This is a genomic window from Aphanothece stagnina RSMan2012 (assembly GCF_046764815.1).
Taxonomy (GTDB): Bacteria; Cyanobacteriota; Cyanobacteriia; order PCC-6307; family Cyanobiaceae; genus NIES-981.
In genome coordinates this window covers 218051-273204 of record NZ_JBKOUC010000001.1, presented here as the reverse complement: position 1 = coordinate 273204, position 55154 = coordinate 218051, and the positions used below count along the sequence as shown (strand labels likewise).

Annotated in this window: 57 protein-coding genes, 1 tRNA gene and 1 pseudogene (2 of these 59 running past the window's edge); 33 read left to right on the top strand and 26 right to left on the bottom strand. The window is 69.9% G+C overall.

Going from position 1 to position 55154, the window contains the following annotated elements:
* The 5 genes from menB to ACLNEE_RS01410 all read left to right on the top strand — a co-directional run.
* Positions 1–649 carry the 3' portion of a 1,4-dihydroxy-2-naphthoyl-CoA synthase gene (gene menB, locus ACLNEE_RS01430; RefSeq protein WP_411423058.1) on the top strand. 197 nt of this gene lie to the left of the window's left edge, so the window shows 649 of its 846 coding nt (coding positions 198–846); its start codon lies off the left edge, out of view; it ends in the stop codon at positions 647–649.
* Between the two features lie 5 nt (positions 650–654).
* A complete protein-coding gene (locus ACLNEE_RS01425) occupies positions 655–1329 on the top strand; it encodes a L,D-transpeptidase (RefSeq protein WP_411423059.1) in 675 nt (224 codons plus the stop codon).
* 90 nt (positions 1330–1419) lie between these two features.
* On the top strand, positions 1420–2892 hold the full coding sequence (glgA, locus tag ACLNEE_RS01420) for a glycogen synthase GlgA (protein ID WP_411423060.1): 1473 nt from the start codon (positions 1420–1422) through the stop codon (positions 2890–2892).
* Positions 2893–2901: 9 nt separating this feature from the next.
* Positions 2902–3636, top strand: a complete 735-nt coding sequence (locus ACLNEE_RS01415) for a hypothetical protein (protein ID WP_411423061.1) — start codon at positions 2902–2904, stop codon at positions 3634–3636.
* Positions 3636–5045: a UDP-N-acetylmuramoyl-tripeptide--D-alanyl-D-alanine ligase gene (locus tag ACLNEE_RS01410; RefSeq protein WP_411423062.1), complete on the top strand. Its 1410-nt coding sequence runs from the start codon at positions 3636–3638 to the stop codon at positions 5043–5045. The genes ACLNEE_RS01415 and ACLNEE_RS01410 overlap by 1 nt, the downstream gene beginning before the upstream one ends.
* Here ACLNEE_RS01410 and glmU read toward each other — a convergent pair.
* From glmU to ACLNEE_RS01385, 5 genes are all read right to left on the bottom strand, one after another.
* Positions 5042–6430, bottom strand: coding sequence for a bifunctional UDP-N-acetylglucosamine diphosphorylase/glucosamine-1-phosphate N-acetyltransferase GlmU (gene glmU / locus ACLNEE_RS01405; RefSeq protein ID WP_411423063.1), 1389 nt, complete (start codon positions 6428–6430; stop codon positions 5042–5044). The two genes, ACLNEE_RS01410 and glmU, sit on opposite strands and share 4 nt — an antisense overlap.
* A 26-nt stretch (positions 6431–6456) precedes the next feature.
* The gene (locus tag ACLNEE_RS01400; protein WP_411423064.1) at positions 6457–7395 is read right to left on the bottom strand and encodes a tRNA (5-methylaminomethyl-2-thiouridine)(34)-methyltransferase MnmD; all 939 of its coding nucleotides are present in this window, start codon (positions 7393–7395) and stop codon (positions 6457–6459) included.
* Complete coding sequence (gene aroA, locus ACLNEE_RS01395; RefSeq protein ID WP_411423065.1) at positions 7370–8695, bottom strand: 3-phosphoshikimate 1-carboxyvinyltransferase; 1326 nt, start codon at positions 8693–8695, stop codon at positions 7370–7372. Before aroA ends, ACLNEE_RS01400 begins: the two co-directional genes overlap by 26 nt.
* A gap of 82 nt (positions 8696–8777) precedes the next feature.
* Positions 8778–9212, bottom strand: a complete 435-nt coding sequence (locus tag ACLNEE_RS01390) for an Rrf2 family transcriptional regulator (protein WP_411423066.1) — start codon at positions 9210–9212, stop codon at positions 8778–8780.
* A 12-nt stretch (positions 9213–9224) separates the two neighbouring features.
* Entirely contained in the window at positions 9225–10811 is a 1587-nt protein-coding gene (locus ACLNEE_RS01385; RefSeq protein ID WP_411423067.1) for a UbiD family decarboxylase, read from the bottom strand.
* Positions 10812–10928: 117 nt separating this feature from the next.
* Here ACLNEE_RS01385 and ACLNEE_RS01380 point away from each other — a divergent pair, with 117 nt between their 5' ends.
* The 5 genes from ACLNEE_RS01380 (at position 10929) to sds (ending at position 15470) form a co-directional block, all read left to right on the top strand.
* A complete protein-coding gene (locus ACLNEE_RS01380) occupies positions 10929–11684 on the top strand; it encodes a 2-phosphosulfolactate phosphatase family protein (protein WP_411423086.1) in 756 nt (251 codons plus the stop codon).
* A 61-nt stretch (positions 11685–11745) separates the two neighbouring features.
* Entirely contained in the window at positions 11746–12564 is an 819-nt protein-coding gene (locus tag ACLNEE_RS01375) for a carbon-nitrogen hydrolase family protein (RefSeq protein WP_411423068.1), read from the top strand.
* Between the two features lie 4 nt (positions 12565–12568).
* Positions 12569–13651 (top strand): N-acetylmuramoyl-L-alanine amidase, encoded by a 1083-nt coding sequence (locus ACLNEE_RS01370; protein WP_411423069.1) that lies wholly within the window; start codon positions 12569–12571, stop codon positions 13649–13651.
* Positions 13651–14475 carry a glutamate racemase gene (gene murI, locus ACLNEE_RS01365; RefSeq protein ID WP_411423070.1) on the top strand — a complete coding sequence of 275 codons (825 nt, stop codon included), beginning with the start codon at positions 13651–13653 and terminating at the stop codon, positions 14473–14475. Before ACLNEE_RS01370 ends, murI begins: the two co-directional genes overlap by 1 nt.
* Positions 14476–14498: 23 nt before the next feature.
* Positions 14499–15470 (top strand): solanesyl diphosphate synthase, encoded by a 972-nt coding sequence (sds, locus tag ACLNEE_RS01360; protein ID WP_411423071.1) that lies wholly within the window; start codon positions 14499–14501, stop codon positions 15468–15470.
* 83 nt (positions 15471–15553) lie between these two features.
* Here the strand turns inward: sds and ACLNEE_RS01355 are convergent, their stop codons facing one another.
* Positions 15554–16207 carry an HAD family hydrolase gene (locus tag ACLNEE_RS01355; RefSeq protein ID WP_411423072.1) on the bottom strand — a complete coding sequence of 218 codons (654 nt, stop codon included), beginning with the start codon at positions 16205–16207 and terminating at the stop codon, positions 15554–15556.
* Positions 16204–17325: a response regulator gene (locus ACLNEE_RS01350; protein ID WP_412006706.1), complete on the bottom strand. Its 1122-nt coding sequence runs from the start codon at positions 17323–17325 to the stop codon at positions 16204–16206. The genes ACLNEE_RS01355 and ACLNEE_RS01350 overlap by 4 nt, the downstream gene beginning before the upstream one ends.
* Here ACLNEE_RS01350 and ACLNEE_RS01345 point away from each other — a divergent pair.
* A complete protein-coding gene (locus ACLNEE_RS01345) occupies positions 17242–17496 on the top strand; it encodes a hypothetical protein (protein ID WP_412006707.1) in 255 nt (84 codons plus the stop codon). The genes ACLNEE_RS01350 and ACLNEE_RS01345 overlap by 84 nt on opposite strands.
* A 159-nt stretch (positions 17497–17655) precedes the next feature.
* Here the strand turns inward: ACLNEE_RS01345 and ACLNEE_RS01340 are convergent.
* Positions 17656–17796: pseudogene (locus ACLNEE_RS01340) on the bottom strand (PAS domain-containing protein); the annotation flags it as partial.
* 54 nt (positions 17797–17850) lie between these two features.
* Complete coding sequence (locus tag ACLNEE_RS01335; protein WP_412006705.1) at positions 17851–18195, bottom strand: PAS domain S-box protein; 345 nt, start codon at positions 18193–18195, stop codon at positions 17851–17853.
* A gap of 291 nt (positions 18196–18486) precedes the next feature.
* Here ACLNEE_RS01335 and ACLNEE_RS01330 point away from each other — a divergent pair, with 291 nt between their 5' ends.
* Positions 18487–18801 carry an STAS domain-containing protein gene (locus tag ACLNEE_RS01330; protein WP_411423075.1) on the top strand — a complete coding sequence of 105 codons (315 nt, stop codon included), beginning with the start codon at positions 18487–18489 and terminating at the stop codon, positions 18799–18801.
* A gap of 90 nt (positions 18802–18891) precedes the next feature.
* Here the strand turns inward: ACLNEE_RS01330 and ACLNEE_RS01325 are convergent, their stop codons facing one another.
* From ACLNEE_RS01325 to ACLNEE_RS01295, 7 genes are all read right to left on the bottom strand, one after another.
* Positions 18892–20982, bottom strand: a complete 2091-nt coding sequence (locus ACLNEE_RS01325) for a hybrid sensor histidine kinase/response regulator (RefSeq protein ID WP_411423076.1) — start codon at positions 20980–20982, stop codon at positions 18892–18894.
* Positions 20979–22172, bottom strand: a complete 1194-nt coding sequence (locus tag ACLNEE_RS01320; RefSeq protein ID WP_411423077.1) for a PP2C family protein-serine/threonine phosphatase — start codon at positions 22170–22172, stop codon at positions 20979–20981. The genes ACLNEE_RS01325 and ACLNEE_RS01320 overlap by 4 nt, the downstream gene beginning before the upstream one ends.
* A 45-nt stretch (positions 22173–22217) precedes the next feature.
* The gene (locus ACLNEE_RS01315) at positions 22218–24776 is read right to left on the bottom strand and encodes a response regulator (protein ID WP_411423078.1); all 2559 of its coding nucleotides are present in this window, start codon (positions 24774–24776) and stop codon (positions 22218–22220) included.
* A gap of 15 nt (positions 24777–24791) precedes the next feature.
* Positions 24792–25346, bottom strand: a complete 555-nt coding sequence (locus ACLNEE_RS01310; RefSeq protein WP_411423079.1) for a heme NO-binding domain-containing protein — start codon at positions 25344–25346, stop codon at positions 24792–24794.
* An 83-nt stretch (positions 25347–25429) separates the two neighbouring features.
* Complete coding sequence (locus ACLNEE_RS01305; protein ID WP_412006693.1) at positions 25430–26602, bottom strand: O-antigen ligase family protein; 1173 nt, start codon at positions 26600–26602, stop codon at positions 25430–25432.
* Positions 26603–26783: 181 nt separating this feature from the next.
* Positions 26784–28301, bottom strand: coding sequence for a GumC family protein (locus tag ACLNEE_RS01300; protein WP_412006692.1), 1518 nt, complete (start codon positions 28299–28301; stop codon positions 26784–26786).
* Positions 28302–28308: 7 nt separating this feature from the next.
* On the bottom strand, positions 28309–29361 hold the full coding sequence (locus tag ACLNEE_RS01295; protein WP_412006691.1) for a polysaccharide biosynthesis/export family protein: 1053 nt from the start codon (positions 29359–29361) through the stop codon (positions 28309–28311).
* Between the two features lie 152 nt (positions 29362–29513).
* Here ACLNEE_RS01295 and ACLNEE_RS01290 point away from each other — a divergent pair, with 152 nt between their 5' ends.
* Genes ACLNEE_RS01290 through ACLNEE_RS01255 form a run of 8 tightly spaced genes read left to right on the top strand, consistent with a single transcriptional unit; the run spans position 29514 to position 37426 of the window.
* The gene (locus ACLNEE_RS01290) at positions 29514–30632 is read left to right on the top strand and encodes a polysaccharide pyruvyl transferase family protein (protein ID WP_412006690.1); all 1119 of its coding nucleotides are present in this window, start codon (positions 29514–29516) and stop codon (positions 30630–30632) included.
* 1 nt (position 30633) lies between these two features.
* Entirely contained in the window at positions 30634–31626 is a 993-nt protein-coding gene (locus tag ACLNEE_RS01285) for a glycosyltransferase family 4 protein (protein WP_411424303.1), read from the top strand.
* On the top strand, positions 31623–32897 hold the full coding sequence (locus ACLNEE_RS01280; RefSeq protein ID WP_411424304.1) for a lipopolysaccharide biosynthesis protein: 1275 nt from the start codon (positions 31623–31625) through the stop codon (positions 32895–32897). Before ACLNEE_RS01285 ends, ACLNEE_RS01280 begins: the two co-directional genes overlap by 4 nt.
* Positions 32890–34941 carry a glycosyltransferase family 2 protein gene (locus ACLNEE_RS01275; RefSeq protein ID WP_411424305.1) on the top strand — a complete coding sequence of 684 codons (2052 nt, stop codon included), beginning with the start codon at positions 32890–32892 and terminating at the stop codon, positions 34939–34941. Before ACLNEE_RS01280 ends, ACLNEE_RS01275 begins: the two co-directional genes overlap by 8 nt.
* 4 nt (positions 34942–34945) lie before the next feature.
* Positions 34946–35437: a UDP-N-acetylglucosamine--LPS N-acetylglucosamine transferase gene (locus tag ACLNEE_RS01270; protein WP_411424306.1), complete on the top strand. Its 492-nt coding sequence runs from the start codon at positions 34946–34948 to the stop codon at positions 35435–35437.
* Positions 35434–35919 carry a glycosyltransferase gene (locus tag ACLNEE_RS01265; RefSeq protein WP_411424307.1) on the top strand — a complete coding sequence of 162 codons (486 nt, stop codon included), beginning with the start codon at positions 35434–35436 and terminating at the stop codon, positions 35917–35919. The genes ACLNEE_RS01270 and ACLNEE_RS01265 overlap by 4 nt, the downstream gene beginning before the upstream one ends.
* Positions 35916–36938, top strand: coding sequence for a sugar transferase (locus ACLNEE_RS01260; protein ID WP_411424308.1), 1023 nt, complete (start codon positions 35916–35918; stop codon positions 36936–36938). Before ACLNEE_RS01265 ends, ACLNEE_RS01260 begins: the two co-directional genes overlap by 4 nt.
* 2 nt (positions 36939–36940) lie before the next feature.
* Complete coding sequence (locus tag ACLNEE_RS01255) at positions 36941–37426, top strand: ATP-binding protein (protein WP_411424309.1); 486 nt, start codon at positions 36941–36943, stop codon at positions 37424–37426.
* Here ACLNEE_RS01255 and ACLNEE_RS01250 read toward each other — a convergent pair.
* The gene (locus ACLNEE_RS01250) at positions 37369–37854 is read right to left on the bottom strand and encodes a hypothetical protein (protein WP_411424310.1); all 486 of its coding nucleotides are present in this window, start codon (positions 37852–37854) and stop codon (positions 37369–37371) included. The genes ACLNEE_RS01255 and ACLNEE_RS01250 overlap by 58 nt on opposite strands.
* Before the next feature lie 137 nt (positions 37855–37991).
* On the opposite strand from ACLNEE_RS01250, the gene acs reads away from it, so the two are divergent.
* Together acs and ACLNEE_RS01240 are read left to right on the top strand one after the other, a co-directional pair.
* On the top strand, positions 37992–39959 hold the full coding sequence (acs, locus tag ACLNEE_RS01245; protein WP_411424311.1) for an acetate--CoA ligase: 1968 nt from the start codon (positions 37992–37994) through the stop codon (positions 39957–39959).
* Between the two features lie 5 nt (positions 39960–39964).
* Positions 39965–40591 carry a DUF502 domain-containing protein gene (locus ACLNEE_RS01240; protein ID WP_411424312.1) on the top strand — a complete coding sequence of 209 codons (627 nt, stop codon included), beginning with the start codon at positions 39965–39967 and terminating at the stop codon, positions 40589–40591.
* Positions 40592–40634: 43 nt separating this feature from the next.
* On the opposite strand, the gene ACLNEE_RS01235 is transcribed toward ACLNEE_RS01240, so the two are convergent.
* Together ACLNEE_RS01235 and ACLNEE_RS01230 are read right to left on the bottom strand one after the other, a co-directional pair.
* A complete protein-coding gene (locus ACLNEE_RS01235; protein ID WP_411424313.1) occupies positions 40635–41381 on the bottom strand; it encodes a DUF1350 family protein in 747 nt (248 codons plus the stop codon).
* A 36-nt stretch (positions 41382–41417) separates the two neighbouring features.
* Positions 41418–41879, bottom strand: a complete 462-nt coding sequence (locus tag ACLNEE_RS01230; protein ID WP_411424315.1) for a peroxiredoxin — start codon at positions 41877–41879, stop codon at positions 41418–41420.
* 97 nt (positions 41880–41976) lie between these two features.
* Here ACLNEE_RS01230 and ACLNEE_RS01225 point away from each other — a divergent pair, with 97 nt between their 5' ends.
* Together ACLNEE_RS01225 and ACLNEE_RS01220 are read left to right on the top strand one after the other, a co-directional pair.
* On the top strand, positions 41977–42816 hold the full coding sequence (locus ACLNEE_RS01225; protein ID WP_412006689.1) for a 3'-5' exonuclease: 840 nt from the start codon (positions 41977–41979) through the stop codon (positions 42814–42816).
* Positions 42817–42935: 119 nt separating this feature from the next.
* Positions 42936–43232 carry a hypothetical protein gene (locus ACLNEE_RS01220; protein WP_411422901.1) on the top strand — a complete coding sequence of 99 codons (297 nt, stop codon included), beginning with the start codon at positions 42936–42938 and terminating at the stop codon, positions 43230–43232.
* Between the two features lie 42 nt (positions 43233–43274).
* Here the strand turns inward: ACLNEE_RS01220 and ACLNEE_RS01215 are convergent.
* The 7 genes from ACLNEE_RS01215 to ACLNEE_RS01185 all read right to left on the bottom strand — a co-directional run bounded on the left by ACLNEE_RS01215 (position 43275) and on the right by ACLNEE_RS01185 (position 47154).
* Positions 43275–43348, bottom strand: a tRNA-Pro gene (locus tag ACLNEE_RS01215).
* Positions 43349–43362: 14 nt separating this feature from the next.
* Complete coding sequence (locus ACLNEE_RS01210; RefSeq protein ID WP_412006688.1) at positions 43363–43656, bottom strand: hypothetical protein; 294 nt, start codon at positions 43654–43656, stop codon at positions 43363–43365.
* A gap of 59 nt (positions 43657–43715) precedes the next feature.
* Entirely contained in the window at positions 43716–43898 is a 183-nt protein-coding gene (locus ACLNEE_RS01205) for a hypothetical protein (RefSeq protein WP_411422903.1), read from the bottom strand.
* A 31-nt stretch (positions 43899–43929) separates the two neighbouring features.
* A complete protein-coding gene (locus tag ACLNEE_RS01200) occupies positions 43930–44226 on the bottom strand; it encodes a hypothetical protein (protein WP_411422904.1) in 297 nt (98 codons plus the stop codon).
* An 11-nt stretch (positions 44227–44237) separates the two neighbouring features.
* A complete protein-coding gene (gene msrA / locus ACLNEE_RS01195; protein WP_411422905.1) occupies positions 44238–44975 on the bottom strand; it encodes a peptide-methionine (S)-S-oxide reductase MsrA in 738 nt (245 codons plus the stop codon).
* A 28-nt stretch (positions 44976–45003) separates the two neighbouring features.
* Positions 45004–45315 (bottom strand): hypothetical protein, encoded by a 312-nt coding sequence (locus tag ACLNEE_RS01190; protein ID WP_459382399.1) that lies wholly within the window; start codon positions 45313–45315, stop codon positions 45004–45006.
* An 87-nt stretch (positions 45316–45402) separates the two neighbouring features.
* Complete coding sequence (locus tag ACLNEE_RS01185; protein ID WP_411422907.1) at positions 45403–47154, bottom strand: ABC transporter ATP-binding protein; 1752 nt, start codon at positions 47152–47154, stop codon at positions 45403–45405.
* A gap of 120 nt (positions 47155–47274) precedes the next feature.
* Between ACLNEE_RS01185 and ACLNEE_RS01180 the strand changes: the two genes are divergently transcribed.
* From ACLNEE_RS01180 to ACLNEE_RS01140, 9 genes are all read left to right on the top strand, one after another.
* Positions 47275–47601, top strand: a complete 327-nt coding sequence (locus tag ACLNEE_RS01180) for a DUF3288 family protein (protein WP_411422908.1) — start codon at positions 47275–47277, stop codon at positions 47599–47601.
* Between the two features lie 238 nt (positions 47602–47839).
* Positions 47840–48883: an anthranilate phosphoribosyltransferase gene (trpD, locus tag ACLNEE_RS01175; protein WP_411422909.1), complete on the top strand. Its 1044-nt coding sequence runs from the start codon at positions 47840–47842 to the stop codon at positions 48881–48883.
* Positions 48884–48957: 74 nt separating this feature from the next.
* Entirely contained in the window at positions 48958–50121 is a 1164-nt protein-coding gene (carA, locus tag ACLNEE_RS01170) for a glutamine-hydrolyzing carbamoyl-phosphate synthase small subunit (RefSeq protein WP_411422910.1), read from the top strand.
* A 125-nt stretch (positions 50122–50246) separates the two neighbouring features.
* Complete coding sequence (locus ACLNEE_RS01165; protein ID WP_411422911.1) at positions 50247–50585, top strand: STAS domain-containing protein; 339 nt, start codon at positions 50247–50249, stop codon at positions 50583–50585.
* Positions 50566–50997, top strand: a complete 432-nt coding sequence (locus ACLNEE_RS01160; RefSeq protein WP_411422912.1) for a Mini-ribonuclease 3 — start codon at positions 50566–50568, stop codon at positions 50995–50997. Before ACLNEE_RS01165 ends, ACLNEE_RS01160 begins: the two co-directional genes overlap by 20 nt.
* 12 nt (positions 50998–51009) lie before the next feature.
* Positions 51010–52845 (top strand): 23S rRNA (guanosine(2251)-2'-O)-methyltransferase RlmB, encoded by a 1836-nt coding sequence (gene rlmB / locus ACLNEE_RS01155; RefSeq protein ID WP_411422913.1) that lies wholly within the window; start codon positions 51010–51012, stop codon positions 52843–52845.
* Positions 52846–52907: 62 nt separating this feature from the next.
* A complete protein-coding gene (locus ACLNEE_RS01150; RefSeq protein WP_412006687.1) occupies positions 52908–53147 on the top strand; it encodes a DUF1816 domain-containing protein in 240 nt (79 codons plus the stop codon).
* Positions 53148–53177: 30 nt separating this feature from the next.
* Positions 53178–54638: an Asp-tRNA(Asn)/Glu-tRNA(Gln) amidotransferase subunit GatA gene (gene gatA / locus ACLNEE_RS01145; RefSeq protein WP_411422914.1), complete on the top strand. Its 1461-nt coding sequence runs from the start codon at positions 53178–53180 to the stop codon at positions 54636–54638.
* A 68-nt stretch (positions 54639–54706) separates the two neighbouring features.
* A protein-coding gene (locus ACLNEE_RS01140; protein WP_411422915.1) for a DNA polymerase III subunit alpha crosses the window boundary here: on the top strand, positions 54707–55154 show its beginning. Its footprint extends 3095 nt past the window's final position; 448 of the gene's 3543 nt are visible here — the first part of the coding sequence; the start codon lies at positions 54707–54709; its stop codon lies beyond the right edge, outside the window.

Sequence of the window (55154 nt, the reverse complement as noted above, 5' to 3'; positions counted from 1 at the left end):
CACCGGAGCGGGTCCCGCCGCCGATGGCGGGTGGGCCTTCTGCGCCGGCGGTGACCAGAGCGTGCGGGGTGACGGGGGCTACGTCGATGCCAGCGGCCTGCCCCGGCTGAACGTGCTCGATCTGCAGCGCCTGATCCGCAGCCTGCCCAAGGTGGTGATCGCCCTGGTGGCGGGGTATGCCATCGGCGGCGGCCAGGTGCTCCACCTGCTCTGTGACCTGTCGATCGCTGCGGAGAACGCCCGCTTCGGCCAGACCGGCCCGAAGGTCGGCAGCTTCGATGGCGGCTTCGGGGCGGGTTACCTGGCCCGGGTGGTGGGCCAGCGCAAGGCCCGGGAGATCTGGTTCCTCTGCCGCCAGTACGGTGCCGACGAGGCCCTGGCGATGGGTCTGGTGAACGCGGTGGTGCCGCTCGAGCAGCTCGAGGCGGAAGGGGTCCGCTGGGCCAGGGAGGTGCTGCAGCACAGCCCGACGGCCATCCGCTGCCTCAAGGCCGCCTTCAATGCCGAGACCGATGGGCTGGCCGGCATCCAGGAACTGGCCGGCCAGGCCACCCACCTCTTCTACCGGACAGCGGAGGGCCAGGAAGGGCGCGACGCCTTCCTGGCGAAGCGGCCTCCCGACTTCTCCGATGCGCCCTGGTTACCCTGAGGGCCTTGAGACGCAGATGTCCGGCCACGGTGGAGAGACGGCAGCAGGCGCCCCTGGGCAGGTCCCTTGGCCTGCTGATCGCCACCGCCCTGGCCGGTGCGGCAGTGCTGCCGGGCAGGGCGCTCTCCGCTGAGCTGGGGGCCCCCGGGCCCCGGGTCCCCTCCACCACGGCTCTGCCCACGGCCAGCTTCTCCACGACCAGCCTGACCACCGCCCCCGTGCCATCCCGGCCCGCCACCGTGGGCCAGCGGGAGCTGGTGCTGGATCGGCGCCGCCGTCACCTGCTGGTGCTGGAGGGCGGACGTGAGCTGCGCCGCTTCCCGGTCGCGGTGGGGCGTCCAGGCTGGGAGACACCGGTGGGCCGCTTCCAGGTGATCGAGCTGGTGGCGAATCCGGTCTGGGAGCACCCGGCGACCGGCCAGCGGGTGCAGCCCGGGCCGGCCAACCCCCTGGGCAGTCGCTGGATCGGCTTCCACCGGGATTGCCAGGGCCGCAGGGGCTTCAACGGTCGCGAGAACCTGGTGGTGGAGGGCTGCGTCAGCGCCGGCTTCCACGGCACCCCCAACCGGGAGACGGTGGGTCAGGCGGCCTCCCACGGCTGCGTGCGCCTCTTCGACGAGCACGTGCGGGAGCTGTTCGCCCTCGTGCAGATGGGGACGCCGGTCACGGTGCTGCCCTGAGGAGCGGCCTGGATGCCAGCTCGGCGTCCATCGCTGGAAGTCAGTCCTGAAGCCCACCCCTAAAGTTGCGCCCACCTCTGGGCGGCCTGGATGCGCGTCTTGTTTGCTGCTGCCGAGTGCGCCCCCCTGATCAAGGTGGGTGGGATGGGGGATGTGGTGGGCTCCCTTCCCCCTGCCCTGGCCCAGCTCGGCCATGACGTGCGGATCGTGATGCCCGGCTACGGCCGGCTCTGGTCACGGCTGACGATCCCGGCCGATCCGGTCTGGCGCGGCCACACGATGGGCAACGATTTCGCCGTCTTCGAGGCCCGCCACCCGACCTCCGGCCTTCCCCTGTACCTGATCGGCCATCCGGTGTTCGACCAGGAACGGATCTACGGCGGCGACGACGAGGACTGGCGGTTCACCTTCTTCGCCAGCGCCACGGCGGAATTCTGCTGGCACCACTGGAAGCCCCAGGTGCTGCACTGCCACGACTGGCACACCGGCATGCTGCCGGTGTGGATGCATCAGGACCCGGAGATCAGCACGGTCTTCACCATCCACAACCTCAAGTACCAGGGCCCCTGGCGCTGGAAGCTCGACCGCATCACCTGGTGCCCCTGGTACATGCAGGGGGACCACACCATGGCGGCGGCCCTCCTCTACGCCGATCGGGTCAACGCGGTGTCGCCCACCTACGCGATGGAGATCCGCACGCCCCAGTACGGCGAGCAGCTCGAGGGCCTGCTGAACTTCATCAGCGGCAAGCTGCGCGGCATCCTCAACGGCATCGACACCGAGGACTGGAACCCCTCCACCGACCCCTGCCTGCCGGCCCGCTTCACCGCCGATGATCTGGCCCCCCGGGCCGGCAACAAGCAGGCCCTGCAGGAACGGTTCGGCCTCACCCCCAATCCCCGCACCTACCTGATGGGGTTGGTGAGCCGCCTGGTGGACCAGAAGGGCGTCGATCTGCTGCTGCAGGTGGCCGATCGGGTGCTGGCCTACACCGACAGCCAGATCGTGGTGCTCGGCACGGGCGACCGGACCTACGAATCGGGGCTGTGGCAGATGGCGGCGCGCCACCCGGGACGTTTTGCGGTGTTTCTCACCTACGACGATGCCCTCTCCCGCCTGATCTACGGGGGCAGTGACGCCTTCCTGATGCCGAGCCGCTTCGAACCCTGCGGCATCAGCCAGATGCTGGCGATGCGCTACGGCTCGGTGCCGGTGGTTCGGCGGGTCGGCGGGCTGGTGGACACCGTCCCCCCCAACGACCCGCTGATGGGCACGGGCACGGGTTACGGCTTCGACCGCTACGAGCCGATCGACTTCTACACCGGGATCGTGCGCTCCTGGGAGGCCTACCGCAACCAGGCGAGCTGGCAGGAGCTGCAGCGCCGGGGCATGACGATGGACTTCAGCTGGGCCCGCTCGGCCCTGGAGTACGACGCGATGTACCGCGATGTCTGCGGGGTGAAGGAACCCACCCCGACGGCCGAGGAGGTGGAGCAGTTCTCCCAGGGGCAGGATGCCGATCCCAGCCGTCGCGGCCTGGCCGCTCTGCTCAAGCGACGCTGAGGCCCGCCGGTGGCTGACCCCGGGGGGCTCCGCGAAGGCCCGGAGCCCAGGGTTGCGGAGCAGAGCACCGAGCTGCCCGCCCCCTGGGTCGATCCCTGGTCCCTGCTCCGGCGCGACCTGGAGGCGGTGCTGGCCAGCACCCGTCTGAAGCTGCAGGAGCTCGGGCGCCGCAACCGCCAGGGTGACCTGCCGCTGCCGGCCTTCTGGCCCGGCTCCTTCGCCAGCTGGTTCTGGCCCCTGGTCCTGGCGCTGGTGCTGCTGCTGGCCGCAGGTCTGCTGCGGCTCGCCTGGCCGGATCCGCAGGCTCCCCCCGCTGCCGCTTCCGGCCCTGCGCCGGCTCCAGCGGTCCAGCCCCCAGGCCCCCTTCCTGTCGCGCCCCTCCCCGCACCGCCAGCTCCGACCTCGCCCCCGCCGACCAGGCCCGAAGCTGCCCAGCCCGATCCGGTCCAGCCCGAGCCCATAGCCGATCCGCTCCTCGAGGGGCTGGAGCCCGAGGCCCCGAGCGGCCTGATCCGCCGTGGGGCCCCCGAGCCGGACCGCGCCCGTCTGCAGCTGGTGCTGGGCTCCGGCTTCGCGGAGCTGCCGCCCGCCGACCAGCAGCGCCGGGCTGAGCGCTGGCTCGAGCGCGCCCGCGGCCTCGGCTACGAAAGGCTCGAGCTGGTGGATGAGCAGGGTCGCCCCCTGGCCCGCTCCGCCCGGGTGGGTTCAGGCATGATCCTGCTGACGCCACCGCCAGCGCCCTGATGCCCCTTCATCTCAGCCAGTTGCAGCCGCTCTGGGGTGAACCGCTGGGGGCCGGCATCGCGGCGTCGGATCCGCCCCTCGCCGCCATCGGCACCGACAGCCGCCGCCCCGTGGCCGGAGGCCTGTTTCTGCCGCTGGTGGGCGAGCGCTTCGATGGCCATGCCTTCCTGGCCGATGCCATCGCCGCCGGCAGCCGTGCCGTGGTGCTGCAGGCGGAGCGGCTCGCACCCGGCCGGCTCGAGGCGCTGCTGGATCAGGCCGGCCGCTGCGGTTGCAGCGTCTGGGTCGTGGCCGACACCCTGCTGGCCTACCAGCAGCTGGCCACGCTCTGGCGCCGGCAGCTGGAGGCGGCGGTGGTCGCGGTGACCGGTTCGGCCGGCAAGACCACCACCCGGGAGCTCATCCGCGTGGCGCTGGCGTCGCTGGGCCCCGTGCTGGCCTCGCGGGGGAACGAGAACAACGACGTAGGGGTGCCGCTTACCCTGCTGCAGGCCGGCCGCGAGCATCGCGCCGTGGTGGTGGAGATGGGGATGCGCGGGCTGGGCGAGATCGAGCGGCTCAGCAGCTGCGCCGGGCCGGACGTGGCCGTGATCACCAACATCGGCACCGCCCATATCGGCCGGCTGGGCAGCCGCGAGGCGATCGCCCAGGCCAAGTGCGAGATCACCCGCTCCCTGGCGCCCGACGGGGTGGTCGTCATTCCGGCCGGCGATCCGCTCCTGGATGGGGCGCTGGCCGGTGGCTGGGCGGGGCGCGTGGTGCGGATCGCCCTGGCTGACGAGCCCGCCGCCCACCAGGCGGACTGGCTTGGCGCGCTCGATGAGACGAACCACACCCTGGTCGTGGATGGGGAGGAGCTGGAGCTCCCCCTCGAGGGCCGCCACCACGCCCGCAACCTGATGCTCGCCCTGGCCGTGGCGCGCGAGCTGGGGGTGGAGCTCACCGCCCTGCGGCAGCTGCAGGTGGAGCTGCCGGGAGGCCGCAGCCGCCGGCTCGACTGTGGTGGCGTGCGGCTGCTCGATGAGACCTACAACGCCTCCCCCGAGGCGGTGCTCGCCTCGCTCGACCTGCTGGCCCGCCAGAACGGGGGCCGACGCTTCGCCGTGCTCGGCACCATGCTCGAGCTTGGCGAGCAGAGCCTCGAGCTCCACCGGGGCGTGGCGCAGCGGGCCGGCGAGCTGGCTCTCGACGGGCTGGTGATCGTCGATGCCGGCGCCGAGGGCGCGGCAATGGAGCAGGCCGCCGCCGGCATGGCCCGCCTGGCCCGGGTCGCGACGCCCGAGCAGGCCGCCGCCGTGCTGCGGGGCTGGCTGGCCCCGGGGGACACGGTGCTGCTGAAGGCGAGCCGTGGGGTTGCCCTGGAGCGGCTGATCCCCCTGCTGCCGACCTCGGCGGTGGGGGCGCTCTAGGGGGCCGGCGGGGGGGCAGGGGTCTCCGGGCGGCCGTTCTGGGGTCCCGACCAGTTCTCCTTCACCAGCTGCCGGGCCCGACCCAGGGCCAGCGCACCCGCCGGCACGTTGCGGGTGAGGGTGGAGCCGGCACCCACCGTCACGTTCTCCCCCAGCTGGATCGGCGCGACCAGCACCGAGTTCGCCCCGGTCTTGCTGCCGGCCCCGATCACGGTGCGGTGCTTGCGCACGCCGTCGTAGTTGGCGGTGATCGTTCCCGCGCCCACGTTGACCCGCTCGCCCAGGTCGGCATCACCGATGTAGCTGAGATGGTTGACCTTCACCCCGCTGGCGAGGCTGCTGTTCTTCACCTCGACGAAGTTGCCCACGTGGCACTGGGCCGCCAGGCGCGATCCCGGACGGATCTGGGCAAAGGGCCCCACCGAGCAGTCCGGCCCCACCTCGGCATCCCGGACCACCGCGTACAGCACCTGCACGCCATCCCCCAGCCGGGCGTCCTCGATCAGCGTGCCCGGCCCGATGCGGCAGCCGCTGCCGATCTCGGCACTGCCGCGGAAGTGGCACTGGGGCTCGACGATCACGTCGCGGCCGAAACGGGTGCCTTCACTGAGGGTGCAGCTGCCGGGATCGACGAAGGTCACCCCCTCCGCCATCCAGTGGCGCCGCAGGCGCTCCTGCAGCACCGCCTCGCAGTGGGCCAGCTGCAGCCGGTCGTTGATCCCGTGGATCTCCTCGCCGTCGGCAACCTCCAGGTGCATGGCCGGGCTGAGCATCGCCACGGTGTCGGTCAGGTAGAGCTCCCCCTGGTCGTTGTCCGTCGAGAGCCTCGGCAGCACCGCCGCCAGGCGCTGCCAGTCGAAGCAGTAGATCCCCGCGTTGATCAGGGGGTTGCGGCGCTGCTCCTCCGAGCAGTCCCGGTGCTCGACGATCGCGCTGACCGACCCGTCGGCGTCGGCGAACACCCGCCCGTAGCCGCTGGGGTCCTCCATCCGGGCGGTGAGCAGGGTCACGGCCGCAGCGCGCTCACGGTGCAGGCGCAGCAGCCGCTCCAGGGTCTCGGGCCGCAGCAGGGGCACATCGCCGTTCAGCACCAGCAGCTCCCCGCTGAAGTCCCGAAGCGGCTCCAGCAGTTGCTGCACGGCGTGTCCCGTGCCGTTCTGGGGTTGCTGGAGCACGTACTCCAGCTCGTCCCAGGCGGCCAGCGACGCCTGGACCCGCTCCGCCTGGTGACCGACGATCAGCAGCTGGCGCTCGGGCTCGAGGTGGCGGCAGCCGGCCAGCACCCGCTCCACCAGGGTGCTGCCCGCCAGAGGTTGGAGCACCTTGGGAAGATCGCTCCTCATGCGCGTGCCCTTCCCGGCGGCCAACACGGCAACGGCGAGCATGGGCGGAGCGGCGGCTGGGGCGGAATCTACGTGGCGTGGCCTGGGCCATCGACGCGGCGGTGCTCCAGGCCCCATCGCCGGCGCCAGCTTCCCGTGGAGGGGGCGCCGCTGCGCGCCTGGGCCCGCTCGCGGCTCGCCAGGATCTCAGCGGCGCTGGCCGCCTGGCTCGGGTCGCGGTAGGGCTCGGCGGCCCGGGTCTGCAGGTGTTCCCGCTCCATGGCCGAGAGGGGACGCAGCCGCCGTGAGGACGGCAGGGGCGATGGGCTGGCGACCGTGCCCTGGCTCCACGCCCGTCCGCCGGCCCCCTCCGGTTGCGCAGGGGCGCGGATGGCGGCCAGATGCAGGCCCGCCTGTGCCAGGGCGTTCCGCACGGCGGCGGCCGAGCAGTAGGTGATCAGCCGCCCCTGCGGCGCCAGCAGCCGTGCCAGGCGCTGCAGGAACTCCGCGGTCCACAGCTCGGGGCAGTGCCGGGGGGAGAAGGCATCCATGAACAGCAGGTGGCAGCGACCGCTGCGGGCCTGCTCCACCTCGGCCAGGTGGCGCCGCGCCTCCCCCCAGAGCATCCGCCCATGCCCCTGGGGGCCCTCCCAGCCGGACCCGCTGCGCAGCTGCTCCAGCACCCTCAGCACCGGCGCCGACCACTGGCGGCGGAAGGCGGGCTGGGCCAGGGCCAGCTCCAGCGGCCGCCGATCCAGCTCCAGACCCCACCAGTCCAGGCTCAGGCCGGCCGGCGGCAGCGCCTCCAGCAGGGCGGCGCTGTTGTAGCCCAGCCCGAAGCAGACATCCACGACCGTCAGCAGTGGCGCGGGATGGGCCGCCAGCTCGGCGGGCTCCACGAAGGTGGTGCGGGCCTCGGTGCGGGCCCCGCGCGGGCTGTGGAATCCCTCGCCAAAGCCGCTGCTGTAGAGGCTGAAACTGCCGTCGGCGCCGGCCTGGGGCTCAAGTGCCGAGCTGCTGGAGGTCATCCCAGAAGCCGGGGTAGGAGACCGCCGCCGCCTCCGGCCGGTGCAGGGTGCTGTCCCCCCGCGCGATCCGGGCCGCCACCGCCAGGCTCATCGCCACGCGGTGGTCGGTCTCGCTGTCCAGTTCGGCCCCATGCAGCTCCACGCCACCGCTGACGGCCATGCCGTCGTCGTATTCGGTGATGCGGGCACCCATGGCCCCCAGCTGGCGGGCCATCACCGTGAGCCGGTCCGTCTCCTTCACCCGCAGCTCGGCGGCATCGCGGATGCGGCTGGTGCCCTCGGCGCAGCAGGCGGCCACCGCCAGCACCGGGATCTCATCCACCAGGCGCGGAATCAGATCCCCGCCGATCTCGAAGGCGCGCAGGGGGCCGTGGCGGACCTGCAGATCCCCCACCGGCTCTCCCGCCACATCCCGCCGGTTGTGAACGCTCACCGCCGCCCCCATCTGCTCCAGCACCTCGAGAATGCCGGTGCGGCTGGGGTTGAGCCCCACGTTCTCCACGGTCAGCTCGGCCCCGGGGGTGATCGCGGCGGCCACCAGCCAGAAGGCGGCGGAACTGATGTCCCCCGGCACCACCACGCTCTGGCCGCTGAGCCGCGACCCGGGGCGCACCCACACGCGGTTGCGCTCCTCCCCCTGCACCTCCAGATCGGCCCCGAAGGCCTTCAGCATCCGCTCGCTGTGGTCGCGGCTCTGGGCCGGCTCGATCACCGTGGTTTCGCCGTTGGCGGTGAGGGCCGCCAGCAGGATGGCGCTCTTGACCTGGGCGGAGGCCACCGGGGTGTGGATCGTGGCGCCGCGCAGCGGCTGGCCCAGCACCGCCAGGGGCGCGAAGTTGCCGCCCTTGCGCCCGTGGATCTGGGCACCCATCTCCCCGAGCGGGGCTCCGACCCGCCGCATCGGCCGTCCCCGCAGCGAGCGGTCGCCGCTGAGCACGAAGTGGCGGCCGCTCCGCCCCGCCAGCAGCCCCAGCATCAGCCGCATGGTCGTGCCGGAGTTGCCGCAGTCCAGCACATCCCCCGGCTCGCTGAGCCCATCGAGTCCCACCCCCTGCACGGTCACGGTGCGGCCGACCTCGATCGCCGACACGCCGACCCCCATGGCCCGCAGACAGGCGGCGGTGCTGAGCGGATCTTCCGCCGGCAGCAGGCCTTCGATCCGGGTCTCCCCTTCCGCGATGGCGCCGAACAGCAGCGCCCGATGGGAAATCGACTTGTCCCCGGGCACCCGCACCGTGCCCCGCAGGGTTCCCCCGGACGGCAGGAGGCGCGGGGTGGACGGGGCGCTGTTCGAAACCATGGGCGAAACCAAGGGGACGTCTCCCAGTCGGTCGATCCTATGGATCGCGCCGGGAGGAGAACAACCGGCAGGACCTGCGCCGCTAGCCCAGCAGCAGCCCGGTGTCACCGTCGCGGCAGGCCTCGGCGCTGCGCAGGTCGTAGAGCAGGTCCTCCAGGCTCAGCTCCTCCAGGGTCTGGCGGATCGAGCGCTGCAGCCGCTGCTCCAGGGCCCGGGTCACCTGATCGGCCGCGGAGGGCGCCGGCGGGGGTGGCGATGGTGCTGCGGGCCCCTCCACCGCCGCCATCACCTCGGCCACCCGGATCTGCCGGGGGGTGCGGGCGAGCCGGTAGCCCCCCAGCCGCCCCCGCCTGGCCTCGAGCGCCCCGGCCCGGCGCAGCCGCAGCAGCAGCTGCTCCAGGCGCGGTTCCGGCAGCTGCTGGGCCAGGGCCAGCTCCCGGGTGGAGCGCCACTGCTGGGGGGCACCGGCCAGCTCCAGCAGGGCCTTGAGGGCATCGGTGGTGCTCTTCTGCAGCATCGCGCCCGTCGCTCAGGGGCGCGCCGAGGCCTGGCTCAGGCGTTCCAGCACGTGCTCCAGGGTGTACCCGAACAGGGCGGGGTCGGGGCTGCCGCTGTCGAGGTCCGCCAGGCCCAGCTCGGCCCAGCGGGCATCCAGGCGGGCCTCCAGTTCGGCCGACCTGGCCAGGGGCTCGCCCCAGGGATGGCGCTTCTCGGGGCCGAGCTTGGTGGTGGCGTCGATGGCCAGCCGCCCGCCGAGGCCCAGGCGCTCGCTGGCGAAGTCCAGGCTGTCGAACGGGGTGTCCGGCAGCACGAACAGATCCCGCTGGGGATCCACCAGGGCACTGATCGCCCAGATCACCTGGCGCGGATCACGGATGTTGATGGCCTTGTCCACCACCACCACGAACTTCGTGTACGTGAACTGGGGCAGCGCCGTCCAGAACGCCATCGCCGCCCGCTTCGCCTGGCCCGGGTAGGCCTTGTCGATGGCGATCACCGCCAGCTTGTAGCTCAGGCCCTCCATCGGCAGGAAGAAATCCACGATCTCGGGGATCTGCTGCCGCAGGATCGGGGTGTAGATGCGGTTGAGGGCGATGGCGAGCATCGCGTCCTCCTTGGGCGGCCGGCCGCTGAAGGTGGTGAAGTAGATCGGGTCGCGCCGCTGGGTGACGCACTGGATGCGCACCAGGGGCGAGGGTTCGACACCGCCGTAGAAGCCCATGTGGTCGCCGAAGGGCCCATCGGCCAGCTCCTCGCCGGGGGTGATCGTGCCCTCCAGCACCACCTCACTGTGGCTGGGCACCTCCAGGTTCACGCTCTTGCACTTCGCCAGCCGCACCCCTTCGCCGGCGTAGATGCCGGCGAACAGCCACTCGCTCAGCTGCACGGGGATCGGCGTGGCGGCCGCCATCACCAGCAGCGGGTGCACGCCGATGGCGATGGCGATCTCCAGCTTCCTGCCCATGGCGGCCGCCTTGCGCAGGTGGCGGGCACCACCGCGCACGCTCAGCCAGTGCACGGTCATGGTGTTCAGCGACTGCTGCTGCAGCCGGTAGACCCCCACGTTCGGCGTGCCGGTCTCGGGGTCCTTGGTGATGACCAGGCCCAGGGTGATGATCCGGCCCGCATCGCCCGGCCAGGGGCGCAGTAGCGGCAGGCTGTCCAGATTCACGCTGTCGCCGCGGAACACCTCCTGGTGGCAGGGGGGCAGCAGATCCAGGTCCGGGCGGGCCTTCACCACGTCCCAGAGCACCCCCCCGAAGCGGGTCGCCTCCCGCAGGCCCTTGGGGGGCCGGGGCTGCTGCAGCATCGCCAGCCGTTCCCCCAGGGCTTCGAGTTCCTCCGGCCGCTCCATGCCCATGCTCCAGAGCACCCGTTCCTGGGTGCCGAGCAGGTTGATCGCCACCGGCATCGGCGAGCCGATCACGTTCTCGAACAGCAGGGCCGGCCCGCCGCTGCTGAGCACGCGATCGGCGATCGCCGCCAGTTCGAGGTCGGGGTCCACCGGTGCTCGGACGCGCCGCAGCTGACCGCGGGCCTCGAGCAACGCCAGGAAACCGCGAAGATCGCGGCGGCTGCGGCGGCCCATGGCGGTGGGGGCCTCGGACTGGGACATCACGGCTGCCGTGCTGGCGCCACTGTGACGCAGGCGCCCACCCAACCGCTGCCGGAACCGCAGCCGAACCGCTGCCGAACCGCTCCCTACGCTGATCTTCCCAGCGCTGCGGCGTCCGTGCAGATCTCCTACTTCCACACCTCGGAATGTGTGCCTGCGGTGCGCTCCCCGGAGGAGGGAGGTCCCGATGCGGCGGTGGTCATCGATGTGCTTCGGGCCACCACGACGATCGCCTGGTCGCTGCAGAACGGCGCCGAGGCCATCGAGGCCTTCGCCGACCTGGCCGCCCTGGATGCGGCGGCCGCCGCCTGGCCCGCCGCACGCACCCTGCGGGCCGGTGAGCGCGGCGGGGAGCGCGTGGAGGGCTACGACCTGGGCAACTCCCCCCTGGCCGTGACGCCGGAGCGGGTGAAGGGCAAGCGCATCTTCATGAGCACCACGAACGGCACCCGCTCGCTCCAGGCTGTGCGCACCGTGCCGCTGCTGCTCACCGCCTGTCTGCCGAACCGCACCGCCGTCGCCCGGCGGCTGGTGCAGGGAGGTGCGGAGCGGGTGTGGATCGTGGGCAGCGGCTGGGAGGGGGACTACTCCCTGGAGGACAGCCTGGCGGCCGGTGCGGTGGCCTCGGCGGCGACGGAACTGGCCGTGGCCCCCCACCGGGGGGTGAGCTTCGGCAACGACGAGATGCTCGCGGCCCTGGCCCTGTGGCAGCAGTGGCACACCGACACGGAGACATGCCTGCGCGCCGCCAGCCATGGCCAGCGGCTGATCGGCCTCGGCGACCACGACTCCGACTTCCGCTGCTGCAGCGCCGTGGACACCCTCACGCTCGTGCCTGTGCAGACCGAGCCGGGGGTCCTGAAGGCGGCCTGAGTCGGGACTGGGTAGGCCTTGGCAGGTCCCCTACAGTTCGCCGGTTGTTTTTTGGCCACTGGTGAGCAGTTTTCTGGCAGCAGCGGTGCAGATCACCAGCACGCCGGACCCGGACGCCAACTTCGCCGCTGCCGAGGAGCAGATCGAACTGGCCGCCCGCCGCGGTGCCGATCTGGTCGGTCTGCCCGAGAACTTCGCCTTCATGGGCGAGGACGCGCTGCGGCTGGAGCTGGCTCCGGCCCTGGCCGGCCGCTGCAGCAGGTTCCTGGTGACCATGGCGCGGCGCTATCAGGTCACCCTGCTCGGCGGTGGCTTCCCGGTGCCGGGTGGGGAGGGCCACACGGTCAACCGGGCCGAGCTGGTGGGCACCGAGGGCCAGCTTCTGGCCCGCTACGACAAGATCCACCTCTTCGACGTGGACCTCCCGGATGGCAACACCTACCGCGAGTCCGCCACCGTGCAGCCAGGCACCGAGCTGCCCCCGGTGGTGGAGGTGCCGGGCCTGGGACGGATCGGTCTCTCGATCTGTTACGACGTGCGCTTCCCGGAGCTCTACCGCCATCTGGCCGGCGCCAGCGCCGACGTGCTGATGGTGCCGGCGGCCTTCACCGCCTTCACCGGCAAGGACCACTGGCAGGTGCTGCTCCAGGCCCGGGCGATCGAGAACACCGCCTACGTGGTGGCTCCGGCCCAGACCGGGCTCCACTACGGCCGCCGCCAGAGCCATGGCCACGCCCTGGTGATCGACCCCTGGGGCACCGTGCTGGCCGATGCGGGCGATGCCCCGGGGCTGGCGGTGGCTCCCATCGACACGAGCCACGTCCAGCGGGTGCGGGCCCAGATGCCGAGCCTGCAGCACCGGCGTCCGGCCCTGTTCTGATTCGATGGAGCGCAGGCCTCGCCGACGACTGCTGCTGCATGGCCTGGTGGGTCTGGCGCTGCTGCTGGCCGACCTGCCGGCCCTGGCCTCGAGCCTGGCGGCCTGGCGGATCACCCGCCAGGGGGCCCTGGAGCTGCGCACCAGCCCGAACGTGTCCCTGCAGGCCTTCTTCGAGGCGGGCACCCGCCTGCGCGGTCCCCGGGTCTGGGTGGACCTGCCCGGAGCCCCCTCGCGCACCCGTTCGATCCGGGGGAGTGGCGATGTGCGCGAAGTGCGCATCGGCCGCCCCACCCCGGACACGACCCGCCTGGTGCTCGAATTCCGCCCCGGCACGGAGCTCAACCCCGCGGATCTGCGGCTGGTCGGCACCGCGGCCGACCGCTGGCGCATGGATCTCAGGGGACTGAGCCGGCCGGTGCTGCTGGGCCTCGGCGAGGGCGACATCGAGGGGAGTGCGACGGTGGCCTACAGCCCTCCCGCCCCATTCCCGACCTCCGGCGCCCCGCTGTCCGCCGATGGGCTGCCGGTGGTGCCCCGCGACCGCTTCAAGGTGGTGATCGATCCGGGGCACGGCGGGCCGGATCCCGGAGCGGTGGGCATCGGCGGCCTGCGCGAGACCGATGTGGTGCTCGATGTGTCGCTGCAGGTCGCCCGGCTGCTGCAGGCCCGGGGCGTGCAGGTGGTGATGACCCGCACCTCGGAAGTGGATGTGGACCTGCCGCCCCGGGTCGCCCTCGCCAACCGGGTGGGGGCGGATGTGTTCGTCAGCGTCCATGCCAATGCCCTGAGCATGGCCCGTCCGGACGTCAACGGCATCGAGACCTTCTACTTCTCCAGCAGCTCCTCCCGCCGCCTGGCCGGTTCGCTGCAGGGCCAGATGCTGGCCGTCTCGCCCGGTAGTCCGGACCGGGGGGTCAAGGCGGGGCGCTTCTTCGTCATCCGCCGCACGGTGATGCCCTCGGCCCTGGTGGAGATGGGCTTCGTCACCGGCGGGCTCGATTCGCCGCGTCTGGCCAATCCGGCCCATCGGCGCCGGCTCGCCCTCGCCCTGGCGGCGGGCGTGCTCCAGTACCTGGGGGGGCGTTGATGAGCCTGCTGGTCGGCCTGTTCGACAGTGGCCTGGGAGGGCTGACGGTGCTGCGGCAGCTCATCCAGCGGTATCCCCATTCCCCCTGCCTGTACCTGGGGGACACGGCCCGCGTCCCCTACGGCACCCGCACGCCGGAGGACATCCGCGCCATCGCCGCCGAGGTGGTGCACTGGCTGCGGGAACAGGGCGTCGGGGTGCTGGTCATGGCCTGCAACACCTCCAATGCCCTGGCCCTCGATGTGGCGGTGGCCGAGGCCGGCGTGCCCGTCCTGGGGCTGATCGACAGCGTGGCGCCCGTGCTCGGCAGCGACCATGTCGGGGTGCTGGCCACGCCGGCCACGGCCTCCAGTGGGGCCTACCGGCGGGCGATCCACGCCAGCCGCCCGACAGCGACGGTGACCGAGGTGGCCTGTCCGGGCTTCGTGCCGCTGATCGAGGCCGGCCATCGCACCTCCCCCGAGCTGCGGGAGGTCGCCCTCGCCTACATCGCCCCCCTGCTGGCCGCCGGTGTGGACACGGTGGTGCTGGGCTGCACCCACTACCCGATGCTGCGCCCCCTGCTCACGGAGCTCCTGCCGGCCCACATCACCCTCGTGGATCCTGCCGAAGCCACCGTGGAGCGGCTCGGGCCTCTGCTCGGCAGCCTGGGGGAGGCCCCGGAAGTGGAGCGGCGCAGCGAGGCCATCGAGCCGATTGGCCGTCGCACACGCCTGTGTGTGACCGGCTGCCCGGAGGCCTTCGCGGCCGGGGCCCGGAGCTGGCTGGGCCACCAGCCCGTGGTCGAGCATGTGGCGCTGCGGTCGGAGTGTTGCGCCTTCTAGGATCGCGTCACGGCGGAGGTGATGTGGCAACGGTTGCAGAGCTGCTCCAGCCCGTGGAGGCTGATCTGGATGCCCTGCTGGCCGACCTGCGCAGCCTGATCGGCGCCGGCCATCCGATCCTCCAGGCCGCCGCCGAGCATCTGTTCGCGGCCGGCGGCAAGCGCCTGCGCCCCGGGATCGTGCTGCTGCTCTCCCGTGCGGTGTCCAGTGATGGGGAGCTCAGCCCGCGGCATCGCCGTCTGGCCGAGATCACCGAGATGATCCACACGGCCTCCCTCGTGCACGACGACGTCGTCGATGAGGCGGCCACCCGACGCGGGGTGGACACGGTGCACAGCCGCTTCAACCACCGCGTGGCCGTCCTGGCCGGGGATTTCCTGTTTGCCCAGGCCAGCTGGCACCTGGCCAACCTCGATGACCTCGAGGTCGTGAAGCTGCTCAGCCGGGTGATCATGGATCTGGCGGACGGCGAGGTGAAGCAGGGGTTGTTCCGCTACGACACCACCCAGAGCTTCGAGACCTACCTCGAGAAGAGCTACTGCAAGACGGCCTCCCTGATCGCCAACAGCGCCCGCGCGGCCGGCGTGCTCTCGGGCCTGGAACGGCCCCACCTCGACGAGCTCTACCGCTTCGGTCGCCAGCTCGGGCTCGCCTTCCAGGTGGTCGATGACATCCTCGACTTCACCGGCAGTGACCAGGTGCTCGGCAAGCCCGCCGCCAGCGACCTGGCTTCCGGATACCTCACCGCACCCGCGCTCTACGCCCTGCAGGAGCGGCCCGCCCTGGCGGGACTGATCGAGCGCGAGTTCAACCAGGCCGGTGATCTCGAGCAGGCGCTGGAGCTGGTGCGGGGCTGTGAGGCCATCCCCCGCTCCCGGGCCCTGGCGGAACAGTTCGCCCGCGAGGCCGCCCAGGCCCTGCAGTGGCTGCCCCCATCGGAACCCCGCAGTGGGCTGCGGGCACTGCCCGACTTCGTGCTCAGTCGCCTCTACTGATCGGCTGCCTCCACGAAGCCCCGCCTCGACGAAGCGCCGGCTTCACGGCGCAGCGAGAGACTGGCGGTGAGGTCCGCCGGGGTTCAGCCCAGGTCGATCTCGCGCAGCGAGGTCAGCCACACCACGCCGGCGGGATAGGCGGCGCGGTCGGCATCCGGCGGGGCCAGCACGAGCACCCGGCACCCCGCCGCGTGGGCGGCCTGGCTTCCCGCCACGGAGTCCTCGAAGGCCCAGGCCCCTGGGGCCTCCACGCCGAGCCGTTCCAGGGCGATCTGAAAGATATCCGGGGCCGGTTTGCCCTTCAGGAGTTCGGGATCATCCCCCATTACCCGCAGCGTGATCAGGTCCAGCCAGGGATGGGGGGCCGCCTTGATGGCCACGGCCGCCGCCGCGCTGCTGGTGGCCAGGGCGGTGGGGATGGCCAGATCCCGGCAGCGTTCCACCAGGTGCCGGGCTCCCGGCATGGCCGGGGCCTGGGGCAGCAGCCTGGCGGCGATCGGCTCCCGCACCGCCAGCAGGTCCTCCACGCTGATCCCGTCGGGCAGCACCCGGAGCACCTCCGCCGCACAGTCCAGCCGCCGGCGTCCCCGCAAGGCCCGCAACTGCCCCGGGCTCAGCTCGGCGCCGAACTGGCGGGCGGCCTCCTGCCAGGCCCGCCCCTGCAGGGGCTCGGTGTCGAGCAGCAGGCCGTCGAGGTCGAACAGGCAGGCGGCGGGGCGTTGCGGTGTCCGGGTCATGGCTGCTCCGGTTGGCCCTGGCTTGCGCCGTCCTGCCGCCACGCCTCGAAGCGGGTGATGGCTGCCGTCAGAGCCTCCCTGCGCAGGGGCTTGGTCAGAAAGTCATTCATGCCGGCCTCCTCGCAGTCCCGTCGCTGGGAGTCAAACGAGTAGGCCGTGAGCGCAATGATGTACGGGCGGTGCAGGCCCTGGGCCCGAACCGTGCGGGTGGCCGCAAGCCCATCCAGTCTCGGCATCTCGAGATCCATGAACACCAGATCCATGGACTCCCCCTGGCTGATGCGGTCGACGGCCTCCTGGCCGTCGTTCGCCACGTCGGCGTGAAGCCCGAGCCGCTCGAGCATCAGCTGGAGCACCCGCTGGTTCACCCGGTTGTCATCCGCGATCAGGATGCGCAGCTGGCCATCCCCGCTGAACGCACGGGGCGCTGCCGTGGCCTCCCTGGGCTCTTCAGCGGCGGGGGTGAAGGGGATCCGCACCGTGAAGCGGCTTCCCTCGCCCGCCCTGGAGGCCACAGCGATCGCGCCGCCCAGCGTCTTGCAGAGCCTTGCACAGATGGCCAGCCCGAGGCCGGTGCTCTCGACCGACCGCTCCGAGGGCCTGACGCGCGAAAACTCCTCAAACACTTTGGGGAGAAAGTCGGCCTCGATCCCCATCCCCGTATCGGCCACCGCGATGGTCGCCTCGACCGTGGCATCCGACCTTGGAGCGAGCTCCACCGCGATGTGGATCGAGCCATCCACGGTGTACTTCAGGGCATTGCCCACCAGATTGTTCATGATCTGGGAGAGCTTCAGGTCATCACCCGTCAGCCAGGCCGAATCCTTTGGTGGTGCCTGCAGCTGGAGGTTGAGCCCCTTGCGCCGTGCCTCGGGTTGAAACTGGGCCACGCAGGCCTCGAGAAGTGTCGTGAGGTTGAATCTGGTCTCGTTCAGTGAGGCGACTCCCGTCTCGATCTGGGCGATGTCCAGCACGTCATTGATCAACCCGAGGAGGTGTTTGCCGCTCGACTGAACAGTGCTGACCATCTCTCGTTGACCGGCATCGAGATGACTGTCCTTCAGCAGGTCGATCATGCCAATGATGGCATTCAGAGGCGTTCGGATGTCATGGCTCATGTTGGCGAGAAAGCGAGTCTTCGCTTCGCTCGCGGCAAGGGCTTCGTCCCTGGCTTGCTGCAGCTCCTCTGTGCGTTGCTTCACCTTCTGCTCAAGCAGATCGCGCGCTTCAATCAGGCTGTCCTGAGCCTGCACAATGGCACTCTGATCCTTGAAAGTGAAGATGAGTGATGGTGGATTGGATGCAGCGACGCTTGCCCAGCTGATCTCGACAACAGCTCTCGGTGGTGCGGCAGACAGCTCCCAGATGGCCCTGCCTGGAAAGAGGTGTGACCAGAATTGGATGCAATCTTTTGGTGCGATCTTGCCATCCTGATAGCGCGTCGGCAGTAGATCCGGCAGAGAGCGGCCCAGGCACTGCAGGCGGTTCTTGCCGACAAACTGCTCAAAGGACCGGTTGGTCCACTCCACGATCCCCTGCTCGTTCGTCACGGCAAGGCCTTCTTCCACGGCTCCGAGAGCCGCTTCCATGCGGCCAAGGGTATGCCGCAGTTGGTTGACCAGGTTCTCTTCGCTCATGCCCTCCTACTCGAGAGGTCGAAGGGTTGCCGCGAAGATCCAGGCCTCACCCTGGCGCTGTGCAACGATGAAATGTTCGGACATCACCTGACGCTGATCCTTGCAGATCGTGGCCAGTTTCAGGGGGTGGTTGAGAATCTGTGACTCACCGGTGATTCGAAAGCGTGAAAATCCGAGATGGTGTGAGTCTCTGAAGCTTTCAGGCAGAATCATGGAGATTGACTGACCCCTGAGGTCCTCAATGTCCCAGCCATACACAGATTGAAAATGATCATTGATTTCCACAATCAAGCCTTCCCGATCGGCAGCGACGAACGGGAGCGGTTGCTGACGCAGATCCTCGATGCTCATCATGGCGCCGGACCTCGCTATCCGCTTGAGTGTTGACTGTAGCCATGGGCGTCTCCTTGGGCCCGCTGCCGTCTGCATCCCGGGATGGTGGGACCGCGCAGTCCAGCGCGGCTGGCGATGGCTGCCGGTGGGTCGGTGGGGGCCAGGGGTCTTGGGGTTGGGCCCATCGCTCCGTGACCAGCTCAGATCGCTCCGTGGCCAGCTCAGATCGATGATGTGATTGTTGGTGTGATTGTCAGCCAGTGATAGGCTGATTGCCAAGCTCTCAATTGCCCGGCCGAGCCCATCTCGATGAGCAGTTATTACATCCTTTCTCCCCGTGGCTTCATTGATGCCCAGAACGGCTCTGACCTCAGGGATCGGATCATCTCGATTCTGGTTGAGCAACCCCGTGATGTGGTGATCGACTGCAAGGATGTCGAATTCATGGACAGCAGTGGTTTCGGCTGTCTGGTATCGGCCCTGAAGCGGGTGCGTGAACAGGGCCATCAGCTCTGCCTGAGCGGGATCAACAGCCAGCTGCGTGCTGTCTTCGAGCTCACAGGCACCGATCGTGTCTTTCCGATCTTCCCAACCCTCGACGACGCCCTTGCCCATCTCTCCTAGGTGTGCTTCGAGGGGTGCTTTCTCCCCAGGTTCAGTCTGCGATCAGCTCCCGCTGCCGCCACGGCCGCTGTTGAGGGCCGCCCGCAACGCTCACACCCCATGAGCAGCCCCTCCCCCCTCCGCTGCCCCAGAACCTGATTCCGGTACCGATCCTGGTTTTTCCAAGGCTTCCGGCACCGCCAAGGCTTCCGGCATCGCCAAGGCCCCATGGGCGTGGCTCAGGGCCGTCGCCAGGTCATCCAGCACCATCGGCTTGGTCAGGAAGTCGTCCATGCCGCTGGCCATCGCCGCCTCGCGGTCGCTGCTCTGGGTGTTCGCCGTCATCGCGATGATCCATGGTCTGCGCCGGCGGCTGGGCTGCTCCGGCGATGCTGCTCCGCTTGCCCTGATGCGTCGCGTCGCCTCCAGGCCATCGAGATGGGGCATGCGCAGATCCATGAGGATCACGTCGGGATCCAGCCGGCCCTGCAGCAGCACCGCCTGTTCGCCGTCGCAGGCCAGGCTGGCGGTGTAGCCGAGGCGCTCGAGCATCAGGGTGCACACCCGGGCATTCACGCTGTTGTCCTCGGCGATCAGGATGCGCAGGGGATGCCCGACGGCGAGGGGCCTGGCCGTTCTGCCCGGCTCCAGGGCAGTGCTGGGCTGGTCTGGATGCCGCTGGGGCGCCGGATCCGATGGCCGCAGCGGCAGTTCCAGGGTGAAGGTGGTGCCCGCGGCGGGTGTGCTCCGCACGCGCAGCACACCGCCGAGGGCTTCGGCCAGTCCGCGGCAGAGGGCCAGACCGAGTCCGGCCCCTTGTTGCGTCCGCGTTGTGGTGGCCCCATCCCCATTCAGCTGGCCGAAGGGCTGGAACAGCTGCTCCAGGGCCTCTGGGGCCATGCCGGGACCTGAATCCTCGACCGCCAGCAGAAGCGCTGTCGCTTCCGGCTGGTCCGATTCGGCTGGCGTGGCGTTGATCCGCACCGCGCCGTGGGCAGAGAACTTGATCGCGTTGGCCAGCAGATGCCGCAGGATCTGGGCCAGGCGCAGGGGATCGCCGATCACGCTGACGGGGAGATCGGCGCTGGCCGCCAGGGTCAGCGTGAGCCCCTTGGCTGCCGCCATGGGGCGCAGCCGGTCCACTTCCTGCCGCAGCAGCCCGGTGAGGTCGAACGGTCTGCTCTCCAGCTCCAGGGCTCCAGAGTCGAGGTGTGCCATGTCGAGCACATCGCTGACCAGCCGCAACAACGATTCGCCTGAGCCTTTCACGGTCTCGACGCACTCGCGCTGGCGGTCCGTCAGGGCGGTGCCCAGGAGGATGTCGGAGAGACCGATCACACCGTTGAGCGGCGTTCGGAGCTCGTGGCTCATGCTGGCGAGGAAGCTGCTCTTGGCGCGGTTGGCCAGTTCCGAGGCGGTAGCGGCCTCACGGGCCTTGCGCTCCGCCGCCGCGATGTTGGCGAAGGCGGTGCTCCGGGCGCGCAGAGAACGCCAGGTGCTGAAGCCCACCACGGAGGCGAGGGCACCGCTGGCCAGCAGCGCCAGGCCCATGGTGACGCGCAGCGGACGCAGGTAGCCATCCAGGCTGGCGATGGACAGGTCGAGGCCCAGCAGCCCCACGACCCTCCCGTTGCGGTCCTGCAGGGGGGCAAACGAGCTGATGAAGGTGCCCCATTTGTCCGTGTAGGGGGTGGCACTGACGACCACCTTGCGGCTGCGCCAGGCCTTCTCAACGCCTGGCGGCGCATCGTCGTAGAGCTCGCCCGGGAGGGCGATCGGGGTGTCATCACCCGGGTTGCGGATGAAGGCGGAGCTGTCGACGCCGAAGCGGAATCCCGTGTCGGAGGGAACCAACGTGTAGGCGTAGTAGAGATCCGGTACCCGGCGCCGCAGGCGCAGCAGGGGCTCGGTGGCCCTGCGATAGCTGGCACTCCCCAGCAGCCCCGGAGCCAGAGCGCTCTCCTCGGCCTCGGTCTCCAGCGTGGTGGCCGCCAGGCCGGCCAGATCGCGCAGGTGGGTGCGGACCTGGCTGATCAGGGAGCGCTGGGCCGCGGTGTAGGTCACCGCCAGGGCGGTGGCGCTGATGGCGAAGATCGCCAGTCCCGTGAGCAGCGCTTCCCGGCGGATGCGCTGGGTCGAGAGCAGCACGGTGTCGTCCTGGCTGGCCCTGGCGCCGCACTCCAGGGGGTCGGCCCGGTTCATGCGCACGGTGGGTTGAAGGTCACCTGCACCAGGGCGTAGTCGTCGGCGAAACCCTGGTGACCCGTCCGGAGGCTCACCTGCTCCACCAGATGGCCCAGGCCTGCATCCGAGCCCAGCAGAGGACGGCACTCGTTGACGAGCGCGATGAACTCCGGCAGGGACCACATGCATCCATCCGACGTGGGCACTTCATAGATGCCATCGCTGTAGAGCAGCAGAGACACCTGCCCTTTCAGCTCCACACTGGTGGCGACGTACCTGGCATCTTCGAACAGTCCCAGTCCCATGCCGTGGCCTGACAGTTTGCTGAGGAGGAGCTCCGAGTCCTCAGACCAGAGCAGGGCCGGCGGATGGCCTGCACTGGCGAAGCGAAGGATCCCGGCGCGCCTGGCATAGACCCCGTACCAGATCGTGATGTAGCGCCCTTGCTGACGCTCCATTTCGAAGGTTCCGTTGAGGGCCGCGAGAACGGCAGCGGGCCGGCGCAGATCGACCCCGAGGGAGCGGGAGCGCAGAACGTTGTGCACCGAAATGGTCGGAAAGGCCGCCGCCAGGCCATGACCCGAAGCATCGGCGAGATAGATCGCAAAGTGATCCTCATCGATCCAGAAGTAATCGAACACGTCGCCCCCGAGTTCATGGCAGGGAACGAAGTGGGTCTGCACGGTGATGCTCGCCTGGGATTCGCGGGGGATGGGTGCGGGCAGAAGGGACTGGACATAGCCGGCTGCCTCGGCCAGCTCCGCATCGAGGCGATTCTTCTGACGCTGCAGTTCGTCGGCGGTCGCCTGGAGCCGCTCGTTGGCCTGGTGGAGCCGCACGCCGGAGCGCACCCGTGCCAGGAGTTCTTCCTGGTCCACCGGTTTGCTGAGAAAGTCGTCGGCACCCGAGTCGAGTCCCTGCACCCGATCCTCGACCCGGCTCCGGGAGGTGAGCAGGATGAAATAGATGGAGGCCAGCTCAGGCTCGGCCCGCACAGCCCGGCAGACCGCCACGCCATCCATCCCCTCCATCTGCCAGTCGCAGAGGATCACCACCGGTCGCTCCTGGCGGGCCAGGGCCAGCCCTTCCTCGCCGGATGACGCCATCCGCACGGCGTACCCCTCGCGCTCGAGCCTCGCCCGCAGCAGGCGGGAGTGGATGCGGTCGTCGTCCACCAGGAGGATCGGGATCGGGGCGGACGACGCCATCAGGGACGAGCGGGGAATCGGCGGTGGGATGGCCAGGGGGCTGTGTTAGCTCTCCGCTGGACGCAGTCGGCGCAGGGCTTCACTGACCCTGCCAGCCTCGAGCAACAGGCTGTCGATGCTCTCCTGGGGCCATGGGGCGCTCTCGGCTCGCAGTCCATCCTCGACGCGGCTGCAGAGAGCGGCCAGTTCCTTGGCTCCCAGACTGGCACTCGGTGAGCGCAGGGCGTGGGCGGCCCTGATCATCCCGGTGGCATCGCTGTTCTGCTGGCTCACCACCACGGCCGAGACGAGCTCGAGGGCATCCTCGAGAAACAGATCGATCAGTTCGCGCAGGCCCGCATCGGCCTCGTCGCCGAGCACGCTGCGGAGCTCCTCCCAGGCGTCAGGGTCAATGGTCCGGAACGGATCCGGCCCTGGATCGTTGGCCGGGGAGCTGCCTGTGGGGCGGAGGGGGAGGGGCATCGGGGCTGGGGCTGGGGTTCCGCTGGGGGGGCAGTAGTGATCGAGGGCGTGGGCGAGATCGGCTGGGGCGATCGGCTTGCTCAGAAAGTCATCCATGCCTGCCTGCAGGCACGCCTGCCGATCCTCCGCGCGGGCGTGGGCTGTCATGGCCACGATCCAGGGCCGCCGCGGCAGGGTGTCGAGGGCGCGGATCGTCCGTGTGGTGGCGTAGCCATCCATCCCCGGCATCTGCACATCCATGAAGATCAGGTCGACGGCATGATCCTGCACCGTCCTGATCGCCTCGTCTCCGCTGCTGGCCACCTCAGCCTGGTAACCCAGGCGCTTCAGCAGCTGGACGGCCAGCTTCTGGTTCACCGGAATGTCATCGACCACCAGGATCCGCAACGGCTGGCGCTCGGCCCGGCTGGCTCCAGAGAGCAGAGCCTCGGCAGACACGAGCCCCCCGGCTGAGCCATGCGGCACTGCCGGCGGGGGGGCCGGATCGGCGAGCAGTTGCCGCGCCAGGGCCCGCTGGAGCTGATGGAAGCGCGGTGGCCTCGAGATGATCTGCGCTCGGGCCCCACCGGGCCATTGCCCACCGGCACCCTGCTCGAGGCGGTTGAGCAGCAGGATCCAGGGTGCCCTGGTGGCGCGGGGATCCTCGCGCCAGGCTTGCAGCCGGGGGTCGCCGCTCGCGATGAAGGGCTGGCCGTCGGCCACGACGGCCGCATACCCCTCCGCGCCGGGGAGCGGGGGCAGACCCGCGGGATCCTGCTGGGTCGGATCGGCTGCCATGACCCGGAGCCCCAGGGATTCCAGTTGGCGTTGGAGCACGCGGCGGAGCGTGGCGCTGGGGGCCAGCAGAAGGATGGGCGCACCGGCCGGCAGCGGCGCCCCGCCGGCCGGGAGGGAGGGGGCGGCCCCACGAGCGGCCGCTGAATCGGGCTCCAGGGGAAGCCGGAGGCTGAAGCAGCTGCCTTCGCCCTCCAGGCTGGTGACCTCGATCGTGCCACCCATCAGCTCGCAGAGCCGCCGGGTGATCGCCAGTCCCAGCCCGGTGCCTCCATAGCGCCGCGCCATGGATGGATCGCCCTGGTTGAACGGCTCGAATAGACGGGACAGCCGCTCCGCAGGGATCCCCATGCCCGTGTCGCGCACATCGATGCGGTAGGTGAGGCTGGGGGCGGCGGATGCGGTCCCTGGGGGATCGGCCAGGGCCACGGTCACCACGATTTCTCCCCGGGCGGTGAACTTGGTGGCGTTGCTGAGCAGGTTCCAGAGGATCTGGCGCAGCCGGGTGCGATCGGCGATCACGGCCGTGGGCAAGGCCGGGTCGAGGTCCAGGATGAGATCCACCTGCTTGTCCATCACCCTGGCCTCCATCAGATCCAGGGCCTCCTCCAGGCAGATGGCGAGGTCAAAGGGCTGGCGATCGAGTTCCATCGAACCCGCCTCGATCTTCGAGAAGTCGAGGATGTCGTTGATGATGGTCAGCAGGGAATCGGTGCTGCTGTTGATGATGTCCACATACTCTTTCTGAACCGGGCCCAGGGTTGTTTCCTGGAGCAGTCCCGCCATGCCCATGATCGCGTTCATGGGGGTTCGGATCTCGTGGCTCATGGTGGCCATGAAGGCATCCTTCGCCGAGCTGGCCTCCTCCGCAGCTTTCTTCGCCTCGCGCAGCTCGGCCCGCTGCGTGGTGAGGATCGCATTGAGCTGCTGACTTTCGGCCAGGGCCACGTTGCGCGCCTGCAGCAGGTACAGGTAATCCACCAGCGAGTCCTGGAGGGCGAAGTCATTCACCTTCAGGCCCAGCCGGCGCAGATCGTCGATCTCGGTGAGCCAGGGGGTGCCCACGAACAGCAGGCTGCCCGCCTGGTCCAGGGCGCAGACCTGCCCGTGCAGCTGCAGAGGCAGGGCCTGGGCCTGGAGGATCACCAACTGGCCCACACTCTCCTGCAGCGAGCTGTAGCTCAGGCCCGCCTCGGGCCGTTGCAGCCTGAAATGCTCGTGCAGGGGCGATCCCTCCAGGGAGGCCTGCCCCAGCAGACGGCCCAGCACCCTGCCGATGCTGAGCAGCCGCAGCCGCGCATCGACCAGGAGGTGGAAGGGAAACAGGCGGTGGAGGAGATCGTCGGAGAGTTCGAGGGGGGCACCCATCAGCTGATTCTGAACTCAGCCCTCGGGCTTGTCGTCGTGGTAGCGGATGTGAAAGAGGTCCTGCTGGTCCCCCTGCGCGCGGGCGGCGGTCTGCTCCACGGTCACCAGGGTGCGGAAGCGTCGCCCCAGGCCATGCAGCAGGCCCACGACCATGGGCGCGAGGCCCTGGCGGCTGGAGCGGTATTCGAGATCCAGGGATTGGTCCTCGCCGTGCTGGCAGCGGAAGGAAGGGGGTTTGAGTTCGGGAAAGGCAAGTCCGGCGCGGGCGTGGAGGGTGTCGAGGTGGTCGAGGAATTCCGGCAGCGTTTCACCGGTGCTCTCCAGCAGCTGTTCGTAGCCCTCGCTGGCGGTGTAGGTGATCCAGTACTCACCGAAGGCCTGCATGATCTCGGCTGGGGTCAACCCGAGTTCCTCGGACGCCGCCGCCACCAGACGGTGGGTGACGTCGTCGGGATAGGCCTGGTAGGTGGAAAAGAAATCGAGGTCGGCCAGATCCGCCCTCTCCTTGATCCGCTGCCAGAGCTCCTCTCCGTGGTGGGTGCAGACCATCTGCTGGATGGCCCGGTTCACCAGTCCGTACATCGAGGCCAGGGCAGGTCAGTCTCAAGCTACCCACGGCAGCTCCTCCTGGGGTCCCCCTGCGGCCGGCGAGGCTAGGCAGGCTGGGCTTCGGCGGCTGCCCCCGGTTCGTCCAGGGGCTGCTTCCGCTCCTGCAGAGCCATGCCCATGATCACCATGCCCGGCCAGTAGAGGTACACGAGGATCTCAAGGTTCTCCCCGAAGGTGTACATGAGCAGAATCACGATCATGGCCAGCCCCGTGGCGCCGAGCTGATAGCGCGGATTGGAGGCTCTTCGCAGCAGGTCGAGCAGGGTGGCCGCCATGGGCACGGCCAGAGCCACGAACCCGGTGATCCCCTTCACGAACAGCAGGCCCGCCCAGGTGTGGTGCGAGCCGATCGGCATGGCCTCGACCAGATGGGGACCCGGCTCCACGATGCCATGGCCCCAGATGGGCGCTTCCCGCTCCCAGCGATCGATGGCGATCCGCTTGAGGGCCATGCGCACACGCGTCGAACCGGCGCGGGCGCCCTTGAAGCCATCCCAGAAGTCGCTCAGCCACTGGAGCAGCATCGGCGAAATGATCCCCGCCAGGTAGGCACTGAACCCCAGCAGGATCAGGGTCAGGGGTCTGCGGATGCGGGAGACGAGGAAGATGATGGCAGGGATGAGCACGATGCTCACCTGGGCAAGGCGCGACTTGCAGATCAGGCACATCAGAATTGAGCCTGTGATTCCACAGATCCTCCACCTGGTGTTCTTCTCCAGGAGGCTGATCATGAAGTTCACATTGCCGACAAAGCCAAGCGCAGGGCCCCAGGGCGTGAAGAGCCGCCAGCGCAGATCACCCGTGCTGCCATCAATTTCATAGAGGGGGACATCGAAGAATTCGTTTCCTGGACCGCCGATGGCCCGCAGAGGGGACACATAGAGCACCTGGGGGAGCCCCAGATTCGGAGTCAGCAGAAGAAGGGGGGTGATGATCAGGGTATGCAGGCCAACGATGCAGATGGCTCTGCTGATGATCTTGCTGCGGATCGGCAGACAGCCCGCCAGGGGATAGAGCGCCAGGGCCGCCCACCCTTTGGCCCAGCCAATCGAGGATTTGATGATCATGGCGACGCCAAGGTTGAAATCCACGTGACCCATCACCAGCGACACCTCCATCACCAGCATGCCGGCGATCCAAAGCCAGATGACAGGAGAGATGGCCAGGGGCTCATTCTCTTCGGGGTGATCCAGCCGTGCCAGCCACTTGATCAGCACACACGCCAGCAGGAGCCAACCAAGAACGGATCCAACAACATAGAGGCCACCAATCACCCAGACTGGATAGGTGAACACAATCGAATACCAGATCAATCTCTCAGGGAGATTCTCCGGCTTCAGATCAGAATCCTCGAACCGCTTGAGCCATCGGCGAATCATGCGCGCTCCGAGGTTCTGATCAGGTCGAGATCCACTTGGAAAGCCTCTGGATCCAGGGCTTGCGAATCCAGAGGATCCACAGCCCCACGCTGGTGAGCACCGATCCAAAGGCTGCCCCGGCCAGGAGCAGGCCCTTCTTCGGCGTCGTGGGCCGTGCCGGCAGGCTGGGATCGACGGCCATCTGGATCAGCGGGAAGGCGGCGAAGACATCAGCCTGGCCCAGGTCGAGCTTGGCCAGGGTGGAGGCAAAGACGGCCTCGGCGATCTTTTCATTCCGCTTGAGGCTCTCCAGAGTCGGCTGCCGCTGGGACATCCGCTGCAACCTGGCCTCCAGCTCCTGAATCTGCTGATCGAGGCGTCGAACCTGTGAGGCGGCCCCCGTGGCATCGGATTGGAGGGTCACCAGGTTCTGGAACAGGGTGTCGCGTCCGCTCCCGGATGTGGAGAGCGCCAGTTTGATCAGCGTGGTCCCGGAAGGTTCCCGGCCCAGCAGGTTGCGGGCCCGCGCGAGCAGGGCCGTTCGAGCCGCCTTCTGGCGCTTGACCTCCTTGGTGATGCGCGGATGGTTGGGCCCGAACTTCGAGGACTGGACCTCCAGGATGGCCGTGGCCTCGCTGTAATCCGTGAGGTTCTTCTGAAAAATCTGGTCTGCCTGCAGCTTGAAGGCCTCGGCGGCTTCGTTGGCACTGAGGCCCAGGTCCGAGCGGAGTGTGCTGAGGCGTCCGGTGGCGGCCGACTCTGCTGCGGCGAACTCGGCCCGCTGGCGCCGGAGTTGTTCAATGTTGGTGGAGATGGTCTCCACCTGGTCCGTGGAATTCAGACCCGACCGGAGCTTGTAGGCCGAAACAGCTTTCTGGGCCTCCTCCAGCTTGAGCTGGGTCTGCAGCAGAATCTTCTGGGTGGGGCCCTCACGCTGGTCCATCTCGCTGACGCGCAGCTGGTTGAGCCGCTCCACGATCGCGTCGTAAAGGGCGAAGGCTTTCTCCCTGGCCACTGCTGCCGATGGACCATTCATCTCGATCTCCATCAGGGTGGTGTTATCGAGGCTCTTGATCCGGGGCTTGTCGAAGTCCTTGGGGCCAATCCTGGCCAGCTTGGCGGCACGTTTGAGAACCTGTTCACTCGTGAAAATGTATTGGTAGTTGGCTCTGGGGTCATAGGTTGATGTGGCGACGCCGGCTGATCCGCTGGACGCTGACGTCTGCCCGATCTCGGGGAGATTGACGTTGACCGAGTTGATGCTGCCGGGAAGAATGAGGGCAAATGTGCTCGTGTAGCTCGGTTTTGCTGTGGCCAGAATGAGCAGTGTCGAGCCCCAGATGAACAGGTTGGTGCCCCCACTGACCACGATGTAACGGCTCCAGCGCCGTTTGTCCCTGCGGTCGAGGTTGCTCCACCAGGTCTTCGGATGAAACACCCGGGGCAGCGGGATGTTTCTGATCTGCTCGGCAAACAGCCGCGCTGCCTTGTCGACAGGGATGATCGGAAAGCGCCCCTTGTCAGCCGATGGTCTGTCCTTGAGAAAACCGCGCTTCACTGGCTCTTCAAGGCGAGATGACGTCGTAGAGCAGGGCGCCCGGAACGACAAAATCCCTGATCACACCCAGCACATCGCGGAAATTGGTGACCCCGGAGTCATAACAGGCAACGGCATCATTGGCCATCAGGTAGGGGTTGTTGTCGTTGTCCGTGGAGCGCCTCAGGAGATCCTCGACGGGCCGTTCGAGCACCTTGGTCTCACCGGTCTCCGCATTCGTTCGTACCAGCACAGCCTTCCGCCTCGCGTTGGTCCACAGGGCCCCCCCGGCGCAGTTGCCCGACACGACAGCCTGGGAGAACCGGGATCCATAGGGGAAGGATGTGGCATCCCTGCCGATGCCGGCAACCGCGTTTCCGGCTGCCGGCACGGTGAGATTGGAGATGAAGATCTTCACGCCAACCGGTGTGATCTGGGAGGGGCGCACCAGCAGTGGATTGATGCTCCCACTGTCGGGTACGACCACCTGATCGCCGGCGATCAGGGGGATGTCCTTGAAGGGTTGTCCAGTCAGGATGCCGGAGAGATCCACCGTCTGCCGTCTGCCCGCTCGAATCAGGGCGATCTCCGTCACATCCGCTGTCGGGGTGACGCCCCCCGCCTGACGGATGGCCGATGAGAGCAGGCGGTTGAACGGTGCCTGACCGGACTGCTGGACCGGTGTCTGGGTCTGCTCGGCATCGCTCCATTCATTGATCAGCACCCTCCCCGGCTGAAAGGTGGAACCGCTGACAAAGACCTCGACCGGTGCCCACTGCACGACATTGACACTGACCTTGAGAAACGAGGGCTGAAAATATCCCTGGCCGACAAGGGCCTGGTGAATGCGCTGCTCCACCTGGTGGGGCTCCAGGCCGGTGACCTGAAGGCCCCTCACATAGGGCAGTTCTAGTTCTCCGGAAAGATTGACTTCAAAGATCCCACTGAACTCCTCGCCTTCAGGAATAGTGACCTTGACACGATCACCACTGGAGAGGGGCAGCGCGAACGCCGTGAAGGGAAGGCCCAGTGGCGCCAACAGCGCCAGGACTCCTGCACACACCCTTGCGAGGCTGCTCACGACCGTTCACCGTTCACGCGGCATGCCCCAGCCAGTTCAACCCCAGGGCGCGCATCACCGGCCGTCCACCTGGCGGGCACTTTAGCGCTGCTGAACCGGGGAGCTCGGCCTGGCTGGGGGCTCGCCGGATCGCCCCCTGCTGGACCCGGTGGGTGCCCACGGAGCAGTGCCGCACAATGGAGCAGCGAAGCGGCGGCATGACCGTGCACATCGGGCTGATCAATGCCTACAGCACCCTGAATCTTGGCGATGCCGCCATTTACAGCGCTCTTCGCAAGCTCCTGCCTGCAGCCCAGATCACCGCCTCTGTTCGAGACGAGCGGCCTGAGCCGATTGCAGGGATCCAGTTTCAGAACCGGCGGCCCAGTGGCTGTGATGGCTACGTGAGCGTCGGAGGGGACATCTTCAACAACGCCAGGGAATGGTTCATCACCAAGAACTTTCTGCTCAACCTTGCTGAGCTCACCCGGCATTCGCGGCAGACCGTGTTGTTCGGGCAGTCGATTCCGCGCTCCTGCCATGGTCTCAGCTTCCTGGCCCTGCGCCAGTGCTTCCTGAACCTTGCCGCGGTCTGTGTACGCGATGCCCAGAGCCACCGCAGGCTCCGCCAGGCCGGCGTTGACGTGAGGCTGTCCTTCGACACGGCCTTCGTGCTGGAAGGCAGTGATGCCGCCCGCCAGGCAGCCCAGAGCCTCTGTGAGGCCCAGGGGCTCGACCTGGCGCGCTCAGCCGTGTTGTCGGTGCGGGCCTTCGACAGCATGTACCTGCATGACACGGCTTCCTTCGTGGAGCGGATGGCAGGGCTCTGCCGGCATGTCGTGTCCGCCGGTCTGACGCCGGTGGTGCTGATTCAGTCGCGGGCCTACGGTGCCGACCACGACCTGGATGTGGCCCGTGCGCTGGTCAGCCGGGTGCCCGGTACGGCCATTGTGGATCCCTTCCTCGACGCTTCGCCGATCCCCAGCTGGCAGCTGGCCATGGCGGTGTTCGAACGGGCGCGGCACATCATTGCCGTGCGGTACCACACGGCGGTGCTGGCCTTGGCGGCCGGGCGGGTGCCCTTCCATCTCCACTACTCCAACAAGGGCCGGGACCTCTGCGAGCGGCTGGAGCTGCCCGGCTGTGACCTCGGCGGATTCGACCCCGTCGCCACCGGCGAGGCGATCCTGGCCAGCCGACCCGTGCCCTTCGATGACCAGGCGATCCGCTCCCAGGTGCGCCGCGACTTCAGCTGGTGCATGGACAGACTCGGCCTGGAGGGGATGAACTGACATGCGCGTGCTCCATGTGCTTCCCTCCGGCGGCATGGGCTGGGCCGGCGGAATCCGCCCCACCCTGCGCAGCCTCGCCGATTCCAGCCTGGGCCAGCAGCACAGCTTCGAGGTCACCGGCCAGGACGAACTGAAGTCGACGCTGGCCTCCTGGGCTCCGGAGCTGCTGGTGTGGCACGTTGCCGCCTCCTGGAAGGCCCTGCCTCGCCTGCTGCCCAGGCGCCGTTGCCGTCAGATCCTGTTCGAGCACCACTACTGCCAGGGATTCGAGGAGCACACCGTTCCCTCGAGGCGGCGCTTCCGCGCCATGCTCCGCCTGGCCTACGGCTGCATGGAGCGGGTTGTGGCGGTCTCGAGCGCCCAGGCGGCCTGGATGGGCGCTGCCGGGCTCGTGCCCCCTCCGCGCCTGCGGTTGATCTGCTCCTCCCGGCCCCTGGATGGCTTCCTCTCCCTGCCACCCCCTGGAGCGGTTCCGCCTGGAGCGCCCCTGCGCCTGCTGGCCTACGGGCGTCTCACCCGCCAGAAGGGTTTTGACCTGCTGATCCGGGCGATGGCGCTGCTGCCGCAGGCCCCGCTGCAGCTCCGCCTGGTGGGGGATGGGGAGCAGCGCCGGGAACTCGAGCGCCTGGCCGGCCCTGACGGCCGGATCGAGCTGCTGGGTGCCCGCAACGACATCCCCGAGCTGCTCTCGGCCGCCGATGCCGTGATCATCCCGTCGCGCTGGGAGCCGTGGGGCAACGTGTGCCTCGAGGCCCGGGCCGCCGCCCGACCGGTGATCGTGAGCCCCGTGGATGGGCTCCCCGAGCAGGTCGACGGCTGCGGCCTGCAGGCTGCCGCCGCCAGCGCCGAGGGCCTGGCGGGCGCGCTGCAGCAGCTCCTGGCCAGCACGCCGGAGGAGCGGGCGGCCTGGTCGCGCGGTGCCCGTGACTCGGCGCGGGGTTCCTGGCAGGCCTACCTCGACGGATGGCAGGGCCTGCTGGCGGAGCCCCGATGAGCTGGATCGAGGGCCTTCGGCGTCGCCTTCCCCAGGACCGCTTCGTTCGCAACATCGGCTGGATGGGGCTGGGTGAAATCGGGATCCGTGTCTCCCGGCTGGTGGCCACCGTGCTGCTGGCCCGGCTGCTCACGCCGGAGGACTACGGCCTGGCGGCGATCGTGCTGATGACGACCGAGTTCGTGCGGGTGTTCACCCGCAATGGCATCGGTGACAAGCTCGTGCAGGCCGATGCGGAGGAAATCGCCGAGCTCTGCCAGACCGCCTGGTGCCTCAACTGGTTGATCGGCATCGGCCTGTTTCTGGTTCAGTTGGGCGGCTCTTTTCTGGTGGCCCGTTTCTACGGCAACGGCAGGCTGGTGCTTCCGGTGATCCTGGTGGGCTTCACCTATCTGATCTACCCGCTGGCCATGGTGCAGACGGCGCTGGTGCGCCGCGACAATCGCCTCAAGATCTTCAGCCTCACCAATCTGGCCCAGGTTGTGGCCGACAACATCCTCACCGGGGTGCTGGCGGTGCTGGGCTTCGGCATGTGGGCCATCGTGCTGCCGAAACTGCTGGTGGCGCCGGTGTGGGTGGCGATGATGTTCCGCTACGAATCCTGGCGCCCCCAGCTGGTGTTCACGCTGCACCGCTGGCGCCGGATCCTGGGGTTCGGAAGCCGCATCCTCGGTGTGGAGCTGCTCAACACGTTCCGGGAGAATGTCGACTATCTCCTGATCGGTCGCTTCATCGGCATGCAGGCGCTCGGCGTGTATTACTTCGCCTTCAATGCGGGGTTGGGATTGAGTCTGAGTGTGATCAATGCCCTCGGTCTTTCGCTCTATTCAGACCTCTGCGCCATCCGCTCCGAACCGCGGGCCCTGCGCGAGCGGTTCTCCCAGAACCTGTGGACGATCGCGAAGGTGATCGTGCCGCTCGTGGCCCTGCAGTCCAGCCTGGCGCCGCTCTACGTGCCGCTGGTGTTCGGCCAGAAATGGGTGGTGGCCGGTGCCGTGCCGATTCTGGTGTTGATCTGTCTCTCGGCCCTGTCCCGCCCCTTCGCCAACGCCGCCTCGATGCTGTTTCGCGCCGTGGGGATGCCCCAGGTGGATCTGCTCTGGAACCTCGCGTTCACGGTGGTGCTCACCGGCGCTGTGCTGATCGGCACCCGCTGGGGCGGGCTCGGGGTGGCCGCCGCCGTGGCCCTGGTGCATCTGGGCCTGCAGCCGCTCTACCTGCTGCTGGGTCGTCGTCTGCTGCTGCGGCCGGGGGGAGCGGTCGGTGCCTGACGCCAGCCCCGCCCCTTCCCCCCGGGTGGCCGTGGTGATGCCGATCCACAACGCCGCCCCCTGTCTCCGCGAGACGCTGCGCACCGTTCAGAACCAGACCCTGCCCGACTGGGAGCTGATCGCCATCGATGACGGCTCCAGCGACGACAGTGCCGCCATCGTGGCCGCCGTCACCGCGCAGGACCCCCGCATCCGCCTGCTGCGCCAGCCCAACGCGGGGGTCTCCCGCAGCCGCAACCGCGGTGTGGCCGCCAGCCGGGCACCGCTGATCGCCTTCCTGGACGCCGACGACCTCTGGCACCCGCAGAAGCTGGAGCGGCACCTGGCCCAGTTCACGCGCGATCCGGGCCTGGGCCTCGGCTTTGCCCGGGTGGAATTTCTGACCCCCGAGGGGCGCCCCACGGGGGGGATCGCCTCCCTGCCGCCCCTGCCGCTGACCGCCGCCGGACTGCTGGCCGAGAACCCCACCACCACCACCTCCAACTGGGTGGTGCGTCGGGAGGTGTTCGAGGCGATCGGTGGCTTCGTGGCCGAGATGAGCTATTCGGAGGACCTCGAGTGGCTGGTGCGCCTGGCCAGTGCCGGGCGCTGGAGGATCGAGCCGCTGGACCAGGTGCTCACCTACTACCGCACCAGCACGGCGGGGCTTTCGGCCAGCCTGGAGCGGATGGAGCGGGGCTGGCTGCGCCTGATCGAGCAGGTGCGGGGCTACGCGCCGGATCTGGTGGCGCGGCATTTCGCCGAAGCCCAGGCCGTGCATCTGCGCTACCTGGCCCGACGCTCGCTGCGTCTCTCCGTACCGCCGGCCCAGGGCCGGGATTTCATCGTGCGGGCCCTGAGGTCGGATCCGTGGCGGCTGCTGCGGGAGCCGCGCCGCACCCTGCCCACGGTCGTGGCGGTCTTCGCCCGGCCCCTGCTGGCGCCATGGTGGCCCCGGCCGCGGGGCACCCCCGCCCCACTCTCCCCCGCCCGCACCGTGCCCTCGCCTGTGCTTCCGATCGAACTTCCCGAGCATCCCCTGGTCTCGGTGGTCATGCCCCTGTACAACGCAGCGGCCACCGTGGCGGCCAGTCTGGAATCGGTGCTCGCCCAGACCTACAGCCACCTGGAGATCCTGGTGGTCGACGACGGCTCCACCGATGACGGGGTGGCGATCTGCCGCCGCTACGACGATCCGAGGATCCGGGTGATCCAGCAGCGCAACCGCGGCCTGGCGGGTGCCCGCAACACGGGCATCCGCCAGGCCCGGGGCGCCGTGCTGGGCTTTCTGGACAGTGACGACCTCTGGCTGCCGACCAAGATCGAACGCCACGTGCAGCATCTGCGCGCCCAGCCCGGGGTGGGGGTGAGCTACTCCCGCTCCGCCTTCATCGATGCCGAGGGCAAGCCGCTCGGGATCTACCAGACCCCGGCGCTCCACGGGATCACCCCGGAAGTGATCCTCTGCCGCAATCCGATCAGCAACGGATCCTGCGTGGTGATGCGGCGGGAGGTCCTCGAGGCGATCCGCTTCGAGGCCAACCTCTACGGCAGCGTCGAGAGTTACTGGTTCGATGACAGCTTTCGCCAGTCCGAGGACATCGAGTGCTGGCTGCGGATTGCCCTGACCAGCGGCTGGGGGATCGAGGGCATTCCGGAAGCGCTCACGCAGTACCGGGTGAGCAGCGGTGGCCTCTCAGCCAACATCGACAAGCAGTTCGCCAGCTGGCAGCGGGTGATCGACAAGACAGCCGGCTACGCCCCTGAGCTGATCCGCGCCCACGGGGCCCGCGCCAGGGCCTACCAGCTGCGCTACCTGTCGCGACGGGCGATCCGTGAACGGCAGCCCGCTCTCGGCACCCGGCTGGTGTTGCGGGCCCTGCGGGGCTACCCGCGGCTGTTGCTGGAGGAGCCCTTGCGTACGCTGATCACCCTGGCGGCGGGATTTCTGGGCGTGCTGCTTCCACGGCCGCTGTACCGAGGGCTGGAATCGGTGATGATGCCGATCACGGGCCTCAGCCAGCGCCTGGCGATGCGCACGCCTGCCCGGGCCGAGCGGAGCTGAACGGATGCGACTCCTGCTGGTCTGTTCGTCCGGGGGGCATTTCAAGGGCCTGCTCCAGCTGCGGCGCTTCTGGAGCCAGCACCAGCGGAGCTGGGTGACCTTCGACACCGCCACCACCAGGGCTGCGCTGGAAGGGGAGTCGGTGCGCTGGGCCCACAGCCCCACCAACCGCCATCTGCCCAACCTGCTGCGCAACGGCCTGCTCTCCTGGCGTGAGCTGCGCCGCCAGCGCCCGGATGTGATCCTCAGCACCGGAGCTGGCGTCGCCGTGCCCTTTCTCATCGTGGGCAAGCTGCTGGGCTGCCGCACGGTGTTCGTGGAGTCGATCACCCGCATCGAGAGCCTGAGCCTCTCCGCCCGGCTCGTGCTGCCCTTCCTGGATCGGCTCTTCGTTCACTGGCCCCAGGTGCAGGCCCGCTATCCCCGGGCCGAGCTGATCCGGGCCGAGCAGATCCATGCCGAGCTGATCCCTGCAGAAGGAGGACCCCTGCCATGATCCTGGTGACGGTCGGAACCGAGAAGTTCCCCTTCAACCGCCTGATGGGATGGGTGGAGCTGCTGATCCAGCAGGACCTCCTGGGGGATGAGGAGGTGGTGGTGCAGTACGGCACCTGCACGGTGCTGCCCGGGGGCGCGAAGGTCTACCGCCTGCTGAAGGAGCACGATTTCCAGGATCTGGTGCGGCGGGCCCGCCTGGTGATCGCCCACTGCGGTGAGGGCACGGTGCTGCTGCTCGACGGCATGGAGACCCCGTTCCTGCTGGTGCCCCGCAGCCAGCGCTACCAGGAACACGTGGACGACCACCAGGTGGAACTGGCCCAGGCCCTGGCCTCGATGGGTGTGCCGATCGGCTGGGGGCCCGGCGATCTGGTGCGCTTCCTGGCGCGGCCCAGCCGGGTGTCGATCGGCGATCTCTCGGTGGCCGCCGCCGAGGCGGTCTGCACCCGCCTGGAGCAGCTCTTTCCCGTCCGCCCATGACCAGCCTTCCGGCCAACGGCTCCGCAGCCCCGACCGGCCCTCATGGGGTCGGGGTCACCTTCCACCGGGGTCTGCTGCTGCTCGGCTTTCCGCGGCGCTTCACCGTGACCGAGGCCGTGGCCTTCCGCCAGGCCCTGGAGGAGCTGCTGGCACGGTTTCCCGACACCCGGCGGCTGGTGCTGGACTTCAGCCGCACCGAGCTGATCGACAGCAGCGGTCTCGGTTCCCTGATCCCCAACCTGAAGCTGGCCCGCCACCACGGCCTTCCCGTGGAGGCCTGGAGTGCCGGGGCGCAGGTGAAGCTGGCCTTCTCGCTGATGGGCCTCGAGCAGGCTCTGCCGCTGCAGGAGGGCACCGAGGGCCTGAACCCGTCCCAGGCGGTGCATGCCAAGGAGCGGCCGGCGATCACCCATCCCTCGGTGCGCTCAAGGCCCAAGCGGGTGCTCGACATCGTGGGGTCCCTGGTGGGTCTGGCGATCACCCTGGTGCTGTTTCCCTTTCTGGCCCTGGCGATCCGGCTCGACAGCCCCGGGCCGATCCTCTTCGGCCAGGTGCGGATGGGATGGATGGGGCGGCGGTTCCGCCTGTGGAAGCTGCGCTCGATGGTGGTCAACGCCGAGGCGCTGCGCTCCACGGTGCGCAACGAGGCCTCGGGGGCCTTCTTCAAGAATGCCAAGGATCCCCGCATCACCCGGGTCGGCCGCTTTCTGCGGCGCACCAGCCTCGATGAGCTGCCCCAGTTCTGGAATGTGCTGATCGGCGACATGAGCCTGGTGGGCACCCGACCGCCCACCCCCGATGAGGTGGACCGCTACGCCGTGCCGAACTGGCAGCGTCTCGATGTGCGCCCGGGGCTCACCGGTGAGTGGCAGGTGAATGGCCGCTCCACCGTGCTGGATTTCGAGGACGTGATCCGCCTCGACCTTCGCTACCAGGAGAACTGGAGCTTCTGGTACGACATCCGGCTGATTTTCAAGACACTGGCGGTGATCTTCAGCAAGCGCTCAGGGGCCAGCTGACGATGGCCGCTGCCGACGCCACCCCCACCAGCCGATCCGCCCGGTTCCCCAGCCGGCTGGAGGAGACCTCGGCGCTGCTCGCCTGGTTTTCCCAGGTCCAGCCCCCTTCCCTCGATCCCCTGATTTGGGTCCAGGCCCAGACCGCCCTGGTCGAGGGCTTCACCAACGCCGTGCGCCATGCCCATGCCCCCCTGGCCAGCCCGCCCGCCATCGAGGTCGACGTGGCGTATGACGCCACAGGGCTGCGGATCCGGATTCGTGACCACGGCCCGTTCTTCGACATCCCGGCGGTCTGGCGGGCCCTGGAGGACACGGCCGATGGCGCAGGTGGAAGCGAACCAGCTGACCCCACGGCCCTGCCGGAGCGCGAGTCCCACTGGGGGCTGATCATGCTGCTGCGGCTGCACCGCCAGCACGGCTGGTCGATCCACTACGACCCGCTGCCGGAGGGGGGCAACGTGCTGGTGCTGCAGAAGCCACTCTGCTGAGGCGGAGCGCACGGGTCGAAGAAGTCGACACCGAACTGCTCGGGCCGGCCGCAGGCCTCCGGGTGGAGCCAGGTCCAGCGGGTCCAGAGCTGCAGGTAGAGCCCGGTGCCGGCGGGCCCGGGGGCGAAGCCGGTGCCGAGGAAGTCGCCCCAGCTCACGGCTGGCCGGCCGGCGTAGGGCGGCAGCGCGCGGGTCCATGACGTGGTGCGCTCACTGTGATGCAGGATCGGCCGGCCGTCGTAGGTGAACACCGGCTCCAGGTGCTCCACGGCCCGGCGCTCGACGGCGAACCACACCTTCTTGCTGGTCTGCAGGTACCAGAAACACCAGGCCCGGCCGGCCACGGGCCGGTCGTGGTGGGTGGTGTAGAGCGCACCGCGGGCACTGGCCCGGGGTGTGCCGTGGCGCTGGAGGGGCGAGCCGACCATGGGCAGAGGCGGGCTGATGCGGGCTGATCCGGAACCCTGGTGCTGCCCCAGTGTGTCGTGTGGTCTCTGCCCTGGCGCGCTCAGCGGCCGCTTCCGGCCCGCCGCTCCACAATGAGGCAGCCGCTACTGCCCTGGCGATGCCCGAGGCCACGATCGAATCGGTCCTGCAGGAAGGCCGGGTCTTCCACCCGCCGGCCGAGCTGGCCGCCTCGGCCCGGATCGGCAGCATGGAGGCCTACCGCGCCCTGGCCGCCGAGGCGGAGAGCGACCCCGAGGCCTTCTGGGGCCGCCTGGCGCGGGAGCATCTCCACTGGTTCGAACCGTTCGACACGGTGCTCGACTGGAGCCAGCCGCCTTTCGCCACCTGGTTCGGCGGCGGCCGCACCAACCTGAGCGTCAACTGCCTCGACCGCCATCTCGACGGCCCGCGGGCCGACAAGACGGCCCTGATCTGGGAGGGGGAGCCGGGCGACACGCGCCGCTTCACCTACCGCGAGCTGCACGCCGCGGTGTGCCGGGCCGCCAATGCCCTCAGGGCGCTGGGCATCGGCAAGGGGGATCTGGTGGCGCTCTACATGCCGATGGTGCCGGAGGCCGCCATCGCCATGCTGGCCTGCGCCCGCATCGGCGCCCCCCACTCGGTGGTGTTCGGCGGCTTCTCGGCCGAGGCACTGCGCGACCGGTTGATCGATGGCCAGGCGAAGCTGGTGATCACCGCCGACGGCGGCTTCCGCAAGGACAAGGCCGTGGCCCTCAAGCCGGCGGTGGATGCGGCCCTGGCCGATGGCGCCGCCCCCAGCGTGGAGCACGTGCTGGTGGTGCGGCGCACGGAGCAGGACTGCGCCATGGCGGAGGGCCGCGATCTGTGGTGGCATGAGCTCGTCGATGGCCAGAGCGCCGACTGCCCGGCCGAGCCGATGGAGAGCGAAGACCGCCTCTTCGTGCTCTACACCTCCGGTTCCACCGGCAAGCCCAAGGGGGTGGTGCACACCACCGCCGGCTACAACCTCTGGGCCCACCTCACCTTCCAGTGGATCTTCGACATCCGGGAGGACGACGTGCACTGGTGCACGGCCGATGTGGGCTGGATCACCGGGCACAGCTACATCGTGTACGGGCCGCTCTCGAACGGTGCCACCACGGTGATGTACGAGGGGGCGCCGCGGCCCTCCAAACCGGGCGCCTTCTGGGAGGTGATCCAGAAGCACCGGGTGAGCATCTTCTACACGGCGCCCACGGCGATCCGGGCCTTCATGAAGAGCGGGCGGGAGGTGCCCGACCAGTACGACATGGGCACCCTGCGGATCCTCGGCACCGTGGGCGAACCGATCAACCCCGAGGCCTGGATGTGGTATCGGGATGTGATCGGCGGCGACCGCTGCCCGGTGGTGGACACCTGGTGGCAGACCGAGACCGGCGGCGTGATGATCAGCCCCCTGCCCGGGGCCACCCCCACCAAGCCGGGCTCCTGCACCCTGCCGCTGCCCGGCATCGCCGCGGACATCGTGGATCTGGAGGGCCGCTCCCAGCCCGCTGATGCGGGCGGCTATCTGGCGGTGCGGCGCCCCTGGCCGGGAATGATGCGCACGGTGCACGGCGATCCCGAGCGTTTCCGCAAGAGCTACTGGGAGCACATCCGTCCGGCCGACGGCAGCTGGCTCTACTTCGCCGGCGACGGCGCCCGCCGGGATGCCGACGGCTACTTCTGGGTGATGGGCCGCGTGGATGACGTGATCAACGTGTCGGGGCACCGGCTTGGCACGATGGAGATCGAATCCGCCCTGGTGAGCCATCCGGCGGTGGCGGAGGCCGCCGTGGTGGGCCGGCCCGATGAGCTCAAGGGCGAGGGGATCGTGGCCTTCGTCACCCTGGAGGCGGGCCGCAGTGGCGACGACGCGCTGATGGCGGAGCTGCGCGGCCATGTGGGCCAGGAGATCGGTCCGATCGCCCGGCCGGATGTGATCCGCTTCAGTGATGCCCTGCCCAAGACGCGCAGCGGCAAGATCATGCGCCGGATTCTGAGGGCCCTGGCGGCTGGGGAGGAGGTGAGCGGCGACACCTCCACCCTGGAGGATCGCTCCGTGCTCGATCAGCTGCGCGTGTGACGCCCATGGGCCTCAAGGCGCGGCGGCTGGAGGAGACGCTCGTGAACACCTTCTTCCGGGGCCTGCTGATCGTGGTGCCGGCTTACCTCAGCTTTCTGCTGCTGGTCAAGGCGATGAAGGCCGTCGGCGGGCTGGTGAAGCCGCTGGCACTGGTGGTGCCGGATTCCCTGCCGGTGGAAAAGGTGCTCTCGCTGCTGTTGCTGGCAGCGATCTGCTTGCTGGTGGGGTTCGTGGTGGCCACGCCGGCCGGGCATGCGATCCACCAGCGGTTGGAACGCCGTCTCTATGACCGGATTCCGGGCTACTCGCTGTTCCGCAGCCTGTTTCAGCAGCTGCTGGGCACCAGCGAAGAGAACGTGTGGAAACCGGCCTTCTTCGAGAGCGATGAGGGCCTGCTGCCGGCGTTCGTCATCGAGGAGTTCGCCGATGGACGCTTCACGGTGTTCGTGCCGTCCATCCCGACCCCCTTTGCCGGAGCGGTGCTCGTGGTGGATGCCAGCCGGGTGCACCTCCTCGATGTGCCGTTCACCGAGGCGATGCAGAGCGTGGCGCGCTGGGGCTCCGGCAGCGCGGCCATGGTGAAGGCCTTCGAGCAACGCCATGGCCCGCTGCGGCCCAAGCCGCTGGAGTGATCGGCCTGATCAGGCCAGGGACAGATCGGCGCAGGCGGGAGAGCTACCCCAGTCCGGCCCAGGCGGTGATCTGATCCGCCAGCCGTTCCATCGCCCGCTGCCGCGACGGATCGTCGGCCCACTCCCCCAGCAGCTGGCGCCGCAGCCCGCCGCTGGCCGGCGTGAGGTGATCCCCCGGCAGCTCCACCAGCGTCGAGGCATCCCCCGGCCGCCCCTGCAGCACCCCGATCAGCCGGCGGCTCTGGTCGATGCCATCGCGGCTGAAGCGCACGAGCAGGTTGCGCGGCTGGCGGTAGTTGGCGGCGATCTGCACCAGCGTCTCCTCCGGCGAGGGGCTGAATTCACTGCGGAAGCGGAACTGCTGCCCCAGTTCCGCCAGCAGCGGGATCGAGCGCTCCGCCGAGAAGTTGTTGAAGCTCAGGGCCACCAGCCCATCGCAGCGCCGGCCCCCATCGGGGGCCAGCAGGTGGAGCTTGCAGCCCAGGCTGTGGCCCAGCCGCAGCAGGGGAGGCCTGCCCTGGCCCGGGGCGGCGGCCATCGGCGGGTCGCCCTCGCGCAGCTGGCGGAACAGCCGCCAGGCGCTGTTCGCCTGGGCCTGGTGGTCGAAACCCGGCACGTAGCTCCAGGCATGCACCCGCCACTGCCGTGCCGCGAGGGCCTCGAGCAAGCGCCGGTAGCTCAGCTGGGGGGTGGCGGCCAGGTAGCTGCCGCCGATGAACTCGATCAGGCCGCGGGGCGGGCCCGCCGGCTCCAGCCCCCAGAGCTCCCCCTGCTGCCGCCACCGCATCATCGCCGCGTGCCCCGTCTGCCGCCGATCGGTCCGGCCTCAGCTCCCCTGGAGGCGCTGCAGCGCCGCGATGGCCTCGCGCCGGTGGGCCGGACCGTCGAGCAGGTTGTTGAACACGTGGCGGATCACCCCCTCCCCGTCGATCACGTAGGTCACCCGGCCGGGGAGCAGGCCCAGCACCCCCGGCACCCCGAAGGCCTTGCGCAGGCCATTGCCCCGGTCCACCAGCAGCGGATAGGGCAGGTTGTGGCGCTGGGCAAAGCGCTGGTGGCTGGCGGCGTCGTCGCCGCTCACCCCCCAGACCTCCGCCCCGAGCCCTTGCAGGTCGGCGTAGCTGTCGCGGAAGGCGCAGGCCTCCATCGTGCAGCCGGGGGTGTCGTCCTTGGGATAGAAGAACAGCACCAGCGCCTTGCCGCCCAGGCTGTCGCTGCGCCGTTCGGTGCCGTTCTGGTCGGTGAGGGCGATCAGGGGTGCGCGGTCGCCGGCGGCCAGGCCCATCACTGTGCAGCAAAGTGGCCACGACCCTAGGCAGCGGCGCCGGCGATGGACGCCTCCGCCCGGGGCTGGGACCATGGGTGCAGCTGCAAGGGCCCAGTCCGTGACCGGCGCGACTCCGGAGCAACCTGACCTCTGGCAGCAGACCGATCTGCTGGCCCCTGCGCCGCCGCCACCGGCCAGGCTCTCATCGGCCCCCCGCCCCTCCGCGATCCCGGCGGCGCCCCGGGCGGGCGAGCCGGGCCCGCCCCGCACCCTGCTGATCCTCGACACCGAGACCACCGGCCTCGACCCTGCCAGTGACCACTGCATCGAAGTGGGCGCCATCCTGTTCCACGTGCCCGCCCGGGCCGTGCTCAGCCAGGTGTCGTTCCTGCTGCCCGCCCCAGCCAATCCGGCCGAACCGATCAACGGCATCCCCGCCGGGGTGACCCAGCTCCCCCAGCCGTGGCGGCAGGGTCTGGCCTGCTTCGTCGCCATGCTGGAGCATGCCGACGCCGTGCTGGCCCACAACGCCGGCTTCGATCGCCAGTGGTTCGGGCACGGCGAGCTGCCGGCCATCGAACGCCCCTGGATCTGCTCGATGGAGGACATCCGCTGGCCGGCGGAGCGCCAGCTGCGCCCCTGCCCCTCGGTGCGGGATCTCGCCCTGGCCTATGGCGTGCCCGTCTGGGCCGCCCACCGGGCCCTCACCGACTGCATCTACCTGGCCCAGGTGCTGGAGCGCTGCGACGACCTCGAGGCCCTGCTCACGGCCGCCCTCGAACCCCGGGCCCTGTTCCGCGCCCAGCTCTCCTATGCCGAGCGGCACCAGGCCAAGGCGGCGGGCTTCCGCTGGAACGATCCGGTGCGCGGGGCCTGGACCCGCCGGCTGAGCGAGCGGGAAGCCCGTGCCCTGCCCTTCCCGGTGCAGCGGGTGGAGTCCGAAACCCAGGCCGCCTGAGCCCTCGGGCAGGCTTACCTGCCAACCGATTTCCTTCCATTGGTTGAAGGCCAGCGGTGGCTTCGGCTCCCCCCCGCCGCAGGTCGCACCACCCTGAAGGGAACCGAGGCCGTGACGCCATGGCCAGCGACGCTCCCATCCCGCGCCAGCAGCTGATGCGCTGGCAGGTGTGCCGCAGCTGGGCGCGGCTGATCCGCGAGGCGGAGGCCCTCTGGCATGTCGATGTGCCCAGCCTGCGGCGCCTTGCCGCCGGCGAACTGGGTCTGCTCCTCCAGGAGGTGCCCCCGCTGCTGCGGGGGCGGGTGAACCGCTGGCTCGCCGGCTTCGGAGTGCGCACCCGGCTCAGCCCCTGTCAGCTGGAGCGGCAGGCCATCAAAAAGCCGGCTGGGGAAGCCGGCGGAGAGAGCTACGAGTGAGGCTCTCACCCCCCACGGGAGGAGGAGCAGGAGCCGGTTGGATCGGAGCGGCGGGATTTGAACCCACGACCCCCACTACCCCAAAGTGGTGCGCTACCAAGCTGCGCTACGCCCCGGCAGAAGGAAGTTATCACAACGCTTTCCGCCGTCTGAGCCGCCGCAGCAGCCGGGCGGCGAGCCGCTCCCGCGACTCGGCGGCATAGCCGCACAGCCGCAGCCGGCGGGCCAGCTGCCGCAGCTCGGCGAGCGACAGGCTCGCCAGCCGCAGTTCGGGGAAACGGCTCCAGGCCGCCGTGGCCGGCGGCAGCGGTTCCCCCTCGCGCTGGTCCTTCAGGCCCAGCAGCAGGCTGCCGGCCATCCACTCGGGCACCAGCACGAACAGCACCGCCAGCAGGCCGTAGAGCTCCACCAGCCCCCGCGGCAAGGGGTGGAGCTGGCGTTGGGGCTGCCCGGGCTCCCGGCTCGGCGGTTCGCTCGGGGCACTCACAGCAGACGGTCGGCCGCTCCGGATGGCCAGCCGGGCCGCTCCGCCGAGGGCGCGTCGCGCCATTGCAGCGGCGGCTCGAGCCGCGGGTTGAGGCGCACCGTCCAGAGCACCAGGGCGAAGCACAGGCCGATGGTGGTCAGCAGCACCACGACGACGACGCGATCCGGCAGCGGGTTCATGGACTCGGGCGAGGGGGGAGGGCGAGCGGCATCACACCTGTTCCGTGCGGGTGCAGTCGATGCGGCTGGGCAGCTGCTCGAGCGTGAGGATGTCGCCCCGCAGGATCAGGGTGGTACGCCGGTTGGTGTAGCGGATCCCGGCCAGCTCGGAGCGCTCGCGGAAGTAGGTGGAACGCGAGCCGCCGCTGATCAGCGAGGCCTGGGCGTCGTTGCGCTCGACCCGCACCCTGCCCTGGTTGGGGCACAGGAAGGTCTCGGAGCTGTCGTAGTGCTCCCACCAGGGGGATCCCTGGGCCAGCAGCGCCAGGGACAGCAGGAGGGACGGCATCGGTGGCGGGCTCAGCTGAGACGGATGGGGGTGTTCTCGCCACGCAGCACGCAGTGGCTGACCGACCAGTCGTAGCAGTCCCAGACGCGTGGGTCGAGCCGGAACTCCGCACCGGGGAAGGCGCCGAGCCGCTGGCCGCTGGGCTGGGCGGAGCAGTAGGGGCGGCTGCCGGGCTTGGCCAGATACTGCTGGTGGTAGACCTCCGCCGGCCAGAACGGCTGGTGGCTGCTGATCTCGGTGGTGATCGGGCCGAAGCCGGCCTGGCCCAGCAGGGCCTGGTAGGCGTCGCGGCTGGCCTCGGCCAGGGCCAGGGCCTCCGGGGCGTCCACGTAGATCACCGAGCGGTACTGGGAGCCCCGGTCGTTGCCCTGCCGGTCGCCCTGGGTGGGGTCGTGGCACTCCCAGAACAGCTTGAGCAGATCACTGAAGCCGATCGTCGCCTCGTCCCACACCACCCGCACCACTTCGCTGTGGCCGGTGCGGCCGGAGCAGACCTGCTGGTAGGTGGGCTGGGCCTGAGCGCCGCCGGCGTAGCCCACGGCGGTGGTCACCACGCCCGGCAGCCGCCAGAAGCCCTTCTCGGCCCCCCAGAAGCAGCCGCAGCCGAACAGGGCTTCGCCCTGCCCTGCGCCGGGCTCGGCCAGGATCGGTGTGCCCAGAACGGCATGGAGGGGCCCGGCCGTGCTGGACCCGTCCGCGGAACCCAGGGGCGTCTCCTGGCGCTGACCCTGCTGAAACAGACCGAACACCGCCGAGGCGCGACTGGTCGGAGCCTAGTCAGGCCGGCGGGGTGGCCGCCCGGGGCTCCAGGGCGATGTGGTTCAGCAGGGTGGTGGTGAAGGCGAACAGCAGAAAGGGCAGCGACACCACCAGGATCAGCCCGACGCCCACCAGGGCGAAGATCGGCTTGCTGGCCCCCATCAGCGCCAGACCGGCCGCCAGGCTCACGAAAATCACCACCATCCAGATCAGGATCTGGCCGTAGATGTCACCGAAGGTGAGCGTGCAGCGCAGGTCGTAGACCTGGTTGTCCGAAGGGCTGACGGACGCCATGGCAGGGACCGGACGGAACGGAAGGGGGATCGACACGTCCCACTCAAGCCAGCACCGGCGCTGATCTTCGCTTCCCTCAACATCTGTTGAGAGAAGCGCCCCCGCCCCGGGGGCCCCGCCGGCTCAGCCGGCGGCCCGCAGCTGTTCCGAGGCCTGCTCCCGCGCCCACAGACGCCGGTAGGTGCCGCGCGTCGCCAGCAGCTCCTCGTGGTGGCCCTCCTGCACCAGGCGACCGTCCTCGAGCACCAGCACCCGGTCGCAGGCGGCCGCCGCCGACAGCTGGTGGCTGATCATCAGGATCGTGCGCCCCTGCTCGCCGCGGATCGTCCGCAGGATCTCGGCGGCGGTGGTGTTGTCCACGCTGGCCAGGGCGTCGTCCAGCACCAGCAGCGGGGCATCGACGAGCAGGGCCCGGGCCAGGGCGGTGCGCTGGCGCTGCCCGCCGCTGAGGGTGATGCCCCGCTCGCCGACCAGGGTGCGGTAGCCATCCGGAAAGCCCTTGATGTCCCCCTCCAGGCGGGCCTGCCTGGCGGCCTGTTCCACGGCCGCCAGGTCGGCGTCCGGATCGCCGTAGCGGAGGTTGTCCGCCAGGCTTGCCGTGAATAGGTAGCCCTCCTGGGGCACCAGGGCCACCTGGCGGCGCAGGTCCCCCAGGCTCAGCCGGGTGACGTCGTTGCCGTCGATCCAGAGCTCCCCGGGCTCCACCTCCACCATCCGTCCCAGGGCGCGGGCCAGGGTGGTCTTGCCGCAGCCCACCGGACCGACCACGGCCACCAGTTCCCCCGGCTGGAGCCGGAAGCTCACATCCACCAGGGCCGGGCGCTGGGCGCCCGGGTAGCGCACCGTCAGCCCCCGGGCCTCGAGCGCCCCATGGCCCCGGCGCCGCAGGGGCAGGGGGTCGGTGGGCGACTCGACCAGGGGGCGCCGCTCCAGCAGCTCCTGCACCCGCTCCAGGCTCACCTGGCCCGTCTGGAAGGTGTTGAGCGTGAAGCCCAGCAGGGCGGTGGGGAACACCAGCCGCTCCACGAACAGGATCAGGGCGACCAGATCGCCGATGCTCAGCCGGCCGCTCGCGAGCTGGCCGCTGCCCAGCGCCAGCAGCAGCAGCAGGCTGATCGAGGAGATGCCCTCCAGCAGCGGGAACAGGGTGCTGCGGGTGCGGGCCAGGCCGAGGGCCGCGTCGCGGTAGCGCCGGTTGCGGCCGGCGAAGGCCTGCTGTTCGGTGGCCTCCTGGCCGTAGATCTTGATGGCGCTGATGCCGGAGAGGTCCTCCTGGATCAGGTCGCTCAGCCCCGCCAGGGCCTCCTGCTGGCGACGCTGCTGGCGCATCATCCGGCCGCCGAACATCCGCACGGTCACCAGCATCAGCGGGTAGAGGCCCACGGCCGCCAGGCTCAGCCAGGGGTCGATCGAGAGCATCGCCGGCAGGGTGAGCGCGTAGGCCAGCGCCGTGTTGGTGAGGCTCAGCACCGCGAACCCGAGCAGGCGCCGCACGTTCTCCACATCGCTCGTGGCGCGGCTGATCACCTCGCCGCTGCCCGTGCTCTGAACCCAGCCCGGCTCCTGCAGCAGCAGGTGGTCGAAGATCTGCTGCTTGAGGTCCGCCTCCACCTGGCGGCCGACCCCGAACACGAGCAGCCGCGAGAGCAGCCGCACTCCGCCCATCACCGTGGCCAGCGCCATGATCAGCGCCGCCTGGGCCAGCACGTCGCGGAGCGCGAAGCCATCCTGCAGGTCGTCGATCACCCGCCGCACCAGCAGCGGAATGCTCACGCTCAGCAGGTTCACCACCACCAGTGCGCCCATGCCGAACAGCACCGTGCGCCGGTGGGGGCGCAGGTAGCGCCGGATCAGATCGAGCCGGAGGGCACCCACACAGCGATCACCAACAGGGCCCCAACCTAGGGATCGCGGCTCCCCATGCCGCGCCGGGGGCTTCCGCCACGGGGCCCCTTCCGCCACGCTGGGAGCCCCGCCGTCCCGTGTTCCGCCCCCATGGCCCAGCCCGGCTCCGAGAGCGCCCCGGACCAGATCCATCCCCTCCATGCCCTGGACCGGGAGGTGGTCGACCGGCTCCTGGCGGTGCAGGAACCCAGCGACGGCGATCTGGTGGATGCGGCCCGGCTGCTGATGCGTTACGAAGGATTTCCCGGTGCCCGCGACATCCAGGACGATCTGGCGAAGGCGCTGCGCTTCTGGAAGCTCACCCGCCCGGCCCTGCATGAGCGGACGCGGGCGATCTGGGCGGCCGGCTTCCGCCCGTCCCCCACCGCCGCCGAGGCGGTGGGATCGGGTTTCGACACGGCGGATCAGGAGAGCTGAGCCCGCTGCCCAGCCCAGCCCATGGGTCTCAGCTCGCTCGCTTTGCGCCGGGTGGTGGCAGCCCGCCGCCGCCGCGTCATGGCGCCCGGATCGGTGCGGGTTGCACTTCGACATTTTCTCCCGCTTCGGGTGATAGTGGGAGAGTCCCCATCACCCGGCCCGGCGTGCTTCGCACCCGGGCTTTTTATTGGCCGTCAGTCTCTGGCCGCCAATCTGGCCCCGAGTCGTTCCGCCCGCCATGGCCCCAGCCCCCTCCTGGCCCCCGCTGCTGGAGTCGCTCCTGCAGGGTGTCTCCCTCACCGCTGAGCAGGCCAGCGCGCTGATGCGCGGCTGGCTGGCCGAGGAGCTGCCCCCGGAGCTCACCGGTGCCCTGCTGGCCGCCCTGCGGGCCAAGGGGGTGAACGCCGAGGAGCTGGCCGCCATGGCCGCGGTGCTGCGCGACGCCTGCCCCCTGCAGGCTGCGCGGCCGGATCTGGCGCTGGTCGACACCTGCGGCACCGGCGGGGACGGGGCCGACACCTTCAACATCTCCACCGCCGTGGCCTTCGTGGCCGCCGCCTGTGGCGTGGCCGTGGCGAAGCACGGCAACCGCAGCGCCAGCGGCAAGGTCGGCTCCGCCGATGTGCTCGAGGCACTCGGCCTCCACCTCCAGGCCCCCCAGGAGCAGGTCGTGGCCGCCCTGCCGCGCACCGGGGTGACCTTCCTGTTCGCCCCGGGCTGGCATCCGGCCCTGGTCGGCCTGGCGCCCCTGCGCCGCAGCCTCGGCGTGCGCACGGTGTTCAACCTGCTCGGGCCGCTGGTCAATCCCCTGCGGCCCGAGGCCCAGGTGCTCGGTGTCGCCCGCCACGACCTGCTCGATCCGATCGCCGGCGCCCTGCAGCGGCTGGGCCTGCGGCGGGCGGTGGTGGTGCACGGGGCCGGTGGGCTTGACGAGGCCTCCCTGGCCGGCGTGAACGAGCTGCGGCTGGTGGAGGGGAACACGCTGCGCGCCGAGCAGCTCGACCCCGCCAGCCTCGGCATGGCCACGGCCCCCAACGAGGCCCTGGCCGGCGGCGACCTCGCCACCAACCAGGCCATCCTGGAAGCGGTGCTGCAGGGCCGCGGAACCCAGCCCCAGCAGGACGTGGTCGCCCTCAACACGGCCCTGGTGCTCTGGGCGGCGGGCCGGGTGGACAGCCCGGCCGAGGGCTGTGCACCCGCCCGGCAGGCCATGGCCGAGGGGGCGGCCTGGCAGAAGCTGGTCGATCTGCGCGAAGCTCTTGCGCCTGACGGCGGAGCCTGAGGCGCCTGCCCGCACCACCCGCCAGCCCTGCCAGCACCACCCGCCATGATGGCCTTACTCGAGCCCATCCAGCCATGGGAGATGCCGTGACGGCTCCCAGTTCCGCTGCCCTGCTGGTGCTTGCCGATGGCACCCTGCTGCGAGGCGAGGCCTTCGGCGCGGTTGGCACGGCGATCGGGGAGGTCGTGTTCAACACCGGCATGACCGGCTACCAGGAGGTGATGACCGACCCGAGCTATTCGGGCCAGCTCGTCACCTTCACCTATCCGGAGCTGGGCAACACCGGCATCAATGCGTCCGACCAGGAGGCCGACCACCCCCACGTGCGCGGCGTGATCGCCCGCCAGACCTCGCCCGTCGCCAGCAACTGGCGCTCCGAGGGCGACCTCGACGGCTGGCTGCGCTCCCACGGGGTGGTGGGCATCCGCGGCGTCGACACCCGCGCCCTGGTGCGTCACCTGCGCGAGGGCGGGGCGATCAACGGGGCGATCAGCAGCGACGGCACCAGCCCGGAGGCCCTGCTCGACCAGGTGCGCGCCGCACCGGCGATGCAGGGCCTCGATCTGGCCTCGGTGGTCACCACCTCCGAGCCCTACCAGTGGGACGCGACCTGCAGCGCCGACTTCGACGTCCGCCCCCAGAGCCTTCCCGATCGCCCCTACCGGGTCGTGGCCGTGGATTACGGGATCAAGCGGGCGATCCTCGAGCGGCTGGTGGCCCATGGCTGCTCCGTCACCGTGCTGCCGGCCAGCGCCAGCCTGGAGCAGGTGCTGAGCCATCAGCCCGAGGGGGTGTTCCTCTCCAACGGGCCCGGTGATCCGGCGGCGGTGACCAGCGGCATCGCCCTGGCCCGGGACCTCCTGGTTCAGCCCGATCTGCCGGTCTTCGGCATCTGCCTGGGCCACCAGATCCTGGCGCTGGCCCTCGGCGGCAGGCGCTTCAAGCTGGGTTACGGCCACCGCGGTCTCAACCACCCCTGCGGCAGCCCCGGCCAGGTGGAGATCACCAGCCAGAACCACGGCTTCGCCATCGAGGCCGACTCGCTGCCGGCCGACCGGGTGGCGATCACCCACCACAACCTCAACGACGGCACCGTCGCCGCCCTCGCCCTGCGGGATCAGCCGGTGTTCGGGGTGCAATACCACCCGGAGGCCAGTCCAGGCCCCCACGACGCCGACCATCACTTCGCCCGTTTCGTCGCCCTGATGGCGGAACGGCGGGCGCGGGACGCGCGCTGAGACGGGCCTTTCGCCCTGCTCTGCGGCGAGCCTCGAGCCCCTCCTGCCACATCCGCAACGGACCCCTACACTCCCCGCAGATACGCCTCGGGGGCAGAGCCATCAACGACCTGCAGCGTCTCACGGTGTCACTGCGCGGGGGCTTTGAGCAGCAGGCCCGGTGCCAGCTGTTTCGCTTCACCGGCCAGCTGGATGCCTACTCCGACAAGCAGTTCGGTACCTTCATCGCCAGCCACCGCAGCCCTGGCCAGCCCCTGGTGGTCGATCTCACCCACATCGACTTCATCGACTCCTCCGGTCTCGGTGCCCTGGTGCAGCTGGCCAAGCAGTGCAACGCCGATGCGCAGAAGTTTCTGCTCGTCGGCAACGCCCGGGTGGTGCAGACCGTGAAACTGGTGCGGCTGGAGGAGTTCCTGCATCTCCAGCCCGACCTCGACACCGCCCTTGGCAGCCTCGCCGCCTGAGTCCCCCGCAGGCGCGGCGAGCTGGCTGGCCGGCCTGCATCCCCAGCCCCCCCGAGGGGCGCTCAGCCCGGTGCAGCTCGCCTGGCTCGGCGATGCGGTGTGGGAGCTGCACCAGCGCCTGGAGCGCTGCCGCACCCCCGGCCGGGCCCAGGATCTCCACCGTGAGGTGGTGGCCACCGTGCGGGCCGACGCCCAGGCCCGGCTGCTGTCGCGGCTCGAGCCCTGGCTGTCCGAGGCGGAGCGGGATCTGGTCCGCCGCGGACGCAACCGGGCCGGCCAGGGCCCCCGTGGCGGTGATCCGGGTGCCTACGGCCAGGCGACGGGCTTCGAGGCGCTGCTGGGCTGGCTCTTTCTCCACGATCCCCCCCGGCTGGTCGAACTGCTAGATCACTTGAACGACAACGATCCCTAGGCTGGTCACACCATGAGCCCTCGATTCGAGCGCCGTCCGGACAGACGGATGGGTAACGGGGGCCGCGGGGCCGCGCGACCCGGCCGCGATCTCGGTCGGGATTTCGGCCGCGATGGGGGCCGCCCCTCGCCGCGGGATGGCCGCCCCGACTTCTCCCGCGAAGGCGGCCGGGACCCCGGTCGCTTCCGGAGCCGAAGGCCCGAGACTGAGCCGGGGGCCTGGGACGCCGCCAGGCCTGGAGCCGGCCGCGGTTCCGCTGCCCGCAGCCAGGGCGAGCGCAGCGGCTTCGTGCGGCGCTCGCCGGAACGCCCCGCCCCCTCCGGTCGCGGCGGCGCTCCCCGGGAGGGCGCAGGCCGCTCCCTGGACCCCCGAGATCGTCCCCGCTTCGCCGGGCGTCGCGACCAGGGTTCCCGTCCCGCCGCCCGCCGTTTCGACGGCCCCCGCCGCCCCGGGGCAACCCGTCCGCCGCTGCGCCCTGTGGTCATCGATGCCGAGCGTCCGGCGCCGGCCCCGGTTTCGGAGGCCGAGCGCCACAGCGACGAGCAACCCACCGACCTGGTCTGGGGCCGCCATTCCGCCCAGGCCGTGCTGGAGAGCGGCCGGCCGATCCATCGCATCTGGTGCACCACGGAGATGCGCTTCAGCCCCCGCTTCCTGCAGCTCCTGCGTGAAGCCAAGGCCTCGGGGGTGCTGGTGGAGGAGGTCACCTGGGCACGGCTGGGCCAGCTCACCGGCGGTGGCGTGCACCAGGGGATCGTGCTGCAGACGGCGGCGGCCGAGACCCTCGACCTCCAGGGGCTGATCGACGGCTGCCGCGCTGTGGGCGAACCGCCCCTGCTGATGGCCCTCGACGGCATCACCGATCCCCACAACCTCGGGGCCATCGCCCGCAGCGCCGAGGCCCTCGGCGCCCATGGGCTGGTGCTGCCGCAGCGCCGCAGCGCCGGCCTCACCGGATCGGTGGCGAAGGTCGCCGCCGGAGCCCTCGAGCATCTGCCCGTCGCCCGGGTGGTGAACCTGAACCGCGCCCTCGACTCCCTCAAGCAGGAGGGCTACCGGGTGGTGGGTCTGGCCTCGGAGGGCAGCGTCAGCCTCGAGGAGGCCGACCTGGAGGGTCCCCTGGTGATCGTGACCGGCTCGGAAGGCGACGGGCTCGCCATGCTCACCCGCAAACACTGCGACCAGCTGGTGCGCATCCCGCTGCGGGGCGCCACACCCAGCCTCAACGCCTCGGTGGCCACCGCGCTGCTGCTCTATGAAGTGGCGCGGCGGGGGTGGATGAAGGGCCTCCGCGGCGGTCAGCCCGCGCCGCGGATCCAGCGGCCCCAGCTGCCAGCGGCGAGCGCGGCGCTCACGGATCTCGTGCAGGAGCAGGTGAACCTGGCCTCCGAGGCGGCTGTGGAGACCGGCACGGCGATCGCGTCCACGATCGCGGCGACCCTCGACGGCGTGATCGAGACCCTCACCGGGGCCGCCGCCTCCCCCCAGACCGCTCCGGAGACCCCGGACGTGGGCTCAGCCGAGGCCTTGGCTGAGGCAGCTCCTGCGGACGAAGTGGACGAAGTGGACGAAGTGGACGAGGAACCGACCGGGTCAACCGAGTGGACCGAGTCGCCGGAGTCCCCGCATTCGCCGGATTCGGCTGTGACCGAGTCTTCGGAACTCGAACCCCAGCCCCCTTCCGCCCAGCCGGAGGCCTCTCGGGAGCCGGAGCCGGAGGCCCGGAGCGAGGGCGGGAGCCAGATCCCGTCAGCGGCGAGCCCCGAGGCCCCGCCGACCCTGCACCCTGGGCTGCCGGCCCTCACGATCCCGGCAGAGCCTGAGTTCCACGGGGATGTTCAGCTCTGAACGCAGGGCGGCGTCCTGGCTGCCACCAAGGAGCACAATGGGCACCTGATTGCCCCATCTGCATGAATCCCCTGCTGTGGCCGATGCGCAGCATCGTCAACGGAATGGGCCTGGCCTGGTGGGCCCGGATCCAGACCACGGCACCTGATGTGACCTACTGGTTCGGGCCCTTCGCACGGCGGCGCAGCCTCGAGGCCCATCTGCCGGGATTCTTGGAGGATCTGCGGGCCGAGGCCCCGGGCTCGATCGACGTGGCCCTCCTGCGCACCCGCCGCGGCGAGCCGCTCACCGAGCCTGGCTGATAGCGTCCACCCGATCTGGAGAACGCGGGGATGGGCATCGCCGAGTGGCGTGAGCAACTGAGCAGCGGCGAAGTCTCCGCCCGGGAACTCACCGACCATCACCTCGCCCGCATCGAGGCGGTCGACGGCACGGTGAAGGCCTTCCTCGAGGTCACTGCCGAGCGGGCACGGGCGGATGCCGACCGCATTGACGCCGCCCGTGCCGCCGGCGCAGACCTGCCCCCCCTGGCCGGCATCCCCCTGGCCATCAAGGACAACCTCTGCACCGCGGGGATCTCCACCACCTGCTCCAGCCGCATGCTGGAGAACTTCGTTCCCCCCTACGAGTCCACGGTCACCGAGCGGCTCTGGCAGGCCGGGGCGGTGCTGATCGGCAAGACCAATCTCGATGAGTTCGCCATGGGCAGCTCCACCGAGACCTCCGCCTTCGGCCCGAGCCACAACCCCTGGGACCCGGAGCGGGTGCCCGGTGGCAGCTCCGGAGGCAGTGCCGCCGCCGTTGCGGCAGGAGAGTGCGTCGCCGCGCTCGGTTCCGACACCGGCGGCTCGATTCGCCAGCCCGCCTCCTTCTGTGGGGTGGTGGGGCTCAAGCCGACCTACGGCCGGGTGAGCCGCTACGGCCTGGTGGCCTTCGCCAGTTCGCTCGACCAGGTCGGACCCTTCAGCCGCAGCGTCGCCGATGCGGCCGAGATTCTCCAGGTCATCGCCGGCGAGGATCCCCGCGACGCCACCTGCCTGCGGCTGCCGGTGCCCGACTACCGCGCCGCCCTGGAGCAACCGCTCACCGGCCTGCGGGTCGGCATCGTGCGGGAGTGCCTCGAGGCCGAAGGCCTCGCCGCCGAGGTGAAGGCCTCCGTGCTCGAGGCTGCCGCCCAGCTGGAGCGGCTCGGCGGCGAACTGGTGGAGGTGAGCTGCCCCCGTTTCAACGACGGCATCGCCACGTATTACGTGATCGCGCCGTCGGAGGCCTCCGCGAACCTCGCCCGCTACGACGGGGTGAAATACGGCCATCGCGCCCCCGGCGAGGGCAGCCTCGCCGAGATGACGGCGCGCAGCCGCGCCGAGGGCTTCGGCGACGAGGTGCAGCGCCGCATCCTGATCGGCACCTACGCCCTCTCGGCGGGCTACGTGGATGCCTACTACCGCAAGGCTCAGCAGGTCCGCACCCTGATCCGGCGCGACTTCGACCGCGCCTTCAGCAGCGTCGACGTGCTGCTCACCCCCACCTCCCCCACCACGGCCTTTCCGTTCGGTGCCCACGCCGACGACCCCCTGGCCATGTACCTGGCCGACCTGCTCACCATCCCCGCCAACATGGCCGGCCTCCCCGCGATCAGCGTGCCCTGCGGTTTCGACTCCCGCGGTCTGCCGGTCGGCGTGCAGTTCATCACCAACGTGCTGGAGGAGGCGCGCCTGCTGCAGGTGGCCCACCAATACGAACAGGCCGCCCGGGTGATGGAGCGTCGGCCGGCGGCGGCCCTGGCTGTCTGACAGCAGAGCCGTCTGACACCAGATCTGGTGGGCGGGTCCTACCCTGGCCACCATCGGCGCTGGCGTTCGTGGCTTTCGTTCCCCTCCACAACCACAGCGACTACAGTCTGCTGGACGGCGCCAGCCAGCTGCCGGCCATGGTCGAGCGGGCCGTCGCCCTCGGCATGCCGGCCCTGGCACTGACCGACCACGGCGTCATGTATGGCGCCATCGAGCTGCTCAAGCTCTGCACGAAGGCCGGCATCAAGCCGATCATCGGCAACGAGATGTATGTGATCAACGGCTCGTTGGATGATCCCAACCCGCCGAAGAAGGAGCGGCGCTACCACCTGGTGGTGCTGGCCAAGAATGCGGTCGGCTATCGCAACCTCGTCAAACTCACCAGCCTCAGCCACCTGCGCGGCATGCGCGGGCGGGGCATCTTCGCCCGTGCCTGCATCGACAAGCAGCTGCTGCGGCAGCACAGCGAGGGGCTGATCGTGGCGACCGCCTGTCTCGGTGGCGAGATTCCGCAGG

Excerpts from the sequence above, each read along its gene's own strand:
- ACLNEE_RS01205 (WP_411422903.1), bottom strand. The coding sequence starts at position 43,898 with ATGAACCCGCTGCCGGATCGCGTCGTCGTCGTGGTGCTGCTGACCACC.
- ACLNEE_RS01320 (WP_411423077.1), bottom strand. The coding sequence starts at position 22,172 with ATGGCGTCGTCCGCCCCGATCCCGATCCTCCTGGTGGACGACGACCGC.
- ACLNEE_RS01350 (WP_412006706.1), bottom strand. The coding sequence starts at position 17,325 with ATGAGCCATGACATCCGAACGCCTCTGAATGCCATCATTGGCATGATC.
- ACLNEE_RS01385 (WP_411423067.1), bottom strand. The coding sequence starts at position 10,811 with ATGTCCCAGTCCGAGGCCCCCACCGCCATGGGCCGCCGCAGCCGCCGC.
- ACLNEE_RS01235 (WP_411424313.1), bottom strand. The coding sequence starts at position 41,381 with ATGATGCGGTGGCGGCAGCAGGGGGAGCTCTGGGGGCTGGAGCCGGCG.
- ACLNEE_RS01400 (WP_411423064.1), bottom strand. The coding sequence starts at position 7,395 with ATGACCTCCAGCAGCTCGGCACTTGAGCCCCAGGCCGGCGCCGACGGC.
- trpD (WP_411422909.1), top strand. The coding sequence starts at position 47,840 with ATGGCCCCAGCCCCCTCCTGGCCCCCGCTGCTGGAGTCGCTCCTGCAG.
- rlmB (WP_411422913.1), top strand. The coding sequence starts at position 51,010 with ATGAGCCCTCGATTCGAGCGCCGTCCGGACAGACGGATGGGTAACGGG.
- ACLNEE_RS01285 (WP_411424303.1), top strand. The coding sequence starts at position 30,634 with ATGCGCGTGCTCCATGTGCTTCCCTCCGGCGGCATGGGCTGGGCCGGC.
- ACLNEE_RS01270 (WP_411424306.1), top strand. The coding sequence starts at position 34,946 with ATGCGACTCCTGCTGGTCTGTTCGTCCGGGGGGCATTTCAAGGGCCTG.
- glgA (WP_411423060.1), top strand. The coding sequence starts at position 1,420 with ATGCGCGTCTTGTTTGCTGCTGCCGAGTGCGCCCCCCTGATCAAGGTG.
- ACLNEE_RS01325 (WP_411423076.1), bottom strand. The coding sequence starts at position 20,982 with ATGAACCGGGCCGACCCCCTGGAGTGCGGCGCCAGGGCCAGCCAGGAC.
- ACLNEE_RS01330 (WP_411423075.1), top strand. The coding sequence starts at position 18,487 with ATGAGCAGTTATTACATCCTTTCTCCCCGTGGCTTCATTGATGCCCAG.
- glmU (WP_411423063.1), bottom strand. The coding sequence starts at position 6,430 with ATGCTCGCCGTTGCCGTGTTGGCCGCCGGGAAGGGCACGCGCATGAGG.
- ACLNEE_RS01255 (WP_411424309.1), top strand. The coding sequence starts at position 36,941 with ATGGCCGCTGCCGACGCCACCCCCACCAGCCGATCCGCCCGGTTCCCC.
- ACLNEE_RS01220 (WP_411422901.1), top strand. The coding sequence starts at position 42,936 with ATGGCCAGCGACGCTCCCATCCCGCGCCAGCAGCTGATGCGCTGGCAG.
- acs (WP_411424311.1), top strand. The coding sequence starts at position 37,992 with ATGCCCGAGGCCACGATCGAATCGGTCCTGCAGGAAGGCCGGGTCTTC.
- ACLNEE_RS01150 (WP_412006687.1), top strand. The coding sequence starts at position 52,908 with ATGAATCCCCTGCTGTGGCCGATGCGCAGCATCGTCAACGGAATGGGC.
- ACLNEE_RS01335 (WP_412006705.1), bottom strand. The coding sequence starts at position 18,195 with ATGAGCATCGAGGATCTGCGTCAGCAACCGCTCCCGTTCGTCGCTGCC.
- ACLNEE_RS01240 (WP_411424312.1), top strand. The coding sequence starts at position 39,965 with ATGGGCCTCAAGGCGCGGCGGCTGGAGGAGACGCTCGTGAACACCTTC.
- ACLNEE_RS01355 (WP_411423072.1), bottom strand. The coding sequence starts at position 16,207 with ATGACCCGGACACCGCAACGCCCCGCCGCCTGCCTGTTCGACCTCGAC.
- ACLNEE_RS01410 (WP_411423062.1), top strand. The coding sequence starts at position 3,636 with ATGCCCCTTCATCTCAGCCAGTTGCAGCCGCTCTGGGGTGAACCGCTG.
- ACLNEE_RS01280 (WP_411424304.1), top strand. The coding sequence starts at position 31,623 with ATGAGCTGGATCGAGGGCCTTCGGCGTCGCCTTCCCCAGGACCGCTTC.
- ACLNEE_RS01260 (WP_411424308.1), top strand. The coding sequence starts at position 35,916 with ATGACCAGCCTTCCGGCCAACGGCTCCGCAGCCCCGACCGGCCCTCAT.
- ACLNEE_RS01370 (WP_411423069.1), top strand. The coding sequence starts at position 12,569 with ATGGAGCGCAGGCCTCGCCGACGACTGCTGCTGCATGGCCTGGTGGGT.
- ACLNEE_RS01265 (WP_411424307.1), top strand. The coding sequence starts at position 35,434 with ATGATCCTGGTGACGGTCGGAACCGAGAAGTTCCCCTTCAACCGCCTG.
- ACLNEE_RS01315 (WP_411423078.1), bottom strand. The coding sequence starts at position 24,776 with ATGGGTGCCCCCCTCGAACTCTCCGACGATCTCCTCCACCGCCTGTTT.
- gatA (WP_411422914.1), top strand. The coding sequence starts at position 53,178 with ATGGGCATCGCCGAGTGGCGTGAGCAACTGAGCAGCGGCGAAGTCTCC.
- ACLNEE_RS01250 (WP_411424310.1), bottom strand. The coding sequence starts at position 37,854 with ATGGTCGGCTCGCCCCTCCAGCGCCACGGCACACCCCGGGCCAGTGCC.
- ACLNEE_RS01200 (WP_411422904.1), bottom strand. The coding sequence starts at position 44,226 with ATGCCGTCCCTCCTGCTGTCCCTGGCGCTGCTGGCCCAGGGATCCCCC.
- murI (WP_411423070.1), top strand. The coding sequence starts at position 13,651 with ATGAGCCTGCTGGTCGGCCTGTTCGACAGTGGCCTGGGAGGGCTGACG.
- ACLNEE_RS01180 (WP_411422908.1), top strand. The coding sequence starts at position 47,275 with ATGGCCCAGCCCGGCTCCGAGAGCGCCCCGGACCAGATCCATCCCCTC.
- ACLNEE_RS01390 (WP_411423066.1), bottom strand. The coding sequence starts at position 9,212 with ATGCTGCAGAAGAGCACCACCGATGCCCTCAAGGCCCTGCTGGAGCTG.
- carA (WP_411422910.1), top strand. The coding sequence starts at position 48,958 with ATGGGAGATGCCGTGACGGCTCCCAGTTCCGCTGCCCTGCTGGTGCTT.
- aroA (WP_411423065.1), bottom strand. The coding sequence starts at position 8,695 with ATGGTTTCGAACAGCGCCCCGTCCACCCCGCGCCTCCTGCCGTCCGGG.